We start from the raw sequence: 57,671 nt of genomic DNA, 5'->3' as shown, positions 1-57,671 counted from the left end.
GGGACGAGCCGGGGCTGCAGCGCGGGGCTGCACCTCCGGCTCCGGCTTGGGCGCCGGCTCGAACGCGCGCTGAGCCCACTTAGGCAACGCCTGCTCTTGCTTGGCCACCATCGCCTTGGCTTCTTTTTGCTGACGTCGCTGCTGCTGACGTTCCAACAGCGCGCGCAGGCCATCCGAGCTCTGCACACTGGCGCGTTGTTGAGGCGTGGGTTGGGGCGCGGGTGCCTCAGCGGCGCGGTTCAGCGCCACCGGGGCGGAGGAAAGACTCACTTTATCCTCACTAAGCGAACGAGACGGGGCCGGACTTAAATTGTCGGCCGGCGCAGTGTCATTCTTTTGCGGCACGTCAAAGTCGACTGCGGCGACGATCTCGACCCCGCCACTGACGCGCTTGTTGGACATGATCACCGCGTCCTGTCCCAGCGCCTCCTTCACCTCCGCCAAGGCACTGCGCATGTCTTTGGCAAAAAAGCGTTTAATTCTCAACGTCTCGCCTCCAAGGCTGAACCATTACTGACCGACCGATTGCACGATCTTGATCTGCTTATCATCCGGGATCTCCTGATAGGACAACACCCGCAATGACGGTATCGTGTGTTTAACAAAGCGAGAGAGCGTGGTTCGCAACAACCCGGACGTCAGCAAGACCGCTGGCTCCCCCACCATTTCCTGTTTCTGCGCCGCATCCTTAAGCGAGCGCTGTAAACGCTCTGCCAGCCCCGGCTCCAAGCCACTGTTTTCGCCATTGCTCGACTGCAATGACTGATGCAGCAACTGTTCCAGCTCCGGCGACAGGGTCACCACCGGCACCTCGCGCTCGGAGCCGTTGATCTCTTGAATGATCAAACGTTTCATCGCGATCCGCGCCGCGGCCGTCAGCACATCGGGATCCTGACTTTTCGGGCCATACTCCACCAAGGTCTGGATCAGGGTGCGGGTATCGCGGATCGGCACGCCCTCATTGAGCAGGTTCTGCATCACTTTGACGATCACCCCGAGTGACAGGATCTCCGGCACCAGCCCCTCGACCAACTTCGGCGACTGTTTGGCGAGGATATCCAGCAGCTGTTGCGCCTCTTCATAACCCAGCAGCTGCGCCGCATTATTGCTCAATAGCTGCGACATGTGGGTGGCGACCACCGTGCTGGCATCGACCACGGTGTAGCCCAAGGTCTGGGCGTAGTCGCGCTGATCCGGATTGACCCAGACCGCTTCCAGGCCGAACGCCGGATCGACCGTAGGTTGCCCCTCCAACTGGCCAAACACCTGACCCGGGTTGATCGCCAACTCGCCATCGTGGCGGATATCGGCCTCGCCCACCACGACGCCCATCAGGCTGATGCGGTAGGTGCTGGGCCCCAGATCCAGGTTATCGCGGATATGCACCGGCGGGATCAAAAAACCAAACTCCTGCGACAGCTTCTTGCGCACCCCTTTGATCCGCGACAGCAGCTCGCCGTTTTGGCCTTTATCCACCAAAGGGATCAAGCGGTAGCCCACCTCCAGGCCGACAATATCAACGTGATTGACATCATCCCAGCCCAGCTCTTTGGGCTCCGATTCCAGACGTTCGGTATTGCCCTGCGCCTGCTCCGTCTCCGCCAGCACTTTTGCTTCGATCTGACGCTTATTGATCCACCAAGTGGTGACCGCCATGCCGATCCCCAGCGAGACAAACGCCAAGGTCGGCATGCCCGGCACCAGACCCATGACGATCAACACGCCCGCGCTGATCCCCAGTACCTTAGGGTTGGCAAACATCTGCCGGGCGACCTCTTCGCCCATCTTCTGGGATTCATTCTGACGGGTGATGATGATGGCGGCGCCAATGGAGAGCAGCAGACCGGGGATCTGCGCGACCAAGCCATCACCAATGGTCAGCAGGGTGTAGATCTCCACCGCCTGGCCCAGACTCAGGCCATGCTGGGCCATGCCGATCACGAAGCCGCCGATGATGTTGATCACCAACACCAGGATCCCGGCGACCGCATCGCCCTTAACGAACTTGGAGGCACCGTCCATTGAGCCGTAGAAGTCCGCCTCTTTCGACACATCGGCGCGACGCTCCCGCGCCTGCTCCTGATTGATCAGGCCGGCGTTCAGATCCGCATCGATGGCCATCTGCTTGCCGGGCATGGCGTCCAAGGTAAAGCGGGCGCTCACTTCGGAGATCCGCCCGGCACCTTTGGTAACCACCACAAAGTTGATGATCACCAGGATCAGAAACACCACCAGACCGACGGCATAGTTGCCGCCGATCACCACCGAGCCGAACGCTTCGATCACCTTACCCGCCGCCGCGGGGCCATTATGGCCCTCCAACAACACCAGCCGGGTCGAGGCCACGTTGAGCGCCAATCGCAGTAGGGTCGCCATCAACAGCACGGTCGGGAAGGCGGCAAAATCCAGCGGGCGCAGGGTGTAGATCGCCACCAGCAGCACCACCAGCGCCAGTGCGATATTAAAGGAGAACAACAGATCAAGCAGCACCGGCGGCATTGGCAGGGTCACCATTGCCAAGGCGGCCAGAACCATGATGGGCGTGCCGATCCCTTTGAGATGTGTGTAACGGTTCTGATAGAGCGAACCGAATGTAGCCTTAAGATCCATACAGCGACTTAAAATTGACGTATTGGTTTAGGCAGCAATTTCCGCGCCATTATTCTGATTCTTCAGGGTTATCTACCCAAAGCTCGGTCGGGATCGGGATCTCATTGGGTAACGGGATCGGTCGTCGACCACGGCCATGTTGAAACTGCTTAAGCTGGAACACATACGCCAGCACCTGTGCCACGGCGGTAAATAGCCCTTCCGGCACCGGTTGATCGAGCTTGGTTGAGTGGTAGATGGCCCGTGCCAATGCCGGAGAGGATACCACGGGAACCTGGTGTTCGCGTGCGATTTCTCGGATTTTGAGGGCGATCTCATCATTGCCTTTAGCAACGACAAGTGGCGCATTATTAACAGATTTATCGTACTTTATCGCCACCGAATAGTGGGTCGGGTTGACCACCACCACATCGGCATTGGGCACCTCGGCCATCATCCGTCGCTGCGACATCTCACGCTGCAGTTGTCGGATCTTGCCCTTCACCTCAGGCTTACCTTCGGTCTGCTTGAATTCGTCCTTCACTTCCTGCTTGGTCATGCGCAACTGCTTGTTGTGATTCCACAGTTGATAGGGCGCATCGATCACCACGATCAACAGCAGTGAAGCGCACAGCAACACAAACAACTTAAGTAATAATTCCAAGGCATTACGCACGGCGCCAGCGGCATCGCCGCTGGACAGATCCAGGATCCGCTCGAAATTAAAACGCAGCAAGAGAAACGCCACACAGGCGATCACCGAAAACTTGGCGATGGATTTGACCAGCTCGACCACCGCCTGGACGCCAAACATCCGCTTGAAGCCGTTCATCGGATTCATCTTATTGGGCTTAGGAGCCGCCGCTTTCCAGCTGAAACTGAGCCCGCCCAAACCGATGTTGCCGAGAAAGCCGGCGATAAACAGCACCACCACGAAGCCGAGCACCGGCCCCACCAGATGACCCAAGATACTGCGGTACAGCTTGCTGAGCTCGCCCAGATCAAACACCTGGGCACGGGTCAGATCAAACTGGCCTTCGGCGATCTGCAGCAGCGCGCTGCCGATCTGCTCACCGAGCATCAGCATCGACGCGGCAGCGGCCACCAGCACCGCCGCCGTACCCAGCTCCTTCGAGCGGGGAACCTGGCCCTTCTCCCTGGCCTGCTCCCGCCTTCGGGGGGTGGCTTCTTCGGTCTTTTCCTGACTGCTGTCGTTTTCCGCCATCAGCGTACCTCACAGTCCAGTCGGAGCAGATCGCAGATCAGGATCTGGCCCTCATCCCACATGGCGTAGAAATGGGGCAGCACCCCGCCCAGGGTCAACCACAGGATCAGCAAGCCAGACACCATGGTGATGGGAAAACCGATGGCAAAGATATTGAGCTGCGGCGCTGCCCGAGTCATCACGCCAAAGGAGAAGTTGATCAGCAACAAGGCCGTCGCAGCCGACAACGACATGGTCAACGCGGTCGCAAACATCAGCCCGCCAAACTTGGCGATGCTGTCGAAATTGGCCACCAGCAAGCCCTCGCCGATCGGCAAAGTCTCGAAGCTGGCGATCAGCATGCGGATCATCAACAAATGGCCATCGACGGCAAAGAAAAACAGGGTGGTCATCAACAGGAAGAACTGGCCGATCACCGGCACCTGCTGGCCATTGGAGGGATCAACCATGGAAGCGAAACCCAGCGAGGTCTGCATGCCGATGATCTGGCCCGCCAGCACAAAGGTATTGAGCACCAGTACCGAAACGAACCCCACCGCCACGCCGATCAACACCTGCTGCGCGCTGATCAGAAAGCCCTCGGCCGACAGCAGATCGATCGCCGGCGGGGTGGGCAATACCGGCGCCACCGCCGCGGTGATCATCACGCTCAGCAGCAGCCGCACCCGCGCAGGCACCGAGGAGCCACCGATGGTGATCATTACCATCAGCATGGCGCTGATCCGAAACAGCGGCCACAGCACGCTGCGCAGCCAATCAAAGATGATCGGCAGGGGGTATTCCATCAGCCGACAACCTGAGGGATCAGGGCCACCATCTCAAACATCAGCTCCATCAACATCCGCGTCAGCCAATGGCCGAGCACCATCAGCGTGGTCAGGGTCACCAACAAACGCGGCAAGAAGGAGAGGGTTTGTTCATTGATGGAGGTCGCCGCCTGGAACACCGCCACCACCAAGCCCATCATCAGACCGGGCAAGATGATGGCCGAGACCAGCATGACGATGGTCTGCAGCGCATGGCGAAAGATATCAACAAAGGTCTCTGGGCTCATGTCGGCCCTCCGAGGCCAAAGCTGACCGCCAGCGTCCCCATCACCAGGTTCCAGCCATCCACCAGCACAAATAGCATGATCTTAAACGGCAGGGACACGATCATCGGCGACAGCATCATCATCCCCATCGCCATCAGGACCGAGGCCACCACCAGATCGATCACCAGAAACGGGATAAACAACATAAAGCCGATCTGGAAGGCGGTCTTGAGCTCCGAGGTCACAAACGCCGGGATCAACACCGTCATCGGCACCGCCTCGCGCTGAGTGATGTCGGTTCGGCCGCTGATCTCAAGGAAGGTGTTGAGATCGGTATTGCGGGTCTGCGACAGCATAAAGCCGTGCACCGGGGCCTTGGCCTGCGCCATCGCCTCCATCATGCCGATCTCCTCGGCCATGTAGGGCACCAGCGCGTCTTCGTACACCCGATCGAGCACCGGTGTCATGATAAACAAGCTGAGGAACAGCGAGATCCCCAACAGCACCTGATTCGACGGAGTTTGCTGCAAGCCCAACGCCTGACGCAAAATGGCCAACACCACAATAATGCGGGTAAAGCTGGTCATCAGAATGACCATCGCCGGCAAGAAGGTCAGCACCGTCATCAGTGCCAGGATCTGCAGGCTGACGGTGTACTCCTGATCGCCATTGGCATTGGTGACCACGGTCAACGCCGGTATGCCGGTATCGGCCAGCGCCAATGCGGGCCAAGCGCCCGCGATCAGGGCCAACAGCCCCAGTGCGATCCCTCTGCCCACCTAGCGCTCCTGCTTCTGGTTAAACTTCGCCAGGAGCTGGCCAAATTGATTGGCTTGCGGCTCGGCCAGCGGCTGTTCCAGTTTGTCCAACAAGGAGATCTGGCTGCCGGTGATCCCGACCAGATACTGCTGCTCACCCACCTGCACCACCGCGATCCGTTCACGATTGCCCACCGGCATCATCGCGACCGCTTTGAGCTGGCCGGCTCCGAGCGACGAGGGCAGATTGATCCGCCGCGCTAAAAAGCCCAGTAGCAGAATAAAGGCCACGATCCCCACCAGCGACGCGGCGATGGTGGCGATCTGATCGCTGCTGCCCGCCGCAGGCTCCGCCGCCAACGGCAATGCGGCCGACAGCAACGCAGCCGGCCCAATCCAACGGTACGTCATCGCAGCTTCTTGATCCGTTCGGTTTGACTGATCACATCGGTCAAGCGGATGCCGAACTTGTCGTTCACCACCACCACCTCACCGTGCGCCACCAAGGTGCCATTGACCATCACATCCAGCGGCTCACCGGCCACCCGATCCAGCTCCACCACCGAGCCCTGGTTCAACTGCAACAGGTTACGGATACTGATGTTGCTGCGGCCCACCTCCATCGAGATATTGACCGGAATGTCGAGGATGGTATCCAGCTTGCGCCGCTCCTCGGCACTGATATCCCGGTCGTTGCCAAACTCTTCCAGTTCAACACGCTCTGCCTGCTCGCCCAGGGCGGAAGCCCACTCCTGTGCCAGATCATCTTGGTTTGGATCGTCGATCATCGCTCACCTTCATTCTTCTCTTCATCAGCCGCGTTCAGCATCGCTTCCGATGCCAGCGTCAATGCGCCCTGACGGCTGACCATTTGCAATTCATTCTTATAGGATTTGGGTCTGGGGATCCGCTCGCTGATCTGGATCGCCAGATGTTCGCCGCTGCGGCCCAGCTTGCCCCGGAACGTCGGCAGCTCCTCGACCCGCATCAACAGGTGCTCAGGCAGCTCCACCGGGATGATATCGCCGGTCTTCATCTCCATCACCTGACGCAGTGAGATCTCCTGCTCAAGCAAAGTGGCGCTGTACTCCACCTCCACATCCATGATCTCATCTTGCAACGCCTTGGCCCAGCGCAGATCGGTATCCTGCTTATCGCTCTGCACCCCGGCATCCAGCAGCTCGCGAATGGGCTCGATCATCGAGTAGGGCATGGTGATATGAAAATCCCCGCCGCCGCCATCCAGCTCGATATGGAAGGAGGACACCACCACCACCTCGGTCGGGCTGACGATATTGGCCATCGCCGGGTTCACCTCGGAGTCGAGATACTCAAACTCCACGTCCATCACCGGCGACCAGGCCTCTTTGTAATCCTCAAATACGGTTTTGAGCAGCAGCTGGATAATACGCCGCTCGGTCGGGGTAAACTCTCGCCCTTCGATCTTGGCCTGGAAGCGGCCATCGCCGCCGAAGAAATTATCCACCAGCAGGAAGACGAGCCGGGCTTCCATGGTGATAAGGCCGGTGCCTTTGAGCGGGCGAAACCGCACCATGTTCAGGCTGGTGGGCACAAACAGAGTGTGCACATACTCACCGAATTTCACCATCTGCACGCCGTTGATCGACACCTCGGCATTACGTCGCATCATATTGAACAGACTGATCCGCAGGTGGCGGGCGAAGCGCTCATTCACCAGCTCCAGAGTGGGCATGCGCCCACGTACGATCCGATCCTGCGAGGTGAAGTCATACACCACCGCCTGACTCTCGTCGTAACTGGGCTCCTCCTCGACGTCATCGACCCCGTGGAGCAACGCATCAATTTCGTCCTGACTTAGAAGATCGGTCATGATTGGCTCTTATTGCATGACAAAACCGGTGAACAACACCCGCTCTATCTGACTGTATCCAGTGAGGGATTGCATCGCCATCTGGGCATTGGCCAGCGCCTGGTGACGCAACTCAAGCTTGCCCTCGCGGGTTCGTAATCCCTCAGGTTTTGCCGCACTAAAGGTGGTCAATAAGGTGTCCTTTAACACGGGGAAATGCTTACGCACCTGCAGTTGCGCCTCTGGGCTGCGGACCTGCAACTGCACCTTGATCTGCACCAGATAGCTGCGATCCTCGCCCGGCAGATTAAACAAAAACGGCGTTGGCATGCTGACGTAATAGGCATTGCCGACACTGGCGTGGGCGGAGAGCCACGACAACTCTTCGGCCCTTTCATGTTGCTTATCCATCTCCAATCCGGTCGCTACCAGACGGATCAACAGGTAGATCCCCAGCAACAAGGCTACACCGCCACCGATCACGCCAACGGTCATCCAACGGCGACGCTGCGTGTCCCGTTGAACCTCAAGTTCTAGCGAATTTTCAGGCATGTAGCGTAAAACCTATGGTTACGTTTTTATGAGCGCCAGAATACCACAGAGGGGATCAGGCGTAGTAATCAATCGCACCGTCATGGCGCCTGTGTGCCACGCTCACCCGCTGCTCGTCGCTGTCATCGCCAGCGCCGATCTGTCCATCCTCACCGGCCCCGCCCTCAGCGCCGCTCTGGCCTTGCTGGGGGTCGCCTTGGCGAATGTCGGCATCCGCCAATTGCAGCCCTTGCTGCTCCAACATCTCCCTGAGCCGGGGCAGCGCCTGCTCCACCAGATCTCGGGTCTGAGCCTGCTGGGTGACGATCTGCAATTGCGCCTGCTCACCGTTCATCTGGATCCGCACCTGCAGCGCGCCAAGCTCCGGCGGATCCAAGCGGATCTCCGCCGTCAGCTTGTCGCTATTGACCATCATGATCAGGCGATCCCGCAGCTGCGGAGCCATCCGCTCGGCTTCGATCGGCTGACGACTCAACACCGGATCGGCCACCATGCCCATGCGCGGCTCCGCCCGAGCGGCCAAAGTCGCTGGGCCGGCCTTGGCCTGCACGGCCAAGGGGTTCTCCTCGTCATGCCACTGCGGCAGAGACGCTTCGGCAACAGTGCTCGACGACAGCGCACGGGGATCCAGGCCGGAGCTCAGGCTCGGCTCGAGCCCACTGCGTGTTTCGGACTGGGTAGGCACAGAGCGCGACGCTGTGCTGATCCGCTCCGCCTCCAGGCTCAGCTTATCGCCCGCCGACACGGCCTTCGCCTCACTGGAGCGCACCGTCCCCTCATCGGGCTCGATATTCAGGCTCGCGACCGATTTCGTCGAGGCGGGCACCGTCATGGGCTCAGTGGCTGCCACCCGCTCTGTCGCCGTCAAGATCGCCCCAGCGGGCGCTGACTCCATCTGCGCTGTCGCCACCGGCTCCGCGTCAGAGGCTAACGGCGCGGAACTTGGCCGCTCGATCTGGGACGCGTCAGCCATCCACGCTGGCAACACCTCGTGCTCAGACTCTGGCTTGGACGGCGTCTGTGGCGCCACTTCGTTCTCCAACACTTCCGGCTCGAGTGACGCCGAGGTGTGCGCCGACGCCTCCGCCGCGCTGGGCTCGACGCGCAGCGCCTGCGTCTGCTGAGCCAGCCAGCCCAACAATTGCTCAGACCCCGCCTCCGCTTCCGGCTCACTGTTTAACTGCGGTGCGGCAAGATCTTGCCCCGGCTGATCCGTCCCTTCGGTCACCGCCGAGCGCGACTCACTTGCCGGCGCGAGCTCACCTGGGCCGATCAGATGACCTCCCTGCTCCCCGGCCTCGACCGCTTGAGCCAGTGCGCCCGCAAACAGCGCCTCGCTGTCCGCGGCGCTCTCGCCACCCGCTGACGGCGTCGCTCCCGTCGTCAACGGCTCGGGGCGCAATAATACTTCAGAAAAATCAGCCATAACTCTCGATCAAAACAGGGCTCCCCCCGGGTGGCAGGCTTTTGACGCCCGGGCACTGGTATGCCGAGAAATGCAAAATTCATACCATAAAGAAAGGCAATTCAGCGGCGTCGGATGAACTGCTGCAGCGAGAACTCATCCAGATCACGCTGCAGTGCCTTGTCGGCGCGCAGGCGCTGCTGTTGCTGGGCTTTGTTGATCAATAACGCGATGGCTTGCTGGCGCTGATGGCAGGCCTGCCATTGCTGCTGGCGTTGCTGCGCGGCCTGCTCTGCCTGTCGGATCTTGCCGATATGCTGGGTGATCGCCGCATCCAGTTTGGCGATGTAGTGGTGGAACTGCTGATACTCTCCGGCTTGCAGCACCGCGCCCTGCTTTTGCTGAGCCTGACGGACGTAATCCAGCCGGTAATCTTGCAGCTGTTGCATCTGCTGCTTGAGTGCCGCCACCGCCGAGTTGGCGCTGCGCAGGTGCAGGCTGGTTTGCTCCAGCTCCTGCTCGACCAGTGTCAGAACCTTAGCCAATTGCTTGGGATCGCTCATACGCTCGGTTACACCTTACATTGCGCGGCGATCCGCGCCAGCTGGGTCAGACTCTGCTCGTAATCCACCGGTGTTTTCATCTGCTGGCGCAAAAAGGCATTGAAGGCCGGCTGCAACGCGATGGCGCGATCCACCAAGGGATCCGATCCCCGACTGTAGGCACCAATGGCGATCAGATCCTGATTCTGACGATAGGCCGACCACAGCTGTTTCACCATCTGCGCGGCCTGCAGATGCGCCTCTTCGGTTACCGCCGGCATCACCCGGCTGATGGAGGCCTCGATGTCGATCGCCGGATAGTGACCGCTCTCAGCCAAGGCTCGCGACAGCACCACATGCCCGTCAAGGATCGCCCGGGCCGCATCGGCGATGGGATCTTGCTGATCATCGCCTTCGGTCAAAACGGTATAAAATGCGCTGATACTGCCTTGGCCCGGTCCGCCATTGCCGGCCCGCTCGACCAATTTCGGCAGCTTGGCAAAGACGGAGGGCGGGTAACCCTTGGTCGCCGGAGGCTCGCCGATCGCCAGGGCGATCTCCCGCTGCGCCTGCGCATAGCGAGTCAAGGAGTCCATCAGCAGCAAAACGTTCTTGCCACTGTCGCGGAAGTACTCCGCCACCCGCGTCGCCGTCTCACAGGCGCGCAGACGCATCAAAGGGCTGGTGTCCGCCGGAGCGGCGATCACCACGGCGCGGACGCGCCCCTCTGGCCCAAGGATCTCCTCAATAAACTCCTTCACCTCTCGACCACGCTCGCCCACCAGGCCCACCACAATGACATCGGCATTGGTGCCACGGGTCATCATCCCCAGCAGCACCGATTTACCCACACCGGAGCCAGCAAACAGGCCCATGCGCTGGCCGACACCCACCGTCAGCATGGCATTAATGGCACGCACGCCAACATCGATGGGATCGTGGATCGGCCGGCGCGCCATCGGGTTGATCAAGGGGGCATGGTGGCTGGTACGCTGCCGGGTCTTCAACGGGCCCAAGCCGTCGATCGGCTCGCCGTTACCATCGAGCACCCGGCCCAACATCTCCATGCCCACGGCCAACCCTTGGCGCTGACCCAATGGCGTGACCTTGGCTCCGGGCAGCACGCCCTTGAGCTCATCCACCGGCATCAGATAGAGGATCTGATCATCAAACCCCACCACCTCGGCCGTCAGACTGCCCGCTTCGGTTTCGATCTCACACAGTGAGCCCACCGGCGCTCGGCAACCCACCGCTTCCAAGGTTAATCCCACCACCCGCACCAGTTGGCCGGAGGCCACCACTGCAACGGGCTGGACTTGTGACTGCCAGGCCCGGACACGTTCGCCTAATCGCTGGCTGCGCAAGGCTTTCATGCCGGAACCGCTTCGGCCGTCCGCGGCGCCACCGCGTCCGGCTCTGAGCTCGCCTCGGTTGGTTGCTCAGGGACAGGCTCGGTCGTATTCGGCTCAGGCTCCGGCGCGGCCTCGGCTGTGGGACGCAAAGCGGCGATCGGGTAGGCCGGCTCCGCCACCGGCGCTCGCGGTGTCGCGGCAAAATGCTCAAGCACCTTGCGCAGCCGGTCATCGGCCAGCATCGGCACCTCACTGCGCTGGGTCTGGATCCGCAGTGAGCCCGGCTCCAGGCTCGGCTCTAGCTGCAACTGCCACTGCCGCTCGGCCAACTGCTCGGCGCCGTAGCTTTGCTCTACCAGCGTCAGATCGTCCTGATTCAGCCCGATCTGCACCTGCTGGTGCTGATTGGGCAGCGCCTGGACCCCAAGTCGCAGCGCTTCGAGCACCGCTTCGGGCGAGGTTTTCAACTCCACCTGCACTACCGCCTGAGCCAGCCGCATTGCCAAGGTCACCAGCTCACGCTCGACGGCTTCGTCGACCGCTTCGAGCGGGGCGATCATCTCATTGAGCAGGCCATCCAGACGCCCGAGCCGATGCAGGATCTCCTCATGCCCAGCCTCCAGCCCCTGCTGACGGCCCTGCTCCAACCCCTCCTGCAGGCCCTGCTCAGCGCCTTTGAGCCGGCCCTCCTGCACGCCTTGCTGAGTGCCTTCCACCTTGCCGGCATCAAACCCTTCCTGCCAGGCTTGGCGCTGAATGTCTTCGATCTCTTCGAGGGTGGGCGGTGCCGGGAGCTCCGGCTCCACGGCCTCCGGCTCAGACTCAGGCTCGGCCGCCAGCCGATGCAGCGCCGGCTCGACCGACTCCGGCTCACCGAAATCCGGCAGCGGCCAATCGGCCACCCGCGTTTTGATCACATCGGCATAGGCTGCCGTCTTGCGGTGCTGGGCCATAGCTTAGACGTACTCTTCGCCGACGCCGCCGCCGAGCATGATATCGCCGGCATCGGCCAGACGACGGGCGATCGCCAGGATCTCCTTCTGTGCCGACTCCACCTCGGAGATCCGGATCGGCCCCATCGCCGCCAGATCGTCTTTGACGATCTCGGCCTGACGCTTGGACATATTGCCGAGGATCTTGCCGCGCAGCATTTCGTCGGCCCCCTTCAGCGCCCGGATCAGGATATCCTGCTGCACCTCGCGCAGGATGGTCTGGATCCCGCGGTCATCGATGTCGGCCAAGTTCTCAAAGACAAACATCAGATCTTGGATCTGCTGGCCCAACTCCTCGTCGCTGTCGCGGATCTGCTCCATCAGCATGCTCTCGCTGCCGGTGTCCATGTAGTTCATGATGCTGGCCGCCGCCTTCAGGCCGCCCATCTTGGCCGCCTGCGCCCCGGCTTGACCCACAAACTGTTTCTCCATGATGTCATTGAGTTCTTGCAGCGCCGCCGGTTGCACCTCTTCTAGGTTGGCGATCCGCAACATCAGATCCAGCCGCGCCCGCTCATTGAACTGGCTGAGGATCTGGGCGGACTGATCCGGCTCCAGATAGGACAAGACGATGGTCTGGATCTGCGGATGCTCCCCTTGAATGATGTTGGCGACCTGGCGCGCATCCATCCACTTAAGGGCATCTAGGCCGGTCGAGCCATGGCCCATCACGATCTGATCGATCAGGTTACCGGCCTTGTCTTCGCCCAAGGCGTGGGTTAAGGCTTTACGGACGAAGTCCTGGCTATTGAGGCCGATGGAGGAGAACCGCTGGATGTGCTCAAGAAACAGGCGATGGACCGCGGACACCTTGTCCTGGGCAAAGTTCTGCATTCCCGCCATCGCCATGCCGACCTTCTGTACCTGTTTCGGCTCCAGGTTTTTCAGCACCTGGGCCGCATCGGACTCGCTCAGCGACAGCAGCAAGATGGCGGTCTTTTCCACCCCGTTCAGTTTACTGGGATCGAAGGCCAACTCGGTGGTTGCTACAGCTGTATCTGTGTTAGACATCTTCTTCTAACCAACTTTTAATCACTTGGGTCGACAGTTCCGGCTCATTGGCCACCAACGCGCGGATCGCCCGCAACATGTCGTCGTCTTTACGCAGATCCGGCAGCAAGATAGAGCCATCCTCGGCATAGCTGTAGTCGGACTTCTCCTGAGTCAGCATGCCCAAGGTATCGGCCGAGTACTGATCTTCCAGCTCCGCCAACTCGTTTTGGAATTTGGCCTTGTTCAGCTCCGCCTCGTGCTTGGCCTGATCAGGATACAGCAGGCGCTTGAGCATCGGCCGCACCACAAACAGGAACATCAGCAGGATGATCATGCCGCCCAGCGCGGCCTTGACCGCCCGCCAGAACCACGGCTGCTCGTACATGGGCAGGCTGATTGGATCCAACGCAAGCTCATCGGCAAAGGGCACCGACACCACCTCCAGCATGTCACCGCGGCCGGCATTAAAGCCGACGCTGCCCTGCAACAGGCGCTGGATATTGGCCAGCTCGGCCTCGCTGCGGGGTTGCATCACACTGCTGCCGTCGGGCTGGGTCACCGGCTTATAATCGACCGCCACCGACAGGCTGACCCGATCGATCACGCCCACCTGTTGCCGGGTATGGCTGACGGTGCTGTCCAACTCAAAGTTGCGGGTCGCTTCGCTGCGGCTGCTGCCACTGGCCAGACGCTCGCTGGCGCCACTGCCGTCCACCTGCTGCGGGATCTCGGAATCCATCGGTGGCTGATTGGTCAGTGCCCCTGGAATGCCGAGCGGCCCACCGCCATTACGATTGTCCTCGACCAGCATTTCACTGCGCACTGACGCATCTGGATTAAAGCGGCGCGAGGTCTCCTCTCGAGCCGAGAAGTCCATATTGACCGCGACCTGGGCGGTGTATTTGCCTAAGCCTAAGACCGGGATCAAGATGGCGTCGATCTTGCGCAGAAACAGCTGCTCTTGCTTGGTCTGCAGCTCCAGCTCACGCCGTGTTTGTGCCGAGACCCCATCTTGGCTACCTGAGTGCAGCAGACGGCCGTGTTGATCGGTCACCGTCACCTTAACCGGCTTGAGGCCATGCACCGCGGATGCCACGATATCCACCACGGCATCGACTTCCGACTGCTTGAGCTCGGTGCCCCGCCCAAGGGTGACCACCACGGTCGCACTGGGCTCCTGCTGCTGACGGGCAAACACATTTTGGGCCGGCAGCGCCAAGATCACCCGCGCCCGGCTGATGCTGCGCAACTCGGCCACCGCGCGCGCCAGATTCTGCTCCTGGCTTTGCTTCAGGCGCGCCTGCTCCATCCGCTGACTGACACCAAAGCCGCTGTCTTGATTAAGAAAATCGGCCTGCTGCCGCGCACTGCCCAGACCCGCTCGGGTCAGCTGCAGCCGGATCTCGGAAAAACGCTCCTCCGGCACCGATAACACGTTGCCGTTGAGTTCATATTTGATCTTCTGCTGATCGAAATAATCCAAGGTTTCGATCAGCTCGTCGGTCTCCATCGCGCCCAGCGGGCGATAGTTGGGCTCCTGGGCCCAGATCCAAACGAACACGCCGAGCGCCAACGCGATCGCCAACGCCAAGATCAGGGTGATCTGCCGCAAGACATCGACGCTGGCAAGATTTGCGATCGGACTGGATTTATTTTCTTCGATCCCACCGCCAGCCGCGCCCGTATCGGTCGCGGGCAGCTGTGCTGTACTGCCTTGTACCATCAGATCAGTTGACGAATTCGCCCCTGCCACTACAGCACCTCAAGCCGGTTATACCGGCATATTCATAATGTCTTTGTAAGCTTCGACCAGCTTATTACGTACCTGGACCGTCGCTTCGAACGCCACGCCAGCTTTTTCTTTTGCGATCATTGCATCACCCAGGCTCACCCGGGTATCGCCTAACTCAAGACGGGTTGCCAGATCATTGGACTGCATCTGCAACCCATTGACGTGATCCATGGCATTGGTGAGAAAATCGCCAAAATCGGCTTTGGGGACGGTCGGCGTCAGATTGCCAGGAACAACTCCCGCATCCTGCGCCATACTCTGCATTTCAGAGAGTAGTGACGTATTGCTGATTTCCATAACCGTTGTTTTCTCTGTTAGTTTTTTGACGGTATCGTGCTTAAGCGCCAATTTACTGCAATATGTCTGCCAATTGCAGCAAAATCATCACGCTGGGACTTCAATGCCCGCGTCACGCATTTTAGCGAGTTTGTATCGCAATGTCCGTGGGCTTAGGCCCAATTGTTCTGCCACAGCCTTTCGACTGCCGCCGCATTGCGTCAAAGTCTCCAGAATGATCTGAAATTCTTTGTATTTCAACTCACTGCCAAGATTATTCGCCTCACTCGACGGCTCGGTTGCCTCCACAGCAGGCGCAGCGCCCCCCCATACCGGGGCCAGCCCCATGCCGTCGATAAACAGATCTACCTGACTGAGCTCAGTCCCAGCACAGAGGATCAACCCTCGCTGCATCACGTTATCCAACTCACGCACATTGCCCGGCCAATCATGCTGCAACAGCAACTGCTCGGCGCAGACCGTCAACTTGGGCACCGGCCGTTGACTGCGCCGGGCATGACGCCCGAGCAGATACCGCGCCAGTGGCAAAATATCGCCGGGACGCGCCGCCAGCGCCGGCCAGCTGAGCGGGAAGACGTTGAGGCGATAGAACAGATCTTCGCGAAACTGGCCCTGCTCGACCGCCGCGCGCAGATCTCGGTTGGAGGTAGCCAGGATCCGCACATCCAATTGAATGGTCTTGCGGCCACCGAGACGCTCGACTTCACGCTCTTGCAGCACCCGCAGCAACTTGGCCTGCAGGTTCAGATCCATCTCGGTGATCTCATCCAACAAGATGGTGCCACTCTGGGCTTGTTCAAACTTGCCGGGACACGCCTGCACCGCACCGGTGAAAGCGCCCTTTTCGTAACCAAACAGGGTGGCCTCAAGCATGTTTTCCGGGATCGCGGCGCAGTTAAGCGCGACGAAGGGTCGATCGGCGCGCGCAGAGTTGTCATGGATATAGCGTGCTAACACCTCTTTGCCTGAGCCGCTGGGCCCGAGCACCATCACGGATGCGTCCGCGCGGGCTACCCGCTCTGCCAACGCCAGCAGCTGCACGCTGTGCGGATCGCCCACCACAGGTCCGGAGGGCGTCTCATCGACGGGTTGCAGATAGCGGCTGATCTGATCCAGCAGTACCTGAGGGGCGAACGGCTTAGCCAGATAATCGCTGGCACCGTGACGCATCGCGGCCACCGCCGCGTCGATGCTGCCATACGCGGTCATCAGCAGGATCGGCAGTCGACACTCTTGCGCCCGCAGGGTCTTGAGCAGGGTCATGCCATCCATCCCGGTCATCTGTACATCGGAGATCATCAGATCCACCGGATGCTTCTTCAGCTGCAACAGCGCTTCCTCACCGTTGCCGGCCTCGACGGTTCGATAACCTCCGAGCAGCAGGGTATCGACCAGGGCTTCGCGCAGGCCCAGATCATCCTCAACGATCAAGATACAACGTTTGCTCACACCACCTCTCCTTGTGTCTGTGGGGCTTGTGGGATCACCAAGGTAAAACAACTGCCCTGCTCCGGCACCGAATTGAGCTCTAACCGACCGCCATGGGCACGACAAACCGACTGAACCACAGCCAGTCCCAGTCCGGTGCCATTGGTTTTGGTGGTGTAGAACGGGCTCAGTGCTTTGGCCTGCGCCTCCTGGCTCATGCCGCTGCCATTATCAAGCAGCTGCAGCAAGGCAAAGCCGCCTTGAAACTCCACCTGCAATTGCACCGCCGTGGCGCCTGCCTCGAGGGCATTCGCCACCAGATTTTGCATGGCACTGGTTAAGGTGTCGATATTGGCGCAGATCTGACCGGTTACGGCCGTCGGCAGTAACAACTGCGCTTGGCGCTGACTCAGCATCGCCTCACAGCTTTGCTCCAACCGCGTGCACAGCTGACTCAATGCCACCGGCACCAGCTGCTGCTGATTGCCGCCACGGGCAAACAACAGCAGATCGTTGATCCGCTGCTCCAGTTCCGCCAGTCGATCCATTAATTTGCCCTGAAAACGGGTTCGGCCAGCCGCATCCAGTTCGGCATTGCCGAGGTTGGCGGCGTACAGTAACGCCGCCGAAAGGGGGGTGCGCACCTGATGTGCCAGCGAGGCGGCCATCTTGCCCAAGGCGGACAGACGCTCCAAATGAGACAGGTTGCGTTGTAACTGACGGGTTTCGGTCAGATCGGTCAGCATCACCAGCTGGCCCGGCTCGGGATCCAAAGCCCGAGTCGCCAGCTTAACGCGGCGACCATTCTTTAATGAGATCTCGTGACCGTCGTCGGCCCGGGGGGCAAACGCCCGCTGGATCACCTGGCGCCAAGGCTGCGCCAACAACGGCTCGCCCAGCAGCGCCACGGCTTGCGGATTCGCTTCGACAACCGTACCTGCGTCGTCCAGAACCAGGACGCCGGCGGGGAGGATCTGCATCAGATGATGCAGCCGACTGGTTGCCAGCTGCTCAGTGGGAGAGGGAGCGTCAGCCACACCCTGAGACATAGGTACTTCCTGTCAAAAAAACGTTGTTATCAGCCAGATGGCTCGCATTATGCAGGAAGTATACCAGAGCTAAGTGACTCAGCCCTCTTTTGACATGCCGTATTTGCGCATCTTCTCAACCAGTGTGGTGCGTCGCATTCCCAGCAACTCGGCCGCCCGGGCCACCACCGACTGACTTTGCTCCAGCGCTTGGCGGATCATGTCCACCTCCAGCTCCGCCAACATGTCCTTCAGGTTCAGTCCATCTTCCGGTAGTTCGTTGGAGAATCGCTGCTCTGGGATCTCGACCGGCTCATCGCCATTGAACAGCGCAGCCAAGGCATCACGCTCCTGATCCTCTTCCGGGTAGTCAACGGTGAACTCCGGCACATCCACATGGCGATACTTCATCGGCAGATCGTTCACGTCCACCATGGCCCCCGGACACAGGATCACCATCCGCTCAACCAGGTTGGACAGCTCACGCACGTTGCCCGACCAAGGGTGGGCCACCAATGAATCGATCGCCCGGCGGGTAAAGCGCACCGTGCCCTTACCTTCGCCCTCGATCCGACTCACCAGCTCATTGAGCAACAGCGGCACATCATCCGAGCGATCGCGCAGTGACGGCATCTCAATGGGAAACACGTTTAAGCGATAGAACAGATCCTCGCGGAAACGCCCTTCACTGATCATCTGCTCCAGATCCCGGTGAGTTGCCGCCACGATCCGCACATTTGCCTTGATCGACTTACTGCCCCCCACCCGTTCAAAGCAGCGCTCCTGCAGCACCCGCAGGATCTTAACCTGCATGTGCGCGGGCATATCCCCGATCTCGTCCAGAAACAGGGTGCCGCCCTCAGCCAGCTCAAACCGCCCCTTACGCGTGGAGATCGCCCCAGTGAATGCGCCCTTTTCATGGCCAAACAGCTCACTTTCCAGCAGCTCCGCTGGGATCGCGCCACAGTTGACCGGGATAAACGGCCCATCCCGCTGGGCGGACAGGTAGTGGATATTACGCGCGACCACCTCTTTGCCGGTGCCGGACTCGCCGGTCACCAAGACACTGGCCTCGGTTGCCGCCACTTGGCTGATCAGATGGCGTACTTGGGCAATGCTGTCACTGCGCCCCACCAGGGAGCGGAACAACTTAGTTTGATTCGGGCTGGTCGGCGCCACTTCGTGACGGACACGCTGGTAAACTTGGCAAAAGTGCAACAGCTCCGTCAGCTCACCGTACACAAACGGTTCTTGCAGCTGGCCCACCAGATTGGTGGCCTGAACACCCGTTGCGCCAATGGCCAACATGGGCTGGCGATCAAACCGGCTTAATAAAGGTAATGCACCTTCTGACAGTTGATGGTTGCCGATCAGGACCGCGCGGTAGCGGTCGGCTTTAAGGTGGGCTTCCAACTGCTCGATGGCAATCGGCTTAACCTGCTCTCCCAAAAAATTGAGGAGATACTCCAGCCTTTCCTGGCGGGAAACGTCACTATCGACGAGCAAAATGCGTTGTTCTGTCTGCATGGGTTCGCTACCAGGGTACGGCGATATCGCCCCGAAGGGTCACTCTATTCGTTGTTATTGTCGCGGAAGGCGATAACTTACACTAACGTAAGCCATTAGCGTAGCTTCATTGTAACCAGCGCCAGAATTGGCGCAATAAGCAGGTCAATTACTGATGAAATATCAGACAAAGTTCAAAGATCGCTTACTGCGTTGGTTAGCGACTGAACGGGGAGAGAACTTTAATTGGCTGTTGAGCGGCCCGAGTCGGGCCGCTCGGCTCAGCTTAGCTGGCGGCGGGGATATGATGCTGCTCGGCAGGGATGGCATCCCATCCCTCTTTAAGAGTCTTAAGCAGATCGACCACCTCCATCAGCGCGGCCTTATCGTTGTCACGATTGGCGTCGCCAAGGCGACGCACCATGTAGTCATACATGGCGGACAGGTTTTGCGCGATCTCGCCCCCTTGGACAAAATCCAACGCCGCCTGCAGGTGCGCGATGATCTCAATGGTACGGCCGATCAGCTCGCCCTTCTGGGCAATGTTGCCCTGCTCGATCGCCAAGCTGGCGCGCAGCAGTTTCTCGACGCTGCCCGCCAACAACATCTGCACCACCCGGTGAGGGCTGGCCTCCGCCGCCTGACTGCTGATGTTGACCTTGTTGTACGCTTTCAGTGAGCCTCTCATCTATCCTTTTCCCGCTTCTATTTGTTGGTATCGAAGAACTTGTTTTCGCCCCTTGCGGTAACCGCCGAGGCGCTGTTGTTGTGCGATTAACTGTTCATGGGCGCGCTTGGCCAGCGATTGCGTCAATTGCAGCTGAAATTTCAACCATTCTGGATCCTGGCCCTTGTCGGTACCCACCACAGCCACCAAACAGGCTTTGCGCTGATCCAGCGTGGTCAACAGCTCGGGCAACACCTGATCCCGCGTATCATCATCACCGTCGGCCAGTTGGGTCAGATACTGGTCGATCTGAGCGCTGAGCGCGCCCAGTTGGACCACGGCGTCGGTTTGGCTATCCATAATCGTTAACTCTGCTTGATCAAGCCCGGCAGGCTGTTGAGTGTCGAGGCAACGTAACTGCCTTGCGAGTTGAGGTTGGCCACCACCAGATCCATGGCATTGTATTGCTTGTACATGCGCTCTTCGTACGCGGCCATCTGCAGATTGAGGGTTTCCCGCTCCTTCTCCAGGCTGCGCTGTTGGCTCTCCAGCGTGTCATTACGCCCATCCAGCAAGCCGCCGGTCTGCACATAGATGTCCGTGACATCAAACATGCGAAACGCCAGGCCTTCATCCTCGGCGGAGAACAGCGCCGTCAAGCCCGCCATATCCTGCTCGATCGCCTCTTCGAGCTGATCGTCATCGATCTCCAGCGCGCCATAACGGTCAAAGCTGACCCCAAACTGCGACAAGGCTTTGCTGATCCCATTGCCCAGATCGTAACTGCTGCCCATGACATTGCGCAGCTGGCTCTCGATCGAGCGTGGCATGGAGTCCGCTTGCAGCGGGCCGGCCACCTCAGTTTCGGCGTCGTAGCTGGAGAGCTGATCCAGCGTTTCTCGCAAGCCGTTATAGGCCTCGACAAAGGCTTCAACCGATTTTTTGGCGGCACCCACATCCCGTTCGACGGTGACCCGGGTGGTTTTTATCTCACCGGTATCGGTGGCGGTGTCGGCCTCGGTCAGATTCAGGGTCAGCCCAGGTACCGCATTGTCCACCTGGTTGCTGGCCGATCTGATGGCGATCCCATCGACGGACAGCTTGGCATCTAGTGGGTCGACCACCGAGCTGATGTTGTCACTACCAAACTCCCCCTCTAAACTGCCATCACCCGTATCCTCAACGCTGATGGTCATCGAGTTTTCTAGGCCGGTCTTCTCCGAGGCAAACACCAGCTGCGGACCACCTGCACCGTTGACCACGGTGGCGGTGATCCCGGCATTGTCTTCCGCCGCATTGATCTTGGCCGCAATGTCCGCCAGGGTATCGTCGGCGTCGACATCAACGCTGAAGCTGCGCTCGGCGTCCGGCTCCACGACCCAATTGCCGTCGTCGTCTTCACGACCGCCCAGCGCAAAGGTCAGGGTGCCTTCGCCGACCGTATCCTCACCACTCTCCACCGTACCAGCACTGGCGATCTTGTGGCTTTCGGCCAACTGTTGCACCTGCACATTGTAGGTGCCCGGCACCGCCTCACTCTCCACCTCGGCGGTGAGGAAATCGTTATTACTGGTGGTCACCTTACGCTGATCAAAAGTGGCCGCGTCTTTCAGCTCCTCCACCTTCTCCTGAAAATCGCTCATCGCCGATTTCAGCGTGCCGATGGCCGAGATCTCCGTCTGGATCTTGGATTCGCGCACATCCAGCGCCACTTGACGCGGCACGTAGCTGGCATCCACCAGCGCGCTGACGATGCCATTAATATCGAGGCCGGAACCGATCCCGGCGGCGGTTAAGCCCATAACGAATTCCTTTGGCAGTTAAGCCTGAGTTTCTATCAACAGTCCGGACAGATCCGACAATCGGGCGGCAAGCTCCAGCACCTCTTCGGCGGGGACCTGCCGGATCACCTCATCGCGCTGGATGTCTTTAACCACCACCACATCCCGGCCAGTATCATCGTCCACATGGAACGACAAAGCGCGCTGATTGCCGCTGACAAACTGCTCCAGCTCGCTGGCGATCCGCTCCAACTGCTCCCGCGCCAACGCCGGATCCTGGCCGGAGGCCAGGCGCTCCGCCGCAGTGACCGCCCCCGCCGACGCGGGCTCGGCCTGATTGGCTTTGGCCGTTGCGGCGCTTGTCGTCGGCAAGGCTTGGCCGTTACCGGGCTTTGAAGCAAGGTTTGTACCAGAAATGGATGAGATCTCGGTCGTCATATCACAGCTCTCCCTAAATTGGTGATTCAGCCTGCGTCAGCGTCGGCTGATGGCAATGTTAACCTGTCCATTGAGGGCCATCCTGAGCTCCCCATATCCCTGTACCGCACCCGAGCGGACAGTGGAACGTATCAGGTTATCGGCGCCCTAACGCCAAAGCTTTAGACAAAAGCCAGCCGAAAAGCCCAACGCCAAGCAACAAAAAGGGCTGTGTCTTAAGTCATTATTGAAGCTCTAAGATCAAGTTCGAGGTTTACGCCGTTTTTAGGCCGCCTAGTGCAGCGCCGAGCGTTGGTGTGTGTAGGCAGACCGGGAGCTGAACGGAGCCCTTTTTGAAAGCGGCTGGCCGCTTTTGTATTTGAAAAAGGGCGACTTTCAGCGTGTCTGCTGGAGCACGCCATAAGCGAGGGAACAGCGAAACGCAGCGGTAGGGGGAGTGCAGAGGGGCTCGCCCCCCACTGTTTCACAAAGATGGCTTGCCGTCGCCAACGCGACTCAGTGGGTGAGGTCGATGCAACAGACTGAGATATAAACGAAAAATTCGACCAACCGTTAACTCACACACAGCCCCCAAAAGCCATCGATAACGATGGCTTCTGCTCAGGGGGTTGGCGTCAATCCCATGCCAGCTCACGGAAATGCTTGCGGCACATAGAGACATAGCTGTCATTACCGCCGATCTGGACTTGGGCGCCCTCCCGCACCGGCGCGCCGTCGCCGTCCATACGCACCACCATATTGGCTTTCCGGCCGCAGTGGCAGATGGTTTTCAGCTCCACCAACTTATCGGCCCAGGCCAACAGATAGTGCGCGCCCTCGAAAAGTTCTCCGAGAAAATCGGTACGCAGGCCGTAGCACAGTGCCGGGATATCCAGTTGATCGACGATCTTGGTGAGCTGACGGACCTGAGCCTTAGACATAAACTGAGACTCGTCCACCAACAAACAGTCAACCGGGCCTTGCGCCAATTGAGCCTCCACCAGCTGGAACAGATCATCCTCACCATTGAAGATCAACGCTTCGGACTCAAGTCCGATCCGTGAGGTCACCTTGCCCACGCCATAGCGATCATCCAGTGCCGCAGTGAGCACCAGAGGCGTCATACCGCGCTCGCGGTAGTTGTAGGCGGATTGCAGCAAAGAAGTGGACTTACCGGCATTCATCGCCGAGTAGTAGAAGTAGAGCTGTGCCAAGGATGAGTCCCCCTAAAATCGATGACGCGATCCTATAAAAAACCGGCGGTGGAAACCACCGCCGGTTGGCATTTGCGTTAGCCGATCGTTGTTTTGACGATCAAGCTTTCGCCATCACTTGACGTGCGCTAACGCCGCGCAGTACCACAATGGCAACCACCAGGGCGATAGCACTCACCACGAAGCCCACGGTCGCGGAGCCGGTGATCCCGATCGCCAGGTATCCCAGACCGGCGATCAAGGCCACGGTCAGGGCGTACGGCAGCTGAGTCGTCACGTGATCGATGTGGTGACAGCCCGCCCCGGTACCGGACAGTACAGTGGTATCGGAGATCGGCGAGCAGTGATCACCAAACACCGCTCCGGCCAATACGGCCGCCATCATCGGCAACAGCATGGCGGCATCGGCCGCCAGCGCCATATCGGCAGCGATAGGCAGCATAATGGCGAAGGTGCTCCAGCTCGAGCCCGTGGCGAAGGCACACAGGCCCGCCAGCAGGAAGATCAGCACTGGCAGCAACCACAGCGGGGTCGCGTTGCCGATCAGGCTGGCCAGGAAGGTGCCGGTTTCCAGATCGCCGATCACGCCGGCAATGGTCCAAGCAAACAGCAAGATGTAGACCGCAGGCAGCATCGACTTAACGCCGCTGATCAGCGCCTGACCGACCACCGCAGCGCGCAGGCCTTGACGCAGGCAGAAGCCCAGAGCGACCACTAAGCTCACCAAAGAAGCCATAAACAAGGCGATGGTGGTTTCCGTTTCCTCTAGGGCGCGCATCACGCTGAAGGCTTCATCGGCATCCAGGTTGGCCGCGCCAGTGGACAGGATGAAATACACCGAGGCAACCATCAAGGTCAGGATCGGCAACAACAAGCCCCAAACAGAACCGTTATCGGCGATCTCCAGCTTGTCGTCCACCCCGGGTGGGTTGCCTTTGCTGGTATCCCACAAAGCACCCGTTTCACGCGCACGCTGAGCGGCACCCACCATCGGACCGATACGGATATCGAACACGATCACGCAGGCCAGCAGCAACAGCGCAAACACCGCGTAGAGATTCATCGGGATCATCTGCAGGAAGCTGCTCAGCGCCCCAAACTCCAGTCCGCGCGCGGCGAAGATCGTCCCGATCAAGCCGACGATGTACGCGCCCCAAGAAGAGATAGGCGCCATCACACACACAGGTGCCGCGGTGGAGTCAACGCCATACGCCAGCTCTTCTCGAGACAGCTTGTGGTCGTCCGCCACCGGCTTAGCCACAGAGCCAACCGTTAAGGTATTGAAGTAATCATCAATGAAGATCACAAAGCCCAGTGCCATAGTCATCAGGCGGGCATTCTTGCGGGTACGGATCCGGGTACGGGCCCAGCTGGCGAAGGCACGAGCGGCGCCGGAGGCGTTGATCAGCGCAATGGTCATGCCCAAAACGATCAAGAAGCCCAGCAGGGGCACTTCCCAGTCGTTGATGGCGCCATCATCGATGAACAGATCTTTGATCCGGCCCGCGAGATCGGTCACGCTGTCCAGCGGCGCAAAGCCGTTGGCCATCAGCAAACCGATGACGATACCGACACCGAGGGAAAGCAGAACCCGACGGGTCATTACCGCCAGTACAATCGCCACCAGAGGGGGCAGAAGAGAAAACGCCGTATTGGCAAAGTCGAAAGTTACCATCTTTAATTTTATCGTCGTTATTTAAGATGGAGGCAACTGACACGGCACAAGCCGAGGGGGGAAATCATGGCAATGATCCACCGTCCTTTCAGTAGCGCTCCATAGTTAATCTGGATCCGTCATCCTGACAGAGAAAACTATGGCAGTGTTATGCCTATTAAGCACAACCCCAGCAGTGACAGGCGACCCTGACATCCACTTCGGCACCGACTCCTTTGGCCCAGTCTCATAGGTTATCCACCTCAACCGGGTTACTGATAGGCAGTGCGCCTCTACCTGTATATTAGGTACACACTCAGTCCATGGGACTGGTGTTGGCGGCATTCTAACCATAGTCACAGACAGCTATGCCAGAAGATACCGCCAAATCGTGAAGTAAGTCTCGTTATTTCTGCAGTTCGGCGATCAACTGCGGTAAAATTGTGTTCAGATCGCCCTGCAAAGAATAATCCGCTTCTTGCATCAAAGGCGCAGCTGCATCGACATCGATGGCGACGATGGTGCCCGCTTGCTTGATCCCCGCCAAGTGCTGACTGGCCCCGGAGATCCCCACGGCAATGTACAACCTGGGTGCGATGATCTTACCGGTCTGGCCGATCTGGTACTCATTCTCGATTAAGCCCAGATCCACTAAGGCGCGAGAGCCGCCGATCGCCGCCCCCAACAGATCCGCCAGCTGCTCGATCAGGGCGAACTGCTCCGCGGTTTCCACCCCGCGCCCGGCGCCGATCACCACCTCAGCCTGATCCAGCGCGGGCCGCTCAGACTGCAACTCTCGTCGTTGCAATAATTGGCTCAGGCCCACTTCAAGCTCAATGGCGACCGGCGTAACCGCCACCTCATTGGCGTCGCCTACCGGCGCAAAGCCCATAGGCCGAACGGTCAACATCACCCTCGGCTCCAAAGCCTGGACCGTCTCCATTACCGTACCGGCATAGCTGGGCCGTACAAAGGTGTCCGCTGCCAAGATCTGCACCACCTCGGAGATCATCGCATTGTCCAAGCTTGCCGCGATGCGGGGCAACAGATCCTTACCCACACAATCCGCCGCCATCAGTACCTGACGGTAATCGCCTTGTGCGATCCAGTCGCCCAAACCGCGGGCGGCGGCATCGGCCAACCAAGATGGCGCCCAATCCGTGGCATAGATCTGATCGATCCCCTCCAGTGTTGACAGGGCCTGCGCATCGGCCTGTCGACCCAGCATCAAGACGGAGACCGTCGAAGACAGCTGCAGCGCCGCCTGGATCAAGCGGGCAACCTCTTCGCGGCTCCCCTGACGCTCATGACATAGAACCAGCGCGCTCATGACACCACCTTTGCTTCATGTTTCAGTTTTTGTACCAATTCAGCCACACAGCCCACGCTCTGACCGCCCCGCGCCGCCATCGACGACCGCCGTGCGAGTACCCGGGTTCGCTCTGGCGCCAGCGGTGCCAACGCCGAAGCGGGCAAGCACTCAATCGGACGCCGTCGCGCTTTCATAATATTAGGTAATGTGGCGAAACCCGGCTCCGCCAAGCGCAGATCGCAGCTCACCACCGCAGGCAACGCCAGCCGAACGGTTTGCTGCTCTTGACCCAAGGTCTGACTCAAACACAGCCCAGTGTCATCCCGACTCAGGCTTTGTGCATTAGCCACATGCCCCACCCGCCAAAGTCCCGCCGTCATCTGAGCGATCTGATGATGATCACCGTCGCTCGACTGCTTACCAAACAGCGCCAGCGAGATCCCCTCCTGCTCACACTTGGCGTGCAATAAGGTGGCGATGCTCAGCGGCTCCCGTAGCGAGCTGTCGATCTGAATGGCACGATCGGCCCCCAGCGCCAGTGCATGACGCAATGCCGATTCAGCGCCATCGGTTGCCACCGTAAGCGCGATTAACTCCGATACCTGACCCTCCCGCTTCAAACACAGGGCTTGCGCCAGCGCTACCTCACTGAAGGGATCCAGCTGCCATTTGTCGATCTTAACGTCCGCGGGTTGCTCCCCCGTCAATACATCTAACGCGAATTTTTCTGCAGTCGGCTTTATTGCCACCAGGACTTTCATCTTTAAATCCTTATTCGGAGCACAGACAATGCCACCTTAAAGCCCATCGTCATCATGCCAATCACATCAACGCAGCTATTATCACACCAGAGATCCGCAACGGGAAAAGCCGGAGTAACAAGGGCGGCGCAAGATCACGGAAAAAGCGTGAACTCTTCTGTTTTTTGCCACTCTAAGACCGAGCAGACACATCTGACACCAATAAATCTCAATTATTGATGTTGTCTTAATAATAAAATCGCCTGTCCAGTTGCTTTTATTTTAAAAAGTTTTATTCTTTGGGCTAAGGTAAACGTAACACCACCAAACAGTATAAATTCAAGGATCACCACCATGGCAGATTTTCTCGAGATCTTAACTCACGGTCGCCGTCTGAAAGCGCAACTGAAAGGTTTGGCGCTGGATGAATTGCAAGAAGTTATCGGCAAAATGCAAGCCATTGCTGCCGAGCGCGAAGAAGAATTGGCCGCTGAAAATGCCGCCAACGCCGAACGTCTGGCCAAGATCGAAGAGATCCGCAAAAAGCTGGCTGAAGAAGGTATCGGCCTGGACGAATTGGGTGCCGTTGTCGGCGGTGAAGCCGCCCCGCGTAAAAAGCGCGCACCACGCCCAGCGAAATATGAGATCACCGTTGATGGCGAGCGCCTGACCTGGACCGGTCAAGGTCGTACTCCGAAAGCCATTAAAGAGCGCCTCGATGCCGGTGCCTCCCTGGAAGACTTCCTCATCAAGTAACTTCCAAATAAAAAAACGACCGCTACGGCGGTCGTTTTTTATTGGTCGCCAGCCCCCTTCGCTTATGACCGCTCTGTTTTCCCCACGCCACACCAACACATGGTCTTCTAAAGCATCAATATAACCGGCATTGTTTGCCATATGGGTATCGCAGCAGCACCATCTTTGCTCTCGCGTCGACGCGCGCTAGATGGCGTAAACACCCCACCCACCTCGCGCGTTTTTTTTGCTACCATCCATATGTTTATCTAATAATTACAACAGGATGTAGTAATGAAACGTTGGGGAGTTCCATCCAGCATGCTACTATGCGCCGTCCTAATTCCCTTGGGTTACGGCAACCCAATGCAGTATGAATTAGCGATACGCGACAAGACACCGGCTTTAACCGCACTCTCCCATGCCACCTTGGTGATCGAGCCAGGCACCATTATTGAGGACGCCACCTTATTGCTCCAAGGAGAGCGGATCCTCGGTATTGATGAAAATAATCAGATCCCCGCCGCGGCCAAGGAGATCAACTTATCCGGCTACACCATCTACCCCGGATTTATCGATAGCTATACCCAATACGGTGTAACGCTCGGCGAAAACAGCCATGCTCCAAGTCCGATATATGAGATAGAGTCCGTTGGCGCGCAACATGCCAATCCAGCCGTTCGCAGTGATATTAATTGGTTTGAACACTTTAAAGCCGAGCCAGATACGGCAAAAAATTGGCTAAAAAATGGCTTCACCAGTGTCCACTCCCACGGCCAGGATGGCATATTCCGTGGCCAGGGCTTCGTCTCATCATTGGCCACCGCCAGCAGTCACGAATTACTTTATCAATCCCACAGTGGCCACTGGTTGTCATTTGATAAAGGCAGTTCGCCACTCGAATACCCCAACTCATTAATGGGTGCCGTTGCCCTCATTCGGCAAACCTTAGCCGATAGCCAGTGGTACTCAACCCACCAACATAAACAAACGGGCAATACCCAAACCAGCCTACTCGCATTACAAAACCATAAAGATAAGTCCATTTGGTTTGCCAGCCAGCATCCGCAAGATCCCTTTATTGCCCAACAGCTGTTGGGTGAATTCGAGCTTGAACCGATATTGCTTGGCAGCGGTTTAGAGTTTGAAAACCTAAATCAAGTCTCTGACGCGCAATGGATATTGCCGCTAAAGTTTGCTGCCAAACCGAGTCTGGAACACCCGCTCGACCACGCCGATATCTCCGTTCGCCAGTTGCGCCACTGGGAACGCAGCCCAGGAAATGCCGCCGCCCTAGCGGCAGCCGAGATCCCCTTTGCCCTGACCCAACACGGGATCGAGCCGGAGCAATTTTGGCCCAGATTGCGCAAAGCCATGAGTCATGGCCTGCAGGCCGACGACGCGCTGGCGGCGCTGACAACCGTACCTGCGGCCATGCTTGGTCTGGATCAGCGACTGGGGCGTCTGGCCAAAGGTTATCAGGCCGATCTGGTGATCAGCCAGGGCGATCTGTTTACCAATGGCAGCCTGCATGGGCTGGTGTTACGCGGTGAATTTCAGCCACTCCACTCACCGTCCGAACAAGCGTATCAAGGTGAATATGAACTGGAGCTGGATCAACACCAATTGATCCTCACTTTTGAGCAAGACGCCGGAAAGCTCAGCGGCCTATTGGAGCAAGGCGAAGGCCAGATCCCGCTCACCGAGCTCAAGCTCACGCCTTTCGGATTAGGCTTTCGGGCCGATCTCACCCCACTGGGCTTCCCTGGGATCTCGCAGCTCTACCTGCAGCAACAAGCCCAAGGCCTAAGTGGCGAGATCCACTTCGCTGATGGCCAGCAGCGCAGCGTGATCGCCCGGCCACAGCCGAAACCCGTCGATCCGCCCTCGGAGGCACCGCCCGAGCCGGTGCACTACCTCAGTCGCCAGACTCAGCCTAACGTCGCCTATGGCCGAGCAGAAGCGCCACTAAGCCAAGCGTTGCATATCCGCAATGCCACGGTCTGGACCTCCACAGAAGCGGGCGTACTAACCGACAGCGACGTGTTGATCCAAAACGGTCGGATCCTCGCCATCGGCCCACAGCTTAAGACACCAAAAGGCTTCCAAACCCTGGATGCCAGCGGCAAGCACCTGACCGCCGGGATCGTCGACGAGCACTCCCATATCGCCCTGCGCGGCGGGGTCAATGAGGCCAGTGAAAACATCACTTCAGAGGTGCGGATCGGCGACGTACTTGATCCCACCGACATCCATATCTACCGGGCGCTGGCCGGCGGCGTCACCACAGCGCAACTGCTGCACGGCAGCGCCAACCCCATCGGCGGGCAAGCACAGACCATCAAGCTGCGCTGGGGCGAGAGCGCTCAGGGACTCAAGTTCCAGCAAGCGCCTGCCTCCATCAAGCTGGCACTGGGTGAGAACGTCAAGCAATCCAACTGGGGCGATCAGTTCACCGAGCGCTACCCGCAAACCCGCATGGGCGTGGACGCCCTGCTGCGCGACGCGTTTGTCGCGGCCAAAGAGTACCGCCAGGCGCAGCAGCAATACGCCCAGCTCAGACGCAGCGCCAAGCGGGACGCCGTTCCGCCCCGGCCCAATTATCGTCTAGACGCGATCGCGGAGATCTTAGAGGGGCAACGCCACATCCATGTGCACTCCTATGTGCAGTCGGAGATCCTGGCGTTGCTCGAATTGGCTCAAGAGCAGGACTTTCACGTTCAAACCTTCACCCATGTCCTCGAGGGCTACAAGCTGGCGCCTGAGCTGGCCGTGGCGGGCAGCAGCGCTTCCACCTTTGCCGACTGGTGGGCCTATAAGTTTGAGGTCTTTGACGCCATTCCCCACAACGCCTGCCTGATGACAGAGCAAGGGGTGCTGACCAGCATCAATTCCGACAGCCGCGATCTGATCCGCAGACTCAACCAAGAAGCGGCAAAATCCATGATGTACTGTGACATGAGTGCCGAGCAGGCCTGGGCAATGATCACCATTAACCCCGCCAAACAGCTGAAGATCGACCACCTAGTGGGCTCCATTGAGATCGGCAAACACGCCGATCTGGTGCTTTGGAATGCCTCTCCCCTGTCGGTCTACGCCCGGGCAGAGACCACCTGGGTTGACGGCAAGCCGTACTTCTCCCGCGTGCAAGATAGGCTGGAGCGACATGCCATCGCCGCCGAACGTCAGGCGCTGCTGCAAAAAGCCCTGGCGGACGATGAGGCCGATCCGTTCGGCCAAATACTGACGCCCGAGCCCACCCCCGGCTGGCATTGCGACACCCTCGGCCAACACAGCCATCATGTGCATTAAGGAGACACCTATGCTTGCTCGACTGCTTGTTGTATCGCTCTGGCTCGGTGCCACTGTCGCCGCCCAGGCTTCCGAACCGCCATCTCAGAATGTGGCCACAACCCTGCTCCGCGGCGCCACCGTCCACACCGGTCAACAGACGCTGCCGCACACCGATGTGTTGATAAAAGGGGAGCGGATCGTCGCACTCGGACGCAAGTTGGAGGCACCGCCACACAGCCAGATCATCGATCTGACCGGGCAGCACCTCTACCCCGCGCTGATCGCCCTCAGTGTCCAGGCCGGACTGAAAGAGATAGGCATGGTACGCAGTACCGTGGACAGCCACGAAGTGGGGCCGCTGAACCCTCAGCTCAAAGCCAGTACAGCCTTCAATCCGGACTCGGCGATCCTACCCACATTGCGAGCCAACGGGATCGGCTATATCCAGACCACCCCCCAAGGCGTGCTGTTGGCCGGACACTCTGCCCTGATCAGTCTCAGCGGCTGGAACCTGCGGGATCGCCTGATCCAAGCCGATAGCGGCCTTCACCTCTACTGGCCAACCATCAGCGCCGATCAACGCGATCCCAAACAGCACCGTCACGCCATGGCGCATTACCACCAACAGCACCAACGACTGCTCAAAGCCTTCGACGATGCCCAGCGCTATCGCCTTGCGCTCGAAGCCGGCCGCTCCCCAGTGCAAGACACCCGCTGGCATGCCATGTTGCCGGTACTGCGTGGCAAGGTGCCCTTAATGGTCCACGCCGACGACAAACGCCAGATCCTGCATGCCCTGTCACTGGCGCAGCAACACCAGCTCAAGCTGATCCTGATCGGCGGCTACGACGCCTATCAACTGCAGCATCAGCTGCAACAGGCGCAAGTACCGGTGATCTACACCCACGCCACCGGCCTGCCCAAACGGGCGGACGAACCCTACGATCTGCCTTATCAGATCCCCAGCTTGTTGCATCAAGCGGGGATCCCCTTTGCCCTCGCCTGGCCCGGCAGCTGGGACAGTCGCAGCCTGGCCTTCGCGGCCGGTCAAGCCGTAGCCTATGGCCTGCCCAAAGAGATCGCGCTCGCGGCCATCACCCAACGACCAGCCCAACTGCTTGGTCTGCAGGAACTGGGTGAGATCAAACCCGGTGCGGTCGCTAGCCTGGTGAGCAGTCGAGGCGATCTGCTGGACATGAGCACCGCAGGCGTCCATCGGATGTGGCTGGCTGGCCAACCGGTTGACTTGGATAACCGCCACAGTCGGCTTTACCGTAAGTACCAGCAGCGGCAGCGGTAACCGGGAAAGGCTGATACAATCGGGCTATTTGTGATAGCCCGATGGAGCCCCATGCGCCTGATCCCTGCCCTCTCCCTGCTGTTGCTCGCCGGCTGCAGCACCGATCTCAGTTTTTCCAGTAACCTGGATAAAGACAATTTCGACGACTATTTTGCCGCCGGCCAAGTCAAGCTACTCGATACCATCCCCCCTCAGGCCAAACGCTTAGGCTTGGTGGAGGGGCAAAGCTGCCAGAGCGGGCCGCAATATCCGATCCCGACCCCAGCTGAAGCCCGCACCGATCTGCGCAAACAAGCCGCCGCCCTCGGCGCCAATGCGGTACAGCTCCAACTGTGTACCGAGCTGGAGCCCGGTGACAACGGCTGTCTGGCCAGCATGGTGTGTTACGGCGAGGCGCTGGAGCTGCCCCAATGAGCCATTCTCTCGAGCCGATCGCGCTGTGCCGCTCACCCTACAAAGAGAAGTTTGCCATTCCACGCCAGCCCAATCTGGTGCCCGCCGCCATTGGCCGCCTAGAGCTGCAGGGCGACTGCAACCGCGCCGAGTGCCTACGCGGTCTGGAGCAGTTTTCTCACCTGTGGCTGATCTTCAGCTTCCATCAAAATCTGGCACAGGGCTGGAAGCCGATGGTGCGCCCGCCCCGCCTGGGCGGCAACGCACGGATCGGCGTATTCGCCAGCCGCGCCACCTTTCGCCCCAATGGCCTGGGCATGTCCGTGGTCAAACTGCACCGCATCGGCCAACAGGGCAAACTGCATTTTGTTGAGATCGCCGGGCTGGATCTGCTCGATGGCACCCCCATCTACGACATCAAGCCCTATATCCCCTACTCAGATGCGGTGCCCGAAGCGGCCGGTGGCTATGCCAGCGAAGCCCCCACCCCGATGCCGATGCAGATCCTGCCGCAAGCGCTCGCCGCCATGGCGGCGGCGGAGCAAGCCCACCCGGGCTTTACTCAATTGGCCGAGCAGGTGCTCGCGCAGGATCCCCGCCCCGCCTACCAGGCGAACGCAGAGCCGGATGAAGCGCGCGAGTATGGCGTCCGCCTGCACGATCGCGATCTGCGCTGGCAGGTACGCCAAGGCTGTAACTGTGTCACGGATGTGGTGGCGCTATGAGTACGCCGGAACGCAGCGAGCGGTTACGCGAACAGCACAAGCGCCGACTGGCCTGGATGCCCGGCCTCTACTATCGACTCAAGCCCAAGCACCTGAGTTGGGCAGAGCCATGGCAGCAAGCGCTGCAGCAGGCAGTAAGCGAGGTGGAAACCGTTCGCTTTGGCCAGCACTGCTTTATCGCGCCGGATCTGGCGCTGTTTGCTGAGCCCGGACGTGATATTGAGATCGGCGATCGCTGCATGTTCGCGGCGGGCAGTTTCCTCCACGGGCCGATCCAGATCGGCAACGAAGTCAGCATCAACCACGGCTGCAGCCTGGATGGTGGTCGGGCCGGGATCCGGATCGGTGATCAAACCCGCATCGCCCACGGCGTGTCGATCTACGCCTTCAATCACGGCATGGCACTGGATCAACCGGTGTATCAGCAAGGCGTCAGCTCGAAAGGGATCGTCATAGGCAAAGATGTCTGGATCGGAGCCCGGGTCGGGATCGTCGATGGCGTGACCATCGGCGATCATGCGGTGATCGGCATGGGTGCCGTCGTCACCAAAGACGTCCCACCCTATGCCAAGATCGCCGGCAACCCAGCCCGGGTGATCGGGGATCGACGCACGCCTTAGCCGTTTCTGCGCCAGCTCAGGCGGGCTGATCCAGCGGCTGGATCGCAGGGCGCCCGCCGTAACATACCACCTGGTTGCGACCGTCGGCTTTGGCTCGATACAGCGCCTGATCCGCCAGCTCCACCAGATGTTTGGCTTCCCCCTTGCCCCCAGGTACCAGCGTGGCCACGCCAATACTGACCGTCACCACACCCACGTCGCCGCCAAATTCATGCTTGATCTGCTCGGCCATCACCGCCTCACACAACCCTCGGCCTAACACGGCGGGGTTCTCACTGGATTCGGGCAGGATAACAGCGAACTCCTCACCGCCATATCGCGCCAACATATCTCGGGGCCGATTCAGCCTCTTATGCAAGGCTTTAGCAATGTTGCGCAAGGTCTGATCCCCCGCCCGGTGGCCATAGTTGTCGTTGTACGCCTTGAAGTGATCCACATCGAGCAGCATCAAACACAAGGGTTTGCCCGAGCGGGCCCCTGCTTTCCATTCCTGCTCCAACCAGAGATCAAATTGACGACGATTGGCCACCTCCGTCAAACCATCGGTCAACGACAGCCGCACCAGCTTTTGATTGGCAACATCCAACTCTTCGGTACGCTCCTGCACCAAACGCGCAATGGCTTGATTGCGTCGTAACAGTTGAAACACGGAAAAAGCGATCAATAACGTCGCGAGACATCCGCCCGCGCCAAGGAAGAACGGCAGGTAACTCATCTGCTGGGTGTAGTAATGCCGCTGTGGCCGCGCCTGTAAGCGCCAATGCCGCCCCCCGACATTGTCGATCATGATATTGACCGCATGAGACGCCATCTCATCGGAAAACTCTCCCACCGTCATCAACACATCAACATTGCCGGAATCATCGATCAACTGATAATCGATCAGGCTCTGCTCGCGACTGAAAAAGCCGGAGCGGAGCATATCTTCAATACGGAAAACCCCGGTAACGAAGCCTTGCAAGAATTCCTGGCGACGCTTCAGTGTATTGGGTAGTTGACGGTAGATCGGCAGCAACACCAACACCGCTTTCTGCGGCTCTTTATCCTGAACCAGCGCTATCGGCGGACTCGCGACCATCTCGCCACTGTCACGGGCACGAGTTAATGAGGCAAATCGACTCGGCTCGGAGCCCAGATCAAACCCAAACGCCTTTTCGTTGGTCACCATGGGTTCGACAAAGTAAACCGGATAATACCAACTGCGAGGGCGGGCAGTGATCATCCCGCCACTGTGGCGCTCGGTAAAGGTAAAGCCCGGCTGGCGATCATGCCAGTCCCGCTCCATCTGCTCGCGCTGTGCATGGGCGATCTTCGGCACCCACTCCAACGCCTTAATCTCACGATTTCGCGCTAGGATCCCCTCGGACGCCGCAGCAAACTCATCCCGGCTAACCGATTCCGAACCTAAAAACAGCACAGATAGCTGATGCAGAGTGTCAAACGAACTTCGGATCCGCCAACGGACCACGTCCGCTTGGATCTCGACATTGTGGCGCAGCTCATCCTCCAGCACTTGCCGGTCTTGCTGATATAAACGGTGTGCCAAAGACAAAAAGAGAGCACAGCCAGCAATAACGGAGAAGAGAAAAACCAGCAGACGTTGCATTGCATCCTTGCTTGCGGGGTCCCTATGTACCCAGATCCTAGGCAATTCCAACGCTTAGCGCCAACTCTTTCGTTATAACGAAATTCCGCCCCCCAAGCTCGTTGATGACGTAGACTTGTGGCGCCGGACTGATAAAATAGACGGCTGATTTTTTCCTAGGTGAATGACCGCACATGCGTACCAGCCAAACTCTGATCTCCACATTGAAGGAGACGCCATCCGACGCCGAGATCGCCAGCCATCAGCTGATGCTCCGCGCCGGGATGATCCGCAAACTGGCCTCCGGCCTCTACTCTTGGTTACCCAATGGCCTGCGCGTCCTGCGTAAGGTGGAAAACATTGTGCGCGAAGAGATGAACCGCGCCGGTGCTGTAGAGACCTTGATGCCGGTGGTTCAGCCAGCCGATCTGTGGCAAGAGACCGGTCGTTGGGACGACATGGGTGCCGAAATGCTGCGCCTGAAGGATCGTCATCAGCGTGATTTCGTGCTGGGTCCAACCCACGAAGAGGTGATCACGGATATCGTCCGTGACGAGATCAAATCCTACAAGCAGTTGCCGATCAACCTCTACCAGATCCAGACCAAGTTCCGCGATGAGCGCCGCCCACGCTTTGGCGTAATGCGCGCCCGCGAATTCACCATGAAGGACGCGTACTCCTTCCACCTGGATCAGGCCACCATGGACACCACCTATCAGTCCATGTACGCCGCTTACTGTCGCATCATTGAGCGCATCGGCCTGGCCTACCGTCCGGTTCTGGCCGACACCGGTGCCATCGGCGGCAGCCACAGCCACGAATTCCAGGTCCTGGCACAAAGTGGCGAAGACGCCATCGCCTACAGCACCGAAAGCGACTACGCCGCCAATATCGAAAAAGCCGAAGCCGCTGCGCTTGGCCAACGGGGTGAGCCGACTCAGGCCATGACCCTGGTGGATACCCCGAATGCCAAAACCATCGACGAGCTGGTTGAGCAACACGGCATCGCCATTGAGCAAACCGTGAAAACCCTGATCGTCCATGCCGCGGAAGATCAAGAGTCTGAGCTGATCGCATTGATGGTACGTGGCGATCACGAGCTCAACGAAGTCAAAGCGGAAAACCTGCCACAGGTGGCCAAGCCGCTGCAGTTTGCCAGCGAAGAAGCGATCCGCGCAGCCATCGGCGCAGGCCCTGGCTCACTGGGTCCGGTTGAGCTCAAGCTGCCACTGATCATCGATCGCTCTGTCGAAACCCTGAATGATTTCGGCGCCGGCGCCAACATCGATGGCAAGCACCACTTTGGCATCAACTGGGAGCGCGACGTCGCCCTGCCAGAAGTGGCCGATCTGCGTAACGTGATCGCCGGTGATGTCAGCCCATGCGGCCAAGGCACATTAGAGATCGCCCGCGGCATCGAAGTGGGTCACATCTTCCAGCTGGGCACCAAATACTCCGAGTCCATGAACGCCACCGTTCTGAACGAGCAGGGCAAAGCGGCACCGCTGATCATGGGCTGTTATGGCATTGGGGTTTCCCGCCTGGTGGCCGCTGCCATTGAGCAGAACCACGACGCACGCGGGATCATCTGGCCGGAGTCTATCGCCCCGTTCCAGGTCTCCATCATTCCGATGAACATGCACAAATCCCATCGGGTTGCCGAGTTGGCTGAAAAGCTGTACGCCGAGCTGACCGCGAAAGGCATTGAGGTGTTGTTCGACGACCGCAAAGAGCGCCCAGGCGTGATGTTTGCCGATCACGAGCTGATCGGGATCCCGCACACCATCGTCATCGGTGAGCGCGGCATTGACGCCGGCAACCTGGAATATAAGTCGCGCCACACCGGAGAAAAGCAGGATGTGGCCACTGACAGCGTGATTGAATTTATTCAAGCACAGCTGAATCAGTAAATACTCCCAGCTCCAGACAACCGGCCTATCAAGGCCGGTTTTTTTTGCCTTGGCAAAAGTGGCAGGTGACACTCCGCGAACCGATCCGCATGATGATCTCACCCTGGTATTGAAGCACTCACCATTTGGTCTGCCCGTTCGCCGGTGTTCCCACCGGCTTTTTTTCTCCCCGATACTTCACCATACTAGGATCAACATTGATTAATTAAAGAGCAGCATGGCGCAACCGGACCCAGCCAGATATGGACTTCAACTCAGCGGCGGCGGTGCGCGCGCGGCCTATCAGGTCGGAGTGCTTAAAGCGATCGCCAGCTTCTACCCGCGCAATCACGGACTCCCCTTCCCGATCCTCTGTGGCACCTCGGCTGGCGCGATCAACGCCGTCTCCTTAGCCTGCTACGCCAGTTGCTTCCATCTCGGCGTCCGCAAGCTCGAATATGTCTGGCGTCATTTTCGCACCGCCCAAGTGTACCGAGCCGATCTGGCCGGTGTGGGCCATCAGCTTCTGCGCCTACTGTACCGCCGCAGCGCCCGCCCCCCAGCCCTGTTTGATAATCGTCCATTGGCCGATCTGCTCACTCGGATCATGCCGCTGAGCCGACTCGACCGCCATATCGAGCAGGGCTATTTGCATGCCATTACCCTATCGGCGACCCGGTACTATCACCCCTGCTCGGTCAACTTTTATCAGGGAAATCCCCACATCGTACCTTGGCAACGGGCCCGGAGGGTGGGACAGCCTGGCCAGATCACCATCGACCATTTGATGGCCTCCTCGGCGATCCCCATGGTGTTCCCGTCGGTTCGGCTGGACAACGATCACTATGGCGATGGCTCGGTGCTGCAACTGTCCCCCCTCAGTCCCCCGATACACCTGGGCGCCGAGCGGATCTTGGCGATTAATCTGGACAGTCCCCATCAAACCTTGCCACTGGAGCGACGCAGGAAGGCGCCGGACAGCAGCGATCTGGCCGGTCACCTGCTCGATACCATCTTCTCTGACACCCTCAACTCGGATCTGGAGCGATTAGAGCGGATCAACCGCTCTTTGGCCCTGATCCCGGAAAAACTCAGGCTGAACCAGCCACTCAAGCAGATCGAAACCTTGGTGTTAAAGCCGTCAGAGGATATCGACGCCATCGCCCGAAGCCATTACCCCTGCCTACCCCGCGCCGTTCGTTGGATGCTCCGCACCATCGGCGTCGACGGTGACAGCGACTCCAGTCTACTGAGCTATATGATGTTTGAGGCCAACTACTGCCAAGAGCTTATCGAGCTTGGCTATCAGGATGCCATTGCCCGCAAGGGCGAACTTCGTCACTTCTTTCGGCTGTAATGCCCATCACCTTCGGTATTGAGCCTTTCCACTGACTGCCAATGGACTTGAGCCAAAACGGCGCAGCGCAACCGAATGCTTCGAAAGCGAGAGGGAATCAAACAGAAGAGCGCTGCTGATTTGGGCAAAGACTTGATGTGGTTAGCCGTTCGCGAAAGCGAGTTTGCTGGGGACAAACGTGCCCGTCATCCGCCCGTCCCTACCGATAAGCTCAGTGCTGTCACTCCCCTATCCACCCGCAGCGGGCTATAGTGCTTTGCGCTGCTACCACGCTCTGCCATAATCGCGCGGATCTTTCTCAGCTGCGAATACCATCGATGATCGACACCACCACCTTAGCCCTGTTTATCCCCACCTTCTTTGCTGTCTCCATCACCCCGGGGATGTGCATGCTGCTGGCGCTCAGCCTGGGGATGAGCATCGGCTTCAAACGCACCTTGCCCATGATGGCCGGAGAGCTACTGGGGGTGGCGATCGTATCCTTGGCGGCCGTGCTGGGGATCTCCGCCTTAATGCTCAACACCCCAATGCTGTTTGTTGCCCTGAAGGGGATCGGTGGGATGTACCTTATCTACCTCGGGGTGCAGATGTGGCGCAACCAAGGGCAACTCAATGCCTCTGCATCGGTCGATGATATCAGCGCGCGCGGCCTGTTTGCTCGCGGCCTGATCACCGCCATCGCCAACCCCAAAGGCTGGGCCTTTATGGTCGCCCTGTTGCCGCCGTTCATCGATGCCGCCCGTCCTCTGGCGCCGCAACTGAGCCTGTTGCTGCTGATCATCCTCGCCTGCGAGCTGGTGTGCATGATCCTCTACGCCAGTGGCGGTCATACCCTGCGTCGCCTGCTCAGCAGCCGCAATGTGATCCTAATGAACCGGGTGTCGGGCACATTGATGGCCGGCCTGGGCGTCTGGCTCATGCTGGGCGGCTAAGACGACATAAAACAACAAAGCCGAGCCCTTGGCTCGGCTTGGTGGCGCTTGCCCGCAACATCACCGCGGCCCTTTGATCTCCAAGCCCAACTCCTGCGCCAGGATCGCCATCTGCTCATCATTGTCCAATTTCACCGACCAACTCACGCCGCCGCCAAAACCGGTTACGACATTGGCGATCCCCACGAGCTGGATCGCATCGGCCGCCGCCTGAAAGGTGATGCGCGCCGGGCCATCCAGCCGCACCATCAGCTCATGCGGGTTGGCGATCAAGGTACCTTGCGAGAATTGAAATTTCACACTTTGCCTTTATGTTTGCGTACCGCCATGGTCAGGCGGCTGACGCAGATCAATTGCTCCCGCTCATCGCGGATCTCGATCTGCCAAACTTGGGTGGTGCCGCCCAGATGCAGTGGACTCGCCTTAGCAAAGACGGTGCCCGTACGAACCGCTTTCACATGGTTAGCATTGATATCTAACCCGACACAATAGCAGTCCTTGGGCACGCACAGGTTAGCCGCCATCGAGCCCACACTCTCCGCCAAAGCCACCGACGCGCCGCCGTGCAGCAAGCCTAGCGGCTGGTGCGTGCGGTGATCCACCGGCATGCTCATGGTCAGTGAGTGCTCATCAAACCCCACCACTTCCATCCCCAGTTGCTGCACCATGGTGCCCTCGCCGCGGGCATTAAGCAGCGAAAATTCCAATTCACGTTTCCAGATTGACATGTGAGTTCCTGCGATCGCACCTATTTTTGAACAAGCGCTCAGCATACTGCCATTGACCGCCACATTACAGGGGAATAAGACTCGGCCCCGCTACCGCCCTCAGGTATAGTGTGCGACAAAGTAAGATAGGTTACCCAAGATGAAACACACCGATTTAAGCCAATACGCCTTTAACTGGGTGTTTAACCGCGCTGACATGGCCATCAGTGACCAAGATAAAGCCGCTATCCTGCCGCTGCATCCGACCTACGCCAAACAGATCTGGCTGCAAAATGTCAGCAGCGAAGCGGTAGATCTGGATCGGCTTGAAGACAAGGACTGGCTGAGCCAGGCCGAATTGTGGCCCTTTGATCAACGCTGGGATGACGCGTTCGAATCCGACGACGTCGCGCTGCCCGCCGACATCGCCGGCTACCTAAACTGGGATCCAAAGACCATCGTCTACGTCTGCTACGATCAGGGCCACATCATCGAAACCCGCTATGACGTCTTTAAGCGTAGCTGGAAAGCCTTCCTGTTCGCCGAAGAGCAGGCGCTGGTGATCGGCCGCCGCCGCAATGAAGCCCTATGGTTTATCGATGAAACCACGGTAAAGCTCGGCAAAAAAGCCTAAACGCCAGCGGCATCTCACCTTGCCGCCGGCCGTGACAGCTCAGGAGCCGGTTAGCTGGCCCGCGCCATGCGGATGCAGTTACGCCCGGCTTTCTTCGCAGCATAAAGGGCTGTATCCGCCGCCTTGATCACCCTCTCCGGCACCGGCGCTGCCGAGCTTCGGCACGCCACGCCAAAACTCAGCGTGATCTGCACCGACTCCCCGCCGCCCTTGCCACGCTTGCGTCGCCCGCGTTCGCTGTCCTCATCGCGCCCGTGGGCACGGACCGAAAACGGATACTCCGCAATGTCCTGGCGGATCGCCTCCAGATACGCCTTACATTGCTTAGGCTGTTTGCCGGCAAACACTATGGTGAACTCCTCACCGCCGTAACGGTACACCTGAGCGCCGCCACGCACTCGACTCAGCCGGGCTGCCACCAGTTTCAACACCTCGTCGCCCACATCGTGACCATAGGTGTCGTTAAAGCTTTTGAAATGATCGATGTCGGTCATGGCCAGGGTGTAGCGACGCCCCAACCGCTGCAGTGCGAGATTCAGCGCCCGCCGCCCGGGGATCCCGGTCAGATCATCCAAAAACGCGATCTGATGACCATGCTGCAACACCAACACAAACAACACGATCCCCAGCGCCGCAAACACACTCGCGGCGATCAGCGGCCGAGCGAAGCCCAGTGCCACCAGCATCAAACTAGCGCAGATCAGCATCGCGGCCATGTCCCCACTGTGGCCTCGATAGAGATACAACAACCAAGCCGCGCAGGCGAACATCAATTGCCATAGCACCAACAGCAGAGGCGCCGGACTCATCTGCCAAAACAGAAATGCCCGCGGGCGCATCCACTCATGCAAGGCGAGGCTCAGCTCCGTCGCCTGGGTCAACCCAGCCAACAGCGCCAAACTGCCGAGAAGCAGCGCCCAAGCGAGCCAACCTTTACGATGGAAGGGACCCTGATCGGGCAAAGCAACCAGACCCAACGCGATGGCCGGCCCCAGCAACCCCATCAACCAAAACTCCAGCTCAGTCTGAGGGACACTTAGGCTCGACTGCAATCGAAGCTGTATCAAGCCGTACATCAATGAACTCAGGATCACCAGAAAACTGAGCCGCCCCTGCTGATACACCTGGCTGAGTAGCAAAGCCGCGGCCAACGTCACCCAAGGCAGCCGCTGCAACAAAAACACCTGCTCGGGGTAATACATCACGGTCAATCCCGGCAGCCACAACGCGGCAGGGCACAGCAGCAACAGTAACACCAACAAGGTACGATCAGAGACGCTCACAACGGCCAAACACCTTTCGAAAGACAGCTAAGACTACGATTTATAAACAATTATCAAAGTCTATGGCGACAAAAGAGGCTCGCAGATTAAGCCCAATCACCCCAACCTCTGGTCGCGATTGCCTACACTGATAAAGCGAACAATGACGGATATGCTCTGATGTGTCTTAAATTTGGTTTTCCCCTTCTACTTAGCACGGCCCTGCTGGTCGCCTGCAGCAGCGGCTCCTACATCCTTTCGACCCATGACGGTCGACTCATCGCCACTGACACCAAGCCCAGCTTGAACCGCTCTGCCGGCGTCTACCTCTATACCGACAGTCAGGGGCAACAACAGTCGATCCCTCAAAGTCAGGTGCAAGAGATCATCAAGCGCTAACGTCAGCCAACACAAACAAAAAAGCCCCGCGCAGGCAGGGCTTATCAGAGCGAGAGCGGAAACTTAATCCGCCAGCAGCTCGTTGGCGGTATCGACGATGTTCTCAACGGTAAAGCCGAACAGCTTAAACAGCTCACCGGCCGGCGCAGACTCACCGAAGGTGGTCATGCCGATCACGCGGCCATCCAGGCCCACGTACTTGTACCAGAAGTCGGCGATCAGCGCTTCCACCGCGATGCGGTTAGTCACATCCGAAGGCAGCACGGACTCTTTGTACGCCGCATCTTGCAGATCAAACACATCGGTCGCTGGCATGGACACCACGCGCACCGCTTTGCCCGCCGCTTCCAACTGCTCGGCTGCGGTCATCACCAGCTCAACCTCAGAGCCGGTGGCGATCAGGATCAGATCAGGCTTACCCGCGCTGTCCTTCAGGACGTAACCGCCCTTGGCCACGTTCGCCAAGGTCGCTTCGTCACGTGCCATCGGCGCTAGGCCCTGACGAGAGAAGATCAGTGAGGTCGGAGAATCCTTGCTCTCCACCGCGTGACGCCAGGCCACCGCAGACTCAACCGCATCACACGGACGCCAGGTGCTGCAGTTTGGCGTTTGACGCAAGGAGGCCACCTGCTCAACCGGCTGGTGGGTCGGGCCATCTTCACCCAAACCAATGGAGTCGTGGGTGTAGACAAAGATGGTCGGCTGCTTCATTAGTGCCGCCATGCGTACCGCGTTACGGGCGTATTCCATGAACATCAGGAAGGTCGCGCCGTACGGCTTAAAGCCGCCGTGTAGGGTCATGCCGTTCATGATGGCGCTCATACCGAACTCACGCACACCGTAGTGCAGGTAGTTGCCGGAAGCATCGTCAGCGGTAATGGACACGGAGCCAGACCAGTTGGTCAGGTTGGATGGGGTCAAGTCAGCAGAGCCGCCTAGCAGCTCAGGCAGGACCGGACCAAAGGCATTCAGGCAATCCTGCGACGCTTTACGGGTTGCCACCTTGTTGGCATTGGCTTGCAGCTCGGCAATGTAGCCTTCGACATGGGCGGTCCAGTTGTCCGGCATCTCACCGGCCAGACGACGCTTCAGCTCGACAGCCAGCTCAGGGTAGGCGGCTTGATAAGCGGCAAACTTGTCGTTCCAGCTGGACTCCAGCTCAGCGCCCGCGGCTTTACCGTCCCACGCTTCATAGATGTCCGCGGGTACTTCAAACGGCGCGTGGTGCCAACCCAGGAAGTCACGGGCGGCGGCGATCTCTTCTTCGCCCAGCGGGGCACCGTGGCAATCGTGGGAGCCAGACTTATTCGGGCTGCCGTAACCGATAACGGTCTTGGTACAGATCAGAGTCGGTTTACCGGTCTCTTGTTGCGCCGCTTCGATGGCCGCCTTGATGGCATCCGCATCGTGACCGTCAACCGCCGGGATCACGTGCCAGCCGTAAGCTTCGAAACGCTTCGGCGTATCGTCGGAGAACCAGCCTTCCACTTCACCGTCGATGGAAATGCCGTTGTCATCCCAGAAGGCGATCAACTTACCCAGGCCCAAAGTACCGGCCAGGGAGCAGGCTTCGTGGGAGATCCCCTCCATCAAACAGCCATCACCCATAAATACATAGGTGTTGTGATCCACCACATTGTGGCCATCGCGGTTGAATTGTGCCGCCAGCACCTTCTCAGCCAGCGCCATACCCACTCCGTTGGTGATCCCCTGGCCCAGTGGACCGGTGGTGGTCTCAATGCCTGGCGCATAACCGTACTCAGGGTGACCTGGCGTGCGGGAGTGCAGCTGACGGAATTGTTTGAGATCCTCGATCCCGAGATCATAGCCGGTCAGATGCAGCAAGGAGTAGATCAGCATCGAGCCGTGGCCATTGGACAAGATAAAGCGATCACGATCGGCCCATTCTGGGTTGGCCGGGTTGTGTTTGAGGAAATCACGCCACAGCACTTCGGCTATGTCGGCCATGCCCATAGGGGCACCTGGATGGCCTGACTTGGCCTTTTGTACAGCATCCATGGACAATGCACGGATAGCATTGGCAAGCTCTTTACGGGAAGACATCTCGGCTCCTGGTACAGGTAGTTACGTTGTAGGCGGGGCATATATTCCCCCCTCAGAGACACAGACGCAAATCTGTCACTGAATTTCGTTAATTAATGGTCGAAATTCATACCGCATGGAGTGTAGCCAAGCTTTCACAAACTGATAAATACCCGCTCAAATCGCGCAAATCGGGGTAAGCCGGAACCCGTGCGCCCATTAAAGCGATAGGTCACCACACTCCCCACCGCTGGCGGCGTGCGCCGCTGAGCGTCACTGAAACCTGAGCCTATCTTGAAGCGCCGCCCTTGGGGATCCTCCACCAGCAGTGAACCCATCATCCCTTCATATTTGCCCTTGCCCGGCAGTTGGGCGATCACCACCGCTTCGCTGTCCTCGTAAGCCTTATATTTCAATAGCCCCGCGCCCCGACCCGGCCGATACAGCGACTGACGATGACGCAGCATCAATCCTTCCCCCCCAGCTTCGGAGATCGCCGCCAATCGCAGATCCAACGACAGATCGCTCGCCACCGGCTCATGCCGCACCAACTCAAGATGAGGCAAGCCCCACTGCTCAACCCGCTCGGCCAGTAACCGATAGCGCTGCTCAAACGGCAAAGGCTGCGATGGCAGATCAAACAGCATAAACCGAACCGAGCGCCACGCGGCTTCATCAGGAATACGATCCCGCACCACCGCCATCAACGCCTCAAACTGGCCCCGTCCCAGCCACAGCTCGCCATCAAGGGGCTCCTTGGGCAGCTCGGCGGTAAACCAGTCCGGTGCCGCGATCGGATTGCCCGCACGGCTCAGTAATCGTTCCCCATCCCAATAGGCCCGCATGCCATCAAGCTTCTCGCTCACCAAGTAATGATCCAGCGCCAGCCCCTGCTGATAACTCTGAGCCAGGGCGATAGGCGGCTCGACCACTCCGGTCGCCCACGCCGCCTCAGCAGAAAGCAATAGTGTCGATGACAGCACAATAGAGAGCTTATCCTTCATAACAATTCCGTAGCAGTTAAGGTTCTCCAAAGGTACTCCGTCCCGGCCATTACACTGCCCCAGCCCACTCCATACAGCAGATCACACCACCTAAGAGTACAGCTTGCCTCTCCACGCTGTAAGAGATCCCCCACGGTGACGCCGAAACATCCAGCAATCGAACGGCATAACAGTGACAGCAGTCGCAAAAATGACAGTCTCAAACAAGCACTAAAAATATCGTCAAATCAGACATATATCATGACTCCGCGATAACCCAATGGAGTCACTAATGATACGATTTTTCACGCTGATCCCCTTTGTATTGGCGTTAACAGGTTGTTTCGTCGATACCAGCGACGAAGACCGAATTCCCCCTCCCTTAGCGCACCTCGCTTGGGAGATCCCCGCTGAGATCGAGGCGGGCGATTACGATGCCTCGCATACCCTGATGGCGCACTACACCGATGGCAGCCAAGCCGACGTGACCTATGAAGCGCGCTATGACAGCAGCAACAGCGAGCTGGTCTGGATCTCCGGCAGCGGCATCCATAGCGACCGCTACAGCGCCGGCAGCGCAGCGCTAACCGCGCGCTACCGCGGCGGCGAAGCCCGCGCAATGATGATCGTTCATCCGCACCTGGAAGGGATCGAGCTGGAGCTGCCACGGGATCTGTTCCACGGCACCGAGTACACCCCGATCGTCACCGCCAACTACGCCGACGGCAGTGCAGCAGATGTCACCGAGCAGACCCAATTCCGCTCCGATGACACCACTGTTGTCGAGTTTATCGAAGGCGTATTGCACACCCACGAGGTGGGTAGCGCCTACGTTTACGCTGAGTTTGGTGAGTACTCCGAAGCACAATACGTCTACGTCAACCCTGAATTGACCGATCTCACCTGGCAGGCGCCACAGCGTCTGGAGCAGGGTGAGCAGTACAGTCACGAGCTGACCGCCCACTTCTCCGATGGCACCAGCCAAAACGTCAACTGGGAGGCAGAATACCGCTCCGGCAACGAAGACGTTGCCACTGCCGATAGCAACTATCTGACCGCGCACAGCATTGGCGAGACCAGCCTGACCGCCAACTACGGCGAGCGCGAAGCCAGCCTCAGCATCGAAGTGGTGGAAGCCTTGGTGATCGATCGCATCGAGATGGAGCTGCATCCAGATCTGCTGGTCGGTGGTCAATACCCTGCCACCACCACCGTGTTCTACACCGACGGTAGCCAGGACCAGCTGCATGAGGGCGTTCACTACAGCAGCTCCCCATCCTGGACGGCTCGCTTCTACGGCAATGTACTGCACGCGAATGATGACGGTGAAGTCACCTTGACCGCCTCCTATGGCGGACATGAGCACAGCTTCGAACGCACCATCAACGAAGGGGGCCCAGTCAATCCACTGCCACCAGAGCCGGTCGCCACTCAGTTGATCTGGCTGGCCCCAGCCAAGATGGAAGTTGGTACCGAGGAAGGCCACCAGCTGCGTGCCCTGTACGACAACGGCTTTGCCCGTAGCGTCACCCAAGACGCTCAGCTCGACACCAGCAATAGCAGCGTTGCATCCTTCACCGTAGAAGGGATCAACGCCCTAGCCGAAGGGGAAAGCACCCTGACCGCCAGCTATGGTGAGCTGACCGCAGAGCACACCTTGACCGTAACCCAGAGTGCTGCGCTGGACAGCATCAGCCTGATGCTGCCTGAAGAGATGGAAGCCAACCGTCAGTATAGCGCCAGCGTGATCGCCCGTTATGCTGATGGTATAGAAGTCAACGTCAGCCAGCGTGCCGAATTTAGCTCCAGCAATGACAACCTTGCCAGCTTTGAAGGCCGCATTCTTCGCACCCACGAGATGGGCAATGTCACCCTGACCGCCAGCTTCGAAGGCCAAACCGCCAGCGTCGCCCGCACCATCGCCGAAGAGGTGCTGCTGGAAGGGATCCGTTTCGAGGCACCTGAGCTCCTGTACACCGGCCACAGCTACACCACTCAAGTGATCGCCAAGTACAGCGACGGCTCCGAGTCTGCGGTTCTGACCGGTGCCACCACGTCGTCCAGCGACACAGAAGTCGCTAACTTTACCGGACTGGAACTGCACGCCAATACGGCTGGCAGCGTAACCCTGATCGCCGAGTATCAGGACTTCAGCGACGCGTTAGAGCGCGCAGTTGAAATCGACCCAGCCACCATTGTTACCGACATCAAACTGTCTCTCAGCGAAGGGCCTTACTACGCGGGCCATAGCTACGCACTGAGCCTGATCGCCAGCTACGCCGATGACAGCACCCAGGATGTCACCGAGCAAGCCCAGTGGCGTATGCCAGAGAGTGAGCACGGCCACATCGACGGCCGTACCCTGCACCTGCAGCAAGAAGGTCAGCTGACCATCGGTGCCCACTTTGAGGGCTTTACTGACAGCACCAGCATCACCATCGACACCGATCCCGCCACCATCCTCACTGGCGTGGAAGTGCAGCTGGATGGCGACGCACCCCATTTCGTTAACCAAAGCCACACCTTGAGCCTGATCGCCACCTACGCCGACGACAGCACTCAGGATCTGGCCGAAGAAGCAAATTGGACCCTGTCCGACGAAACCCTAGCCAGCCGAGAAGGCACCACCTTGAGCCTGCTTAAGGCTGGCGAACTGACCATCACCGGCGCCACCCAAGGCTTTGACCACAGCCTGAGCATCAACATCCGTGAGCCCGGTGTGGCCAAGCTGACCATCTATGGGGATCAACTGGCCAAGCCAGCGGGCGCCCATTATAGCTGGCAGGTCTGGGCCGACATGTCCGACGGCAGCGAAGTTGAGGTTACTGATCGGGTCAACTGGAGCTATCTGGGCAACAGTCCGGAGAACTGCTGTGAAGAGCTAGAAGGCGAAGGGATCCTGTTTGCCAGTGGCGGCCAATTCCGCACCCTGTTACCCGCCACCTACCTGATCACCGCCGAACTGGACGATGTCCAAGCGGAACGTGTGCTCTGGGTTAAAGATCCAACCGTGGTCGAGATCTACCCAGTCGCCAGTTACAGCGAAGGTGATGAAGCCGTTCAGCACGAGCTGCGCGATCTGACCTTCAGCATGCCGGAAGGCGAAAGCTTCACCATGCAGCTGTATCAGCGCATGAGTAATGATGTGGTAACTGCCATTGAGGGTGGCCAGATCAGTTGGAGTGAAGGTACTGCTTCCGACAGCGACAGTGGCGTAAGGCCCCTGGCCCATATCGGGTCTGGTTGTAACGATGACTGCAGCAATTCGCAGCGTGGCTGGGGTACCTTCGAGGCTCGTCGCAATGGCACCGCCTCCGTCACCATTACAACCCCGACTGGCCAACAACTGCCTCCGGGCACGAGTGGGAACGCCCTCACTTTAAAAACCGATATTGAGGTCACCCATAACCCCAATGTCTATAAGTGGGTCAAAACCGCCACCTGGGAGCGCCCGACAGATAACACCTGGTATCCTCGTGGTGAAGCGGTCACCGATGACAGCATCCTGATGCTGTTTGATGTCCGCAATGGCAGCACTCGCATCGGCATCTATTTGGTGGAGTTTGATGGGGAGTCCTTCTCCGACGCACAGTGGGTGCTCGGGGTCGGGCATGAGATGGGTAGTGCTCAGCCTCATCGCCAATGGGCCAACGCCGACAAAGCGGTCTTTGTTACCGGTACATCCGACGCAGATGAACAACTCTGGCTGTACGATCGTAACTCTCAAGAACTCAAAGAGATCGTCCGCCCGCAAGAGGAGTACGGATCAACCCGCTTTATCAGCGAGCAAAACCATCCCTTTGTCACCGAAAAAGGCACTATCTTCACTTGGGTCCGCCCCGGCTCCAGTCATTCGGACAGTGGCAAAGTCGTTCTGCTGCAGTTCAATGAAGAGAGTGGCGATTGGGTCAAAACCGATACCATTCATACAGATGATATTAGCACCGACTCGACGAGCTACTGGGCACATACCTATATGCGCCTTCATGCCGGTGCGCCCAATAAGCTGGTTCGATACCTAAATCGTTCTCAAACAAACAACTGGCCTCAAATGACCGTAATGGACATGGATTCCGGTACAGTGGAACAGGTGATCATTCCGGAGCGCCCGCTGGTGGCTCAGGATAGTGTCAACAGCTTTACGCTGACTGGGAACAATCCCATCACAGCAGCCGCAGTTGATGGGGAGCGCAATTACATCCTGAACTGGCATGATCTGGCGTCAGTACCGGACGAGATCCCGGTCGGCATGCCTAATACCAGCTCTCAAACCCTGCTCCCTTCCGGCAAGACTCCGGACGGACGTTACTTTACGCACGTAAGAGATTTCCAGGACGAGAACAAGGCCTACTGGTACGCCAATCTGCAAAAACGCTATGGAGAATGGTTCACAGAATGGGCCCTGGTAAATATTGATACCGATAATCCAGGTTCTTCCAACGTAGGACTTTACAGAAACTTCGGCCTTACGGCTTCTCGCACCTATACCCATATTGCGGCCGATCACCTGCTGCAAGAAAATCCCCACGTGCCGGGTGAGTTGGTGCATGTAAATACCGTAGGCTTGCAAACGTACAGCGATGACCAATGGTCCCTCAATCGCAGCACAGCAAGGCTGACTTCCAGCTACCAACTGGAACGAATGGGCGATGAGCTAATTTTGATTGAAAACTCCAGTTCAAGCCGCTCTAGCCGCTTTTTCTGGAAGCTGCAGATGCGTAACCCGGATGCGGTAGAGTAAATCGTCTCTTAAGGTGGTGTTCACACCGCCTTAAAACGCTCGCGATGACTCTCGCTATCTAAACCAAAGGCCGCCCCATCGGGGGCGGCCTTTTCTATTGCAGCAGCGACGCCCGCAAACAGGACTACCGGACCGTACCGCTATCCATGCCCTTGGTTATCGCTTAGCCTTCACTCTCGCTACGAAAGATCGAACCAACGAGCCAGCCCTCGGTTGCGAGGCATCAAAAAGGCCGTGTCCCATGGGACACGGCCTTTCTCATTTTGCAGGCGTTTAGCGGCGCTTGTACTGGTTATGAGATCGCTGTTCGCTCTTGGGCTCTAGAACCTAGAACCTAGAACCTGCTTTTCAGCTCTTAGAACCTAGAACCTAGAACCTAGCACCTAGCACCTGCTCTTCTGCCTTAGAACGCCAACTGCAGCCCGGCAAACATGCCGTTAAAGTCGTACTCCAAGCTATCTAACTCGGCACCGACGTAGCCGGACATGTCGGTCAGCTCGGCTTCAATCGCGCGGTAGCCACCGAACAAGGTGATGCGAAACGCCGAGTCCGGATTCATCCGGTAGGCGACGCCGGCGCTGAAATCGGAGTAGCTAGAGTCGCCGCCAATGCCGTTGTACTCCAAGTATAGGTTCACGTTGGTATGCGGTACATAGAAGTAACTGGCCACGTAAGGTGCGACAAACTGCTCGCTGTAGGACCCATGATCCCAGCGGTGCCCGTCGTTCCAGTTAAAGCGCCCTTCAAAGCTGCGGAAGGACGCCCCCAGATCAAATCGGAACCACTCACCATTGAACACACGGTAATAGGCGGACAACTCATACACGTCCGCTTCGTTGCTGAGGTAGTTGTATCCTGGTACGACATTGTCCATGCCGTAGCCGGACTCATCGTCGAAGGAGTAGTAACTCACCTTTACGTTAGGCAACAGCGGAATGTCATGCTCAAATCGCGCCGACAGATCGATCTCAAAATCACGATCCCAGTTGGGGGCCATGGCGCCGCCAAGCTCCGAACTCAGGTGGGTGTCACCTTCAAGGTTGGTCCAAGCACCGGCAAAGATAAACTCCCGGTTGTAGCGAGTGCGCTGATACGCCTCAACCTCAGGCTCTTGCACCTCTGGCTTCGCCTCAGGGGCGGGCCGATCCAGGGCAAACTCACTGTCGACAAAGGCGTCGGCAGAGACCGCCGTGCTGGCCATCAGTCCGGCCGCTAACAGGGTGTATTTCATTAGATTGTGTCGTCCATACAGTCGATTTGGCGATGATTGTGCCATGACTCATATGACAGAATGGAGTAACTGGTATAACTCACTGTAAAAATGCGATTTATTTCATAAAAAAAGGCCCTTTATGGGCCTTTTTTGAACAGCGCTCTACTCAAGGTTCGAGATAAGTATAACCCTGCAAGCCAGCTTCCAACTCGTCGAGGAAACTGGCCTTGTCCGCCGCCTCCAGCCCCTGGCTGTCCAGTCGACTGCGATAGCGCTGCAGGATCACCTGTGGATCTAGGTTGACGTACTCCATCACCTCGGCCACGGTGGTGCCCTCCACCTGCTCGACGATCTCCAGCTCACCCCCTGCATCGAGTCGCACGTCCACCACCTCGGTGTCGGCAAACAGGTTGTGCATGTCGCCGAGGATCTCCTGATAAGCCCCCACCATGAAAAATGCGATGTGGTAAGGCTTTTCCGCTTGCCATGCTGGCATCGGTAGCGTGGTTTCAATGCCCTGACCGTCGACGTATTGATCGATGGTTCCGTCGGAGTCACAGGTGATATCCAAAATAACCGCGCGCCGGTCTGGCTTCTCGTCCAGTCCTGACAGCGGCAACACCGGAAACACTTGATCGATCCCCCAGGCGTCCGGCAGCGACTGAAACAACGAGAAGTTAACGTAGAACTTGTCCGCCAGCTTCTCATTGAGATCGTCTATCAACGGCCGATGCGCGCGGTTCTTGGGCGACAGTTGCCGCGCCACGTTCCAAGAGACCTGCAGGTGGACCTGCTCAGCCCAAGCGCGTTGGCCCAGATCCAACAAGCCGTAGTTATACTTGGCATGGACATCGGCCAGATCATTGATGGTGTCGTGGTAGATCTCCCCCAGCGCCCGCACGTCGGTGTTGCTGCGCGCTTCTTCCAGGGTTTGCCACATGTTACGCAGCACCATTGGCGCACCCGCCTGCGGAGCGGGCAGATCCGACTCCGGTTGATAGGCCTCAACGCCGATCACATCGGCGATCAACACCGCATGGTGCGCGGTCATGGCGCGGCCGGATTCGGAGATCAACCGTGGATGCGGCAAGCCATACTGCTGACACACATCGCCAATGGCGTAAACCACGTTATTGGCATACTCCTGCAGCGAGTAGTTGACCGAGCAGGCGCTTTGCGAGCGCGTGCCCTCATAGTCGACCCCGAGTCCGCCCCCAACATCCACGGTGGAGATGGGAGCACCCAGCTTGCGCAGCTCCATATAGAAGCGACCACATTCAGTCAGCCCCTTTTGGATATCACGGATATTCGCGATCTGACTACCAAGGTGGAAATGCAACAGCTGCAAGCAATCCAGCCGCCCTTCGCCGCGCAAGCGCTCGACCAGGGTAAGGATCTGCATCGCCGATAGGCCAAACTTGGACTTTTCACCGCCGGAGGATTGCCACTTGCCCTTGCCCTGAGAGGCCAGACGGGCGCGAACGCCCAAGCGTGGCACCACGTCCAGCTTGCGGCTCTCTTCCATCACCAGTTCCAGCTCGGACATCTTTTCGATCACCAGATAGATCTCATAGCCCATCTGCTGTCCGATCAGTGCCAAACGCACGTACTCGCGATCCTTATAGCCATTACAGACGATCACCGACGCCGCATCCTGGGCCATCGCCAGTACCGCCATCAGCTCACCTTTGGAGCCGGCTTCCAGCCCAAGCTGCTCGCCACCGCCGGCGATCAGACCGTTAACCACGCTGCGCTGCTGATTCACCTTGATCGGGTAAACCGCCAGATAATCGCCACGATAACCGTACTCATTGATGGCAGCGCGGAAAGCACCACACAAGCCCTGCACCTGACTGTGCAAAATATCGGGAAAACGCACCAGTAACGGCAGCTTGGCGTCCCGCTCGGCAACCAATTGCTCGGTCAGCCGGGCTAAGTCGATCCGTCGCTGCGGATCGCCCCGCTCTGGGCGCACCTCAACGTTGCCATCGGTGTTAATGTGGAAATAACCACGGCCCCAATAGGGCACGTTGTATAGCTCCAGCGCGTTATCAACGGTCCAGTTCACTGCCGGCGTCTCCAATCAGTCACTAAATCAATCAATCAGGGCCAAACGGTCCACCAGATACTGTGGCATGGCGAACGCGCCGGTGTGCACAGCCGGGTTGTAGTAACGGGTCTTAAAGCCCGCTGCCGCAAAGCGCTCGGCGATCACATCGGTGGAATGCTGACGCAGTGCGGCATTGTCGGTGGCCCACGCCAGTGACATCACGCCACCGATGTAGGTCGGGACACCGGCACAATAGAAGCTGCGATCGGCGAAGAACGGCTGCAGGCGCGCCTTGGTGGTTTCCGCTTCATCCGGCTGCATGAAGGGCACACCGTTTTGCGCCACAAATACGCCACCTTCGGTCAGGCAGTTTTTGCAGCCCTTGTAAAAGTCGGACTCGAACAGGGCTTCGCCCGGGCCGATCGGATCGGTGCAATCGGAGATGATCACATCGAACTTGTCGCTGCTGTTCATCACGTACTCTTTGCCGTCGCTGATCACGATAGTCGCACGAGGATCGTCAAACGCACCGGCACTGTGGTTCGGCAGGTACTGCTTGCACATCTCGATCACTTGCTGATCGATCTCAACCTGCGTCACGTGCTCCACGCCAGGGTGGCGCAGCACCTCACGCAAGATCCCCCCGTCACCACCGCCAATGATCAACACGCGTTTGGCATTGCCGTGGGCAAACATCGGTACGTGGGTCAGCATCTCGTGATAAACGAACTCATCCGCCTCAGTGGTTTGGATCACCCCATCCAACGCCATCACCCGACCAAATCGTTTGTTTTTGAAAATGATCAGTTCCTGGTGCTCGGTCGGGGCGCGAAACAGCACCTCTTCCATCTCAAACTGCTGGCCGTAAGACGGGTACAGGGTTTCCAGGTAACGGGTATCACTCATGGCTTTTTTCTCCGCAAGCTGTGTTCAAACACAGAAATGGGGCCGCAAAACAGTGGCTGTCTCACAGCATGGTTCACAATGATGGAACCGAACAAAAAAAGTGCCGAATTGAGGGGAAGCGATGATCGCAATCATCGAGCAGGGGGAGGAACCGACAGGGACCGACTGAGGCACTGTGCCACCGCGTCAGGGATAACCACTGGATGCCGTGCAAGCGCTGCTTACACGGCTTACGCCTCGAGAACCATACCACCTCAATCCGACCAAAATCAGGCTAAAAATCCGCTAGCCCTTAGGCTAAGCCGCGCATTTATACCCACTTTGCCTAGCAAAATCCAGCGCTGTGGTTTCGGTCTACACTGTACCGAACCTGCATTTTACAGGCGAAGGTGTAACGTTTTGATCGACAGCACTGGCAAAAGCGTCAAAAATCCATAAAATAGCCGTCCAGATGTAGATGCTTCTACACGCCTTTCAGTATAGATAGACGAGAGAATTTCCTATGGCACGTCACCTGTTCACCTCTGAGTCGGTGTCCGAAGGTCATCCAGATAAAATTGCCGATCAGATCTCTGATGCGGTTTTGGATGCGATCCTGGCTCAAGATCCTAAGGCGCGCGTCGCCTGCGAAACTTATGTGAAGACCGGCATGGTTATGGTGGGTGGTGAAGTAACCACCTCGGCCTGGGTTGATATCGAAGAGATCACCCGTCAGACCGTTCGCGACATCGGCTACACCCATTCCGACATGGGCTTTGACGCCAACTCCTGTGCGGTGCTGTCCGCCATTGGTAAGCAATCGCCTGACATCAACCAAGGTGTTGATAAAGCCGATCCGCGTGAGCAGGGTGCCGGTGACCAAGGTTTGATGTTCGGTTACGCCAGCAATGAAACCGACGTGCTGATGCCAGCGCCGATCACCTACTCTCACCGTCTGGTGAAGCGTCAGGCCGAAGTGCGTAAAAACGGCACCCTGCCTTGGTTGCGCCCGGACGCCAAGTCCCAGGTGACCTTCGCCTACAACGCCGACGGTACCGTTGCCGGCATCGACGCGGTTGTGCTGTCCACCCAACACTGTGACACCGTATCCACTGCGGATCTGCGTGACGGCGTGATGGACACCATCATCAAGCCCGTGCTGCCACAAGAGTGGATCACCAAAGACACCAAGTTCCACATCAACCCAACCGGTCGCTTCGTGATCGGCGGTCCGATGGGTGACTGTGGCCTGACCGGTCGTAAGATCATCGTTGACACCTACGGCGGCATGGCCCGTCACGGTGGTGGCGCGTTCTCCGGTAAAGATCCATCAAAAGTGGATCGCTCTGCTGCCTACGCCACCCGTTACGTGGCGAAAAACATCGTCGCTGCTGGCCTGGCCGATCGCTGTGAGATCCAGGTTTCCTACGCCATCGGCGTAGCGGAGCCAACCTCCATCAGCATCGAGACCTTCGGCACCGGCAAGCTGTCTGAAGACAAGCTGATCGCTCTGGTCCGCAAGCACTTCGATCTGCGCCCTTACGGCCTGATCCAGATGCTGCACCTGGAGCGCCCGATCTACCAGCCGACCGCTTCCTACGGTCACTTCGGCCGCGTTGAGTTCCCATGGGAGCAAACCGACAAAGCCGAAGCACTGCGCGCCGACGCGGGCCTGTAAGCCCCGAACGCCGTAACAAAAAAGCCCGCGTCTCGATGAGACGCGGGCTTTTTTTGTCCCAAGCTCCGTCAACCGTTCGGGTTCACGCCGCGGCCTCGGCCAGATGACTGCGGTTACGTCGCACCAACCCCATCACCAGTGTAACCATGGTCAGATACACCACCGCAGAGCCCCCCACGACGCCATCCCAGCCCCAGTTCTGCCAGCACCACAACAGCCAGAAGCCGCCAAAACTGCCGCCCAGATAGTAATGCACTAAGTACAACGCCGTGGCGCCAGCCTTGGCATAACGTGCCTCGCGTCCGACCCAGCCATAGGCCAGAGCATGCACCAGAAAAGCACCGGCACTGAGGATCAACATCCCGAGTACCATGGTCCACAGGGTGTCTATCCGCGCCACTAGGATCCCGGCAAAGGCGATCAAGGTGCCCAATAGCATTCCCGACAGCGGGCCGTACTTTAGGCTCCAGCGACCGGACAGGGATGAGGTAAAGGTGCCGGTGATGTAACAGATAAAGATCAGCGAGGTTACCGCCACCGGCAGGCTGTGCGGCGGCGCGACCAAACGGAAGCCCATGGCGGAGAATTGGTTGACGAACAAGGCAAAATTCAAGCCACCGATCCACATCGCCAGCACCAGCCGCGGCTCACGCAGATGACGAAAGATATCCCGCAGAGAGGCTTTCAGGTTGTGACTGGGTCGAAACAGTGTGTCTTGCGGCAGCCAGCGCCAGACGCCGATCAATGCCACCGAGCTGATCCCAGCGACGACCAACAAGGTGCCACGCCAACCGAGCAGATCACCCAGACCGCCCCCCGCCAAACGGCTTAAGATCCCGCCGATGGAGTTGGCCGCAACAAAGCCGCCCACCGCCAATGCCAATGCCTTGGGGGAAAACTCCTCCGCCATATAGGCCACCGTCACCGAAGCAAATCCGGCCAAGGTGGCCCCCATCACCGCCCGCGCGGCGGCGATCTGCCAAAACGCTTGCGCCAGCGTGCCCGCCGCGCCGATCAGCGGGATCAGCGTCAAGCTGATCAGCATCACCTTACGCCGCCCTATCCGCTCCGACAGCAAGGCCCAGGGCAGCAACGCCACCGCCAACCCCAAAAAGCAGGCGGCATGGGCCCAGTTGGC

Annotated in this window: 51 protein-coding genes and 1 riboswitch (2 of these 52 only partly in view); of the genes, 13 read left to right on the top strand and 38 right to left on the bottom strand. The window is 58.6% G+C overall.

Annotated features, from left to right (window positions below; translation table 11 throughout):
• From flhF to ABEA08_RS02260, 28 genes are all read right to left on the bottom strand, one after another.
• A protein-coding gene (gene flhF, locus ABEA08_RS02395) for a flagellar biosynthesis GTPase FlhF (protein ID WP_345332936.1) crosses the window boundary here: on the bottom strand, positions 1 to 486 show its 5' end (the start). It extends 960 nt beyond the left edge of the window; 486 of the gene's 1,446 nt are visible here — the first part of the coding sequence; the start codon lies at positions 484 to 486; its stop codon lies off the left edge, out of view.
• Positions 487 to 510: 24 nt separating this feature from the next.
• Complete coding sequence (flhA, locus tag ABEA08_RS02390; RefSeq protein WP_345332933.1) at positions 511 to 2,610, bottom strand: flagellar biosynthesis protein FlhA; 2,100 nt, start codon at positions 2,608 to 2,610, stop codon at positions 511 to 513.
• A gap of 49 nt (positions 2,611 to 2,659) precedes the next feature.
• Positions 2,660 to 3,814: a flagellar biosynthesis protein FlhB gene (gene flhB / locus ABEA08_RS02385; RefSeq protein WP_345332931.1), complete on the bottom strand. Its 1,155-nt coding sequence runs from the start codon at positions 3,812 to 3,814 to the stop codon at positions 2,660 to 2,662.
• Positions 3,814 to 4,599 (bottom strand): flagellar biosynthetic protein FliR, encoded by a 786-nt coding sequence (gene fliR, locus ABEA08_RS02380; protein WP_345332927.1) that lies wholly within the window; start codon positions 4,597 to 4,599, stop codon positions 3,814 to 3,816. Before fliR ends, flhB begins: the two co-directional genes overlap by 1 nt.
• Entirely contained in the window at positions 4,599 to 4,868 is a 270-nt protein-coding gene (locus tag ABEA08_RS02375) for a flagellar biosynthetic protein FliQ (protein ID WP_345332925.1), read from the bottom strand. Before ABEA08_RS02375 ends, fliR begins: the two co-directional genes overlap by 1 nt.
• Positions 4,865 to 5,626: a flagellar type III secretion system pore protein FliP gene (gene fliP, locus ABEA08_RS02370; protein ID WP_425557315.1), complete on the bottom strand. Its 762-nt coding sequence runs from the start codon at positions 5,624 to 5,626 to the stop codon at positions 4,865 to 4,867. The genes ABEA08_RS02375 and fliP overlap by 4 nt, the downstream gene beginning before the upstream one ends.
• Complete coding sequence (fliO, locus tag ABEA08_RS02365) at positions 5,627 to 6,016, bottom strand: flagellar biosynthetic protein FliO (protein ID WP_345332922.1); 390 nt, start codon at positions 6,014 to 6,016, stop codon at positions 5,627 to 5,629.
• The gene (gene fliN / locus ABEA08_RS02360) at positions 6,013 to 6,393 is read right to left on the bottom strand and encodes a flagellar motor switch protein FliN (RefSeq protein ID WP_345332919.1); all 381 of its coding nucleotides are present in this window, start codon (positions 6,391 to 6,393) and stop codon (positions 6,013 to 6,015) included. The genes fliO and fliN overlap by 4 nt, the downstream gene beginning before the upstream one ends.
• Positions 6,390 to 7,457, bottom strand: a complete 1,068-nt coding sequence (gene fliM, locus ABEA08_RS02355) for a flagellar motor switch protein FliM (protein ID WP_345332916.1) — start codon at positions 7,455 to 7,457, stop codon at positions 6,390 to 6,392. Before fliM ends, fliN begins: the two co-directional genes overlap by 4 nt.
• 9 nt (positions 7,458 to 7,466) lie before the next feature.
• Entirely contained in the window at positions 7,467 to 7,988 is a 522-nt protein-coding gene (locus tag ABEA08_RS02350) for a flagellar basal body-associated FliL family protein (RefSeq protein ID WP_345332913.1), read from the bottom strand.
• A gap of 55 nt (positions 7,989 to 8,043) precedes the next feature.
• Positions 8,044 to 9,414 carry a flagellar hook-length control protein FliK gene (locus ABEA08_RS02345; protein ID WP_345332911.1) on the bottom strand — a complete coding sequence of 457 codons (1,371 nt, stop codon included), beginning with the start codon at positions 9,412 to 9,414 and terminating at the stop codon, positions 8,044 to 8,046.
• Positions 9,415 to 9,515: 101 nt separating this feature from the next.
• Positions 9,516 to 9,956: a flagellar export protein FliJ gene (gene fliJ, locus ABEA08_RS02340; RefSeq protein WP_345332908.1), complete on the bottom strand. Its 441-nt coding sequence runs from the start codon at positions 9,954 to 9,956 to the stop codon at positions 9,516 to 9,518.
• 8 nt (positions 9,957 to 9,964) lie between these two features.
• Positions 9,965 to 11,308, bottom strand: coding sequence for a flagellar protein export ATPase FliI (gene fliI / locus ABEA08_RS02335; RefSeq protein ID WP_345332906.1), 1,344 nt, complete (start codon positions 11,306 to 11,308; stop codon positions 9,965 to 9,967).
• Entirely contained in the window at positions 11,305 to 12,240 is a 936-nt protein-coding gene (locus tag ABEA08_RS02330; protein ID WP_345332904.1) for a flagellar assembly protein FliH, read from the bottom strand. Before ABEA08_RS02330 ends, fliI begins: the two co-directional genes overlap by 4 nt.
• Positions 12,241 to 12,243: 3 nt before the next feature.
• Positions 12,244 to 13,290 carry a flagellar motor switch protein FliG gene (gene fliG / locus ABEA08_RS02325; protein WP_345332902.1) on the bottom strand — a complete coding sequence of 349 codons (1,047 nt, stop codon included), beginning with the start codon at positions 13,288 to 13,290 and terminating at the stop codon, positions 12,244 to 12,246.
• Positions 13,283 to 14,995, bottom strand: coding sequence for a flagellar basal-body MS-ring/collar protein FliF (gene fliF / locus ABEA08_RS02320; RefSeq protein WP_345333295.1), 1,713 nt, complete (start codon positions 14,993 to 14,995; stop codon positions 13,283 to 13,285). Before fliF ends, fliG begins: the two co-directional genes overlap by 8 nt.
• 48 nt (positions 14,996 to 15,043) lie before the next feature.
• A complete protein-coding gene (gene fliE, locus ABEA08_RS02315; protein ID WP_345332900.1) occupies positions 15,044 to 15,361 on the bottom strand; it encodes a flagellar hook-basal body complex protein FliE in 318 nt (105 codons plus the stop codon).
• A gap of 87 nt (positions 15,362 to 15,448) precedes the next feature.
• The gene (locus tag ABEA08_RS02310) at positions 15,449 to 16,810 is read right to left on the bottom strand and encodes a sigma-54-dependent transcriptional regulator (RefSeq protein ID WP_345332898.1); all 1,362 of its coding nucleotides are present in this window, start codon (positions 16,808 to 16,810) and stop codon (positions 15,449 to 15,451) included.
• On the bottom strand, positions 16,807 to 17,838 hold the full coding sequence (locus ABEA08_RS02305; protein WP_345332895.1) for a sensor histidine kinase: 1,032 nt from the start codon (positions 17,836 to 17,838) through the stop codon (positions 16,807 to 16,809). Before ABEA08_RS02305 ends, ABEA08_RS02310 begins: the two co-directional genes overlap by 4 nt.
• A 78-nt stretch (positions 17,839 to 17,916) precedes the next feature.
• On the bottom strand, positions 17,917 to 19,344 hold the full coding sequence (locus tag ABEA08_RS02300) for a sigma-54 dependent transcriptional regulator (protein ID WP_345332894.1): 1,428 nt from the start codon (positions 19,342 to 19,344) through the stop codon (positions 17,917 to 17,919).
• Between the two features lie 265 nt (positions 19,345 to 19,609).
• Positions 19,610 to 20,011 (bottom strand): flagellar export chaperone FliS, encoded by a 402-nt coding sequence (gene fliS / locus ABEA08_RS02295; protein WP_345332892.1) that lies wholly within the window; start codon positions 20,009 to 20,011, stop codon positions 19,610 to 19,612.
• A complete protein-coding gene (locus ABEA08_RS02290; protein WP_345332890.1) occupies positions 20,012 to 20,350 on the bottom strand; it encodes a hypothetical protein in 339 nt (112 codons plus the stop codon).
• Between the two features lie 5 nt (positions 20,351 to 20,355).
• A complete protein-coding gene (gene fliD, locus ABEA08_RS02285; protein ID WP_345332888.1) occupies positions 20,356 to 21,792 on the bottom strand; it encodes a flagellar filament capping protein FliD in 1,437 nt (478 codons plus the stop codon).
• 18 nt (positions 21,793 to 21,810) lie between these two features.
• Positions 21,811 to 22,209, bottom strand: a complete 399-nt coding sequence (locus ABEA08_RS02280) for a flagellar protein FlaG (RefSeq protein WP_345332887.1) — start codon at positions 22,207 to 22,209, stop codon at positions 21,811 to 21,813.
• A 614-nt stretch (positions 22,210 to 22,823) separates the two neighbouring features.
• Positions 22,824 to 23,402, bottom strand: coding sequence for a thymidine kinase (locus ABEA08_RS02275; protein ID WP_345332885.1), 579 nt, complete (start codon positions 23,400 to 23,402; stop codon positions 22,824 to 22,826).
• Between the two features lie 100 nt (positions 23,403 to 23,502).
• Positions 23,503 to 25,077 (bottom strand): Na+/H+ antiporter NhaC family protein, encoded by a 1,575-nt coding sequence (locus ABEA08_RS02270; RefSeq protein WP_345332884.1) that lies wholly within the window; start codon positions 25,075 to 25,077, stop codon positions 23,503 to 23,505.
• An 84-nt stretch (positions 25,078 to 25,161) separates the two neighbouring features.
• A riboswitch (Lysine riboswitch) is annotated at positions 25,162 to 25,360 on the bottom strand.
• Between the two features lie 102 nt (positions 25,361 to 25,462).
• On the bottom strand, positions 25,463 to 26,386 hold the full coding sequence (locus ABEA08_RS02265) for an electron transfer flavoprotein subunit alpha/FixB family protein (protein WP_345332882.1): 924 nt from the start codon (positions 26,384 to 26,386) through the stop codon (positions 25,463 to 25,465).
• Entirely contained in the window at positions 26,383 to 27,129 is a 747-nt protein-coding gene (locus ABEA08_RS02260; protein WP_345332881.1) for an electron transfer flavoprotein subunit beta/FixA family protein, read from the bottom strand. The genes ABEA08_RS02265 and ABEA08_RS02260 overlap by 4 nt, the downstream gene beginning before the upstream one ends.
• A gap of 333 nt (positions 27,130 to 27,462) precedes the next feature.
• Here ABEA08_RS02260 and ABEA08_RS02255 point away from each other — a divergent pair, with 333 nt between their 5' ends.
• The 6 genes from ABEA08_RS02255 (at position 27,463) to ABEA08_RS02230 (ending at position 34,175) form a co-directional block, all read left to right on the top strand.
• Positions 27,463 to 27,864 (top strand): H-NS histone family protein, encoded by a 402-nt coding sequence (locus ABEA08_RS02255; protein WP_345332880.1) that lies wholly within the window; start codon positions 27,463 to 27,465, stop codon positions 27,862 to 27,864.
• 273 nt (positions 27,865 to 28,137) lie between these two features.
• Positions 28,138 to 31,155, top strand: a complete 3,018-nt coding sequence (locus ABEA08_RS02250) for an amidohydrolase family protein (protein ID WP_345332879.1) — start codon at positions 28,138 to 28,140, stop codon at positions 31,153 to 31,155.
• Between the two features lie 10 nt (positions 31,156 to 31,165).
• Positions 31,166 to 32,437 (top strand): amidohydrolase family protein, encoded by a 1,272-nt coding sequence (locus tag ABEA08_RS02245; protein ID WP_345332877.1) that lies wholly within the window; start codon positions 31,166 to 31,168, stop codon positions 32,435 to 32,437.
• A gap of 51 nt (positions 32,438 to 32,488) precedes the next feature.
• Positions 32,489 to 32,851, top strand: a complete 363-nt coding sequence (gene rcsF / locus ABEA08_RS02240) for an Rcs stress response system protein RcsF (RefSeq protein ID WP_345332875.1) — start codon at positions 32,489 to 32,491, stop codon at positions 32,849 to 32,851.
• A complete protein-coding gene (gene tsaA / locus ABEA08_RS02235) occupies positions 32,848 to 33,555 on the top strand; it encodes a tRNA (N6-threonylcarbamoyladenosine(37)-N6)-methyltransferase TrmO (protein WP_345332873.1) in 708 nt (235 codons plus the stop codon). The genes rcsF and tsaA overlap by 4 nt, the downstream gene beginning before the upstream one ends.
• Entirely contained in the window at positions 33,552 to 34,175 is a 624-nt protein-coding gene (locus ABEA08_RS02230) for an acyltransferase (RefSeq protein WP_345332872.1), read from the top strand. Before tsaA ends, ABEA08_RS02230 begins: the two co-directional genes overlap by 4 nt.
• 16 nt (positions 34,176 to 34,191) lie before the next feature.
• Here ABEA08_RS02230 and ABEA08_RS02225 read toward each other — a convergent pair whose 3' ends face one another.
• Positions 34,192 to 35,781 carry a CHASE domain-containing protein gene (locus tag ABEA08_RS02225; RefSeq protein WP_345332870.1) on the bottom strand — a complete coding sequence of 530 codons (1,590 nt, stop codon included), beginning with the start codon at positions 35,779 to 35,781 and terminating at the stop codon, positions 34,192 to 34,194.
• 173 nt (positions 35,782 to 35,954) lie between these two features.
• Between ABEA08_RS02225 and ABEA08_RS02220 the strand changes: the two genes are divergently transcribed.
• The 3 genes from ABEA08_RS02220 (at position 35,955) to ABEA08_RS02210 (ending at position 39,938) form a co-directional block, all read left to right on the top strand.
• The gene (locus ABEA08_RS02220; protein ID WP_345332869.1) at positions 35,955 to 37,670 is read left to right on the top strand and encodes a proline--tRNA ligase; all 1,716 of its coding nucleotides are present in this window, start codon (positions 35,955 to 35,957) and stop codon (positions 37,668 to 37,670) included.
• A gap of 217 nt (positions 37,671 to 37,887) precedes the next feature.
• The gene (locus ABEA08_RS02215; RefSeq protein WP_345332867.1) at positions 37,888 to 39,006 is read left to right on the top strand and encodes a patatin-like phospholipase family protein; all 1,119 of its coding nucleotides are present in this window, start codon (positions 37,888 to 37,890) and stop codon (positions 39,004 to 39,006) included.
• A 317-nt stretch (positions 39,007 to 39,323) separates the two neighbouring features.
• Positions 39,324 to 39,938: a LysE family translocator gene (locus tag ABEA08_RS02210; RefSeq protein ID WP_345332865.1), complete on the top strand. Its 615-nt coding sequence runs from the start codon at positions 39,324 to 39,326 to the stop codon at positions 39,936 to 39,938.
• A gap of 60 nt (positions 39,939 to 39,998) precedes the next feature.
• Here the strand turns inward: ABEA08_RS02210 and ABEA08_RS02205 are convergent, their stop codons facing one another.
• Both ABEA08_RS02205 and ABEA08_RS02200 read right to left on the bottom strand, forming a co-directional pair.
• Positions 39,999 to 40,238, bottom strand: coding sequence for a DUF3389 domain-containing protein (locus ABEA08_RS02205; protein WP_345332864.1), 240 nt, complete (start codon positions 40,236 to 40,238; stop codon positions 39,999 to 40,001).
• Complete coding sequence (locus ABEA08_RS02200) at positions 40,235 to 40,666, bottom strand: hotdog fold thioesterase (protein WP_345332862.1); 432 nt, start codon at positions 40,664 to 40,666, stop codon at positions 40,235 to 40,237. Before ABEA08_RS02200 ends, ABEA08_RS02205 begins: the two co-directional genes overlap by 4 nt.
• 139 nt (positions 40,667 to 40,805) lie before the next feature.
• Here ABEA08_RS02200 and ABEA08_RS02195 point away from each other — a divergent pair, with 139 nt between their 5' ends.
• Positions 40,806 to 41,279: a DUF2947 family protein gene (locus ABEA08_RS02195; RefSeq protein ID WP_345332860.1), complete on the top strand. Its 474-nt coding sequence runs from the start codon at positions 40,806 to 40,808 to the stop codon at positions 41,277 to 41,279.
• 50 nt (positions 41,280 to 41,329) lie between these two features.
• Here ABEA08_RS02195 and ABEA08_RS02190 read toward each other — a convergent pair whose 3' ends face one another.
• On the bottom strand, positions 41,330 to 42,562 hold the full coding sequence (locus ABEA08_RS02190) for a GGDEF domain-containing protein (RefSeq protein WP_345332859.1): 1,233 nt from the start codon (positions 42,560 to 42,562) through the stop codon (positions 41,330 to 41,332).
• A 159-nt stretch (positions 42,563 to 42,721) separates the two neighbouring features.
• Here ABEA08_RS02190 and ABEA08_RS02185 point away from each other — a divergent pair, with 159 nt between their 5' ends.
• A complete protein-coding gene (locus ABEA08_RS02185; RefSeq protein WP_345332858.1) occupies positions 42,722 to 42,940 on the top strand; it encodes a YgdI/YgdR family lipoprotein in 219 nt (72 codons plus the stop codon).
• A 63-nt stretch (positions 42,941 to 43,003) separates the two neighbouring features.
• Here the strand turns inward: ABEA08_RS02185 and tkt are convergent, their stop codons facing one another.
• Together tkt and ABEA08_RS02175 are read right to left on the bottom strand one after the other, a co-directional pair.
• The gene (gene tkt / locus ABEA08_RS02180) at positions 43,004 to 45,004 is read right to left on the bottom strand and encodes a transketolase (RefSeq protein WP_345332856.1); all 2,001 of its coding nucleotides are present in this window, start codon (positions 45,002 to 45,004) and stop codon (positions 43,004 to 43,006) included.
• 134 nt (positions 45,005 to 45,138) lie between these two features.
• A complete protein-coding gene (locus tag ABEA08_RS02175) occupies positions 45,139 to 45,987 on the bottom strand; it encodes a DNA ligase (RefSeq protein ID WP_345332854.1) in 849 nt (282 codons plus the stop codon).
• Between the two features lie 271 nt (positions 45,988 to 46,258).
• Between ABEA08_RS02175 and ABEA08_RS02170 the strand changes: the two genes are divergently transcribed.
• Positions 46,259 to 50,707, top strand: coding sequence for a hypothetical protein (locus tag ABEA08_RS02170; RefSeq protein ID WP_345332852.1), 4,449 nt, complete (start codon positions 46,259 to 46,261; stop codon positions 50,705 to 50,707).
• A 403-nt stretch (positions 50,708 to 51,110) separates the two neighbouring features.
• Here the strand turns inward: ABEA08_RS02170 and ABEA08_RS02165 are convergent, their stop codons facing one another.
• The 3 genes from ABEA08_RS02165 to speE form a co-directional block, all read right to left on the bottom strand.
• Complete coding sequence (locus tag ABEA08_RS02165) at positions 51,111 to 51,938, bottom strand: TIGR04219 family outer membrane beta-barrel protein (RefSeq protein ID WP_345332850.1); 828 nt, start codon at positions 51,936 to 51,938, stop codon at positions 51,111 to 51,113.
• Between the two features lie 148 nt (positions 51,939 to 52,086).
• Positions 52,087 to 54,003 (bottom strand): biosynthetic arginine decarboxylase, encoded by a 1,917-nt coding sequence (speA, locus tag ABEA08_RS02160; RefSeq protein ID WP_425557314.1) that lies wholly within the window; start codon positions 54,001 to 54,003, stop codon positions 52,087 to 52,089.
• Between the two features lie 12 nt (positions 54,004 to 54,015).
• The gene (gene speE, locus ABEA08_RS02155; protein ID WP_345332845.1) at positions 54,016 to 54,876 is read right to left on the bottom strand and encodes a polyamine aminopropyltransferase; all 861 of its coding nucleotides are present in this window, start codon (positions 54,874 to 54,876) and stop codon (positions 54,016 to 54,018) included.
• A 502-nt stretch (positions 54,877 to 55,378) separates the two neighbouring features.
• Between speE and metK the strand changes: the two genes are divergently transcribed.
• Positions 55,379 to 56,533: a methionine adenosyltransferase gene (gene metK / locus ABEA08_RS02150; protein ID WP_345332843.1), complete on the top strand. Its 1,155-nt coding sequence runs from the start codon at positions 55,379 to 55,381 to the stop codon at positions 56,531 to 56,533.
• An 82-nt stretch (positions 56,534 to 56,615) separates the two neighbouring features.
• On the opposite strand, the gene ABEA08_RS02145 is transcribed toward metK, so the two are convergent.
• Positions 56,616 to 57,671: the 3' portion of an MFS transporter gene (locus ABEA08_RS02145; RefSeq protein ID WP_345332841.1), read on the bottom strand. It continues 141 nt past the right edge of the window; only the last 1,056 of its 1,197 coding nucleotides appear in the window; the start codon falls outside the window, past its right edge — the gene reads right to left on this strand; its stop codon occupies positions 56,616 to 56,618.

This window comes from Ferrimonas pelagia, from assembly GCF_039543565.1.
GTDB lineage: Bacteria > Pseudomonadota > Gammaproteobacteria > Enterobacterales > Shewanellaceae > Ferrimonas > Ferrimonas pelagia.
Note: the sequence above shows the minus strand (reverse complement) of the source record. Positions and strands in the feature narration are given on the sequence as shown.

Bases quoted from the DNA above. Each gene is read 5' to 3' on its own strand.
- flhA (WP_345332933.1), bottom strand. From the start codon at position 2,610: ATGGATCTTAAGGCTACATTCGGTTCGCTCTATCAGAACCGTTACACA.
- flhB (WP_345332931.1), bottom strand. From the start codon at position 3,814: ATGGCGGAAAACGACAGCAGTCAGGAAAAGACCGAAGAAGCCACCCCC.
- fliR (WP_345332927.1), bottom strand. From the start codon at position 4,599: ATGGAATACCCCCTGCCGATCATCTTTGATTGGCTGCGCAGCGTGCTG.
- ABEA08_RS02375 (WP_345332925.1), bottom strand. From the start codon at position 4,868: ATGAGCCCAGAGACCTTTGTTGATATCTTTCGCCATGCGCTGCAGACC.
- fliO (WP_345332922.1), bottom strand. From the start codon at position 6,016: ATGACGTACCGTTGGATTGGGCCGGCTGCGTTGCTGTCGGCCGCATTG.
- fliN (WP_345332919.1), bottom strand. From the start codon at position 6,393: ATGATCGACGATCCAAACCAAGATGATCTGGCACAGGAGTGGGCTTCC.
- fliM (WP_345332916.1), bottom strand. From the start codon at position 7,457: ATGACCGATCTTCTAAGTCAGGACGAAATTGATGCGTTGCTCCACGGG.
- ABEA08_RS02350 (WP_345332913.1), bottom strand. From the start codon at position 7,988: ATGCCTGAAAATTCGCTAGAACTTGAGGTTCAACGGGACACGCAGCGT.
- ABEA08_RS02345 (WP_345332911.1), bottom strand. From the start codon at position 9,414: ATGGCTGATTTTTCTGAAGTATTATTGCGCCCCGAGCCGTTGACGACG.
- fliJ (WP_345332908.1), bottom strand. From the start codon at position 9,956: ATGAGCGATCCCAAGCAATTGGCTAAGGTTCTGACACTGGTCGAGCAG.
- fliI (WP_345332906.1), bottom strand. From the start codon at position 11,308: ATGAAAGCCTTGCGCAGCCAGCGATTAGGCGAACGTGTCCGGGCCTGG.
- ABEA08_RS02330 (WP_345332904.1), bottom strand. From the start codon at position 12,240: ATGGCCCAGCACCGCAAGACGGCAGCCTATGCCGATGTGATCAAAACG.
- fliG (WP_345332902.1), bottom strand. From the start codon at position 13,290: ATGTCTAACACAGATACAGCTGTAGCAACCACCGAGTTGGCCTTCGAT.
- fliF (WP_345333295.1), bottom strand. From the start codon at position 14,995: ATGGTACAAGGCAGTACAGCACAGCTGCCCGCGACCGATACGGGCGCG.
- fliE (WP_345332900.1), bottom strand. From the start codon at position 15,361: ATGGAAATCAGCAATACGTCACTACTCTCTGAAATGCAGAGTATGGCG.
- ABEA08_RS02305 (WP_345332895.1), bottom strand. From the start codon at position 17,838: ATGTCTCAGGGTGTGGCTGACGCTCCCTCTCCCACTGAGCAGCTGGCA.
- ABEA08_RS02300 (WP_345332894.1), bottom strand. From the start codon at position 19,344: ATGCAGACAGAACAACGCATTTTGCTCGTCGATAGTGACGTTTCCCGC.
- fliS (WP_345332892.1), bottom strand. From the start codon at position 20,011: ATGAGAGGCTCACTGAAAGCGTACAACAAGGTCAACATCAGCAGTCAG.
- ABEA08_RS02290 (WP_345332890.1), bottom strand. From the start codon at position 20,350: ATGGATAGCCAAACCGACGCCGTGGTCCAACTGGGCGCGCTCAGCGCT.
- fliD (WP_345332888.1), bottom strand. From the start codon at position 21,792: ATGGGCTTAACCGCCGCCGGGATCGGTTCCGGCCTCGATATTAATGGC.
- ABEA08_RS02280 (WP_345332887.1), bottom strand. From the start codon at position 22,209: ATGACGACCGAGATCTCATCCATTTCTGGTACAAACCTTGCTTCAAAG.
- ABEA08_RS02270 (WP_345332884.1), bottom strand. From the start codon at position 25,077: ATGGTAACTTTCGACTTTGCCAATACGGCGTTTTCTCTTCTGCCCCCT.
- ABEA08_RS02265 (WP_345332882.1), bottom strand. From the start codon at position 26,386: ATGAGCGCGCTGGTTCTATGTCATGAGCGTCAGGGGAGCCGCGAAGAG.
- ABEA08_RS02260 (WP_345332881.1), bottom strand. From the start codon at position 27,129: ATGAAAGTCCTGGTGGCAATAAAGCCGACTGCAGAAAAATTCGCGTTA.
- ABEA08_RS02255 (WP_345332880.1), top strand. From the start codon at position 27,463: ATGGCAGATTTTCTCGAGATCTTAACTCACGGTCGCCGTCTGAAAGCG.
- ABEA08_RS02250 (WP_345332879.1), top strand. From the start codon at position 28,138: ATGAAACGTTGGGGAGTTCCATCCAGCATGCTACTATGCGCCGTCCTA.
- ABEA08_RS02245 (WP_345332877.1), top strand. From the start codon at position 31,166: ATGCTTGCTCGACTGCTTGTTGTATCGCTCTGGCTCGGTGCCACTGTC.
- rcsF (WP_345332875.1), top strand. From the start codon at position 32,489: ATGCGCCTGATCCCTGCCCTCTCCCTGCTGTTGCTCGCCGGCTGCAGC.
- tsaA (WP_345332873.1), top strand. From the start codon at position 32,848: ATGAGCCATTCTCTCGAGCCGATCGCGCTGTGCCGCTCACCCTACAAA.
- ABEA08_RS02230 (WP_345332872.1), top strand. From the start codon at position 33,552: ATGAGTACGCCGGAACGCAGCGAGCGGTTACGCGAACAGCACAAGCGC.
- ABEA08_RS02225 (WP_345332870.1), bottom strand. From the start codon at position 35,781: ATGCAACGTCTGCTGGTTTTTCTCTTCTCCGTTATTGCTGGCTGTGCT.
- ABEA08_RS02220 (WP_345332869.1), top strand. From the start codon at position 35,955: ATGCGTACCAGCCAAACTCTGATCTCCACATTGAAGGAGACGCCATCC.
- ABEA08_RS02215 (WP_345332867.1), top strand. From the start codon at position 37,888: ATGGCGCAACCGGACCCAGCCAGATATGGACTTCAACTCAGCGGCGGC.
- ABEA08_RS02210 (WP_345332865.1), top strand. From the start codon at position 39,324: ATGATCGACACCACCACCTTAGCCCTGTTTATCCCCACCTTCTTTGCT.
- ABEA08_RS02200 (WP_345332862.1), bottom strand. From the start codon at position 40,666: ATGTCAATCTGGAAACGTGAATTGGAATTTTCGCTGCTTAATGCCCGC.
- ABEA08_RS02195 (WP_345332860.1), top strand. From the start codon at position 40,806: ATGAAACACACCGATTTAAGCCAATACGCCTTTAACTGGGTGTTTAAC.
- ABEA08_RS02185 (WP_345332858.1), top strand. From the start codon at position 42,722: ATGTGTCTTAAATTTGGTTTTCCCCTTCTACTTAGCACGGCCCTGCTG.
- tkt (WP_345332856.1), bottom strand. From the start codon at position 45,004: ATGTCTTCCCGTAAAGAGCTTGCCAATGCTATCCGTGCATTGTCCATG.
- ABEA08_RS02175 (WP_345332854.1), bottom strand. From the start codon at position 45,987: ATGAAGGATAAGCTCTCTATTGTGCTGTCATCGACACTATTGCTTTCT.
- ABEA08_RS02170 (WP_345332852.1), top strand. From the start codon at position 46,259: ATGATACGATTTTTCACGCTGATCCCCTTTGTATTGGCGTTAACAGGT.
- ABEA08_RS02165 (WP_345332850.1), bottom strand. From the start codon at position 51,938: ATGAAATACACCCTGTTAGCGGCCGGACTGATGGCCAGCACGGCGGTC.
- speE (WP_345332845.1), bottom strand. From the start codon at position 54,876: ATGAGTGATACCCGTTACCTGGAAACCCTGTACCCGTCTTACGGCCAG.
- metK (WP_345332843.1), top strand. From the start codon at position 55,379: ATGGCACGTCACCTGTTCACCTCTGAGTCGGTGTCCGAAGGTCATCCA.